The following is a 56,003-nucleotide window of genomic DNA, read 5'->3' as shown; positions in this document are numbered from 1 at the left end:
GAAATGGAAGCGCTGTTGTTGGGCGATGTGCAGATGCTGGCACCGTCCCTGGCCAAGTTCGAGCAATACACCCAGCAAGTGCAGATCTACGACCTGCCGTTCCTGTTCAACGACCTGGCCGCTGTCGACCGTTTCCAGGCGGCCCAGGGCAAGGCATTGCTGACGGCGATGCAGGACAAGAACATCCTCGGCCTGGCCTATTGGCACAACGGCCTCAAGCAGCTCTCGTCGAACAAGGCGCTGCATGAACCCAAGGACGCCCGAGGCCTGAAGTTCCGCGTACAGGCCTCCAGCGTGCTTGAAGAACAGTTCAAGGCCATCCGCGCCAACCCGCGCAAGATGAGCTTTGCCGAGGTCTATCAAGGCCTGCAGACCGGCACAGTGAATGGCACCGAGAACACCTGGTCGAACTATGAAAGCCAGAAGGTCAACGAGGTGCAGAAATACTTCACCGAGTCCAACCATGGTCTGATCGACTACATGGTGATCACCAACGCCACGTTCTGGAACGGCCTGCCACCGGATATCCGCAGCACTCTGGAGCAGATCATGGTCGAGGTCACCGTCGAGGTGAACAAGCAGGCTGAAGCGCTGAACCAATCGGCCAAGCAGAAGATCATCGATGCCAAGACCAGCGAAATCATCGAACTGACCCCGGACCAACGCCAGCTATGGCGCGAAGCCATGCGCCCGGTGTGGCAGAAGTTCGAAGGGGAAATTGGGGCTGATCTGATCAAGGCGGCGGACGCGTCCAACCAGTAGCGCAGATTCAATGGGGGCGCGGGCCTGCGATTGCGGTCTGTCTGTTGATACAACGGGCGATTGATCCACTGCTGTCGCAGGCAAGCCAGTTCCCACCGTTTGATCCGATTTCCAACCCGATACCTATTCCCGCTTCGCGAGGTTTTGCCATGCAAACGCTAAGGCGCGTCTGGGAGCACCTGGAGGAGGGCTTTATTGCCTTCCTGCTGGCCGCCATGACCCTGGTGACATTCGTCTACGTCATGCTCAACAACATCTACACGCTGTTCTTTGCCCTGGCCGACAAATGGGCGTGGAGCAGTGACTTCTTCGGCGCCCTGGGCGACCACACCATGACCTGGGCCCAGGACATGACCTGGAGCGTGGCGCTGACCAAGGCCATGTTCGGCTGGCTGATTTTCTTCGGTATTTCCTATGGCGTACGCACCGCCGGCCACCTTGGCGTGGATGCGCTGGTCAAGCTGACCAAGCGCCCGGTGCAACGCGTGCTCGGCATGCTCGCCTGCCTGTGCTGCCTGGCCTACGCCGGGTTGTTCATGATCGCCAGCTACAAGTGGGTGAGTGCGGTGATGGGCGCGCATATCGGTGCTGAAGACCTCGACCAGTATGGTATCGACGTCGGTGACATCGTGGTGATCGTGCCCATCGGATTCGCCATGGTGTTCATCCGCTACCTGGAAATTTTCTACCGCATCTTTACCCACCGTCAGGTCGGGTTGGGGCTGGCCGACGAGGCCGGTGAGGCCAGCAAGTTGGCCGGCAGCCATGAGGAGCGTCACTGATGGCCGTGCTCTGTCTGTTTCTGCTGTTATTCGTGTTCATGTTTCTCGGCGTGCCGATTGCGATTTCCCTGGGGCTGTCCGGCGCAGTGTCGATCCTGATGTTCAGCCAGGATTCGGTGAGTTCCCTGGCGATCAAGCTATTCGAAACCTCCGACGCCTATACCTTCCTGGCGATTCCGTTTTTTCTGCTGTCCGGTGCGTTCATGACCACTGGCGGCGTAGCGCAGCGTTTGATTGATTTTGCCAACGCCTGTGTCGGCCATATCCGAGGTGGTCTGGCCATTGCGGCGGTGCTGGCGTGCATGCTGTTTGCGGCATTGTCAGGTTCGTCCCCGGCGACGGTGGCGGCGGTGGGCTCGATCGCCGTCGCGGGCATGGTCCGTTCCGGTTACCCGAAGGCGTTCGGCGCGGGCATCATCTGCAACGCGGGCACCTTGGGCATCCTGATTCCACCGTCGATCGTGATGGTGGTGTATTCGGCGGCGACTGAAACCTCGGTCGGCAAGCTGTTCATGGCAGGGGTGATTCCCGGGTTATTGCTGGGCCTGATGCTGATGATCGCGATCTACATTGTCGCGCGCATCAAGAAGCTGCCGGCGCAGCCACGGGCGACCTTTCGTGAGTGGCTGACCTCTGCACGCCGGGCATTCTGGGGCCTGTTGCTGCTGGTGATTATCCTCGGCGGCATCTACAGCGGGATGTTCACCCCGACCGAAGCGGCGGCGGTGGCGGCGGTTTACTCGGCGTTTGTCGCGCTGTTCATCTACAAGGACATGCAGCTGCGCGACTGTCCCAAGGTGCTGCTGGAGTCCGGGCGCCTGGCGATCATGCTGATGTTCATCATCGCCAACGCCATGCTGTTTGCCCATGTGCTGACCACCGAGCAGATCCCCCAGGAAATCACGGCGTGGGTGCTCTCCGAAGGCCTGACGCCGATTGGCTTTTTGATCATGGTCAACGTGGTGTTGTTGATTGCCGGCAGCTTTATGGAACCGTCCGCCATCGTGCTGATCCTGGCGCCGATCTTCTTCCCGATTGCCATGAAACTGGGGATTGACCCGATTCACCTGGGGATCGTGATGGTGGTCAACATGGAAATCGGCCTGGTGCATCCACCGGTGGGGCTGAACCTGTTCGTGACGTCGGCGGTGACCGGATTGACGCTGGGGCAGACCATCCGCGCGGCGTTGCCGTGGCTGATGATTCTGTTGGTGTTCCTGATCATGGTCACGTACTTGCCGTTCATTTCGCTGGCGCTGCCGCACTGGCTCGGTATGTAGATTCCGGAACCCTGCAGCACCCTGTGGGAGCCGGGCTTGCCCGCGATAGCTGTGTGTCATTTGCCCAATTTACCGGCTGACACGCCCTCATCGCGGGCAAGCCCGTTTCCCACATTTGATGTGTGCCAGTGCTTAGTGGTCCATCGCACTCAAGATCGCATGAGCCACCTTCACCCGCTCGGCAATCGGGTAGTTCTTGTTCGCCAGGATCACCACGCCCATGGCCTTGCTCGGCACATAGGCCACGTACGTGCCAAACCCACTGGTGGAGCCGGTTTTGTTCAGCAGTGTGTCGGCGTGAGGCGCCTGCGGTGGGGTCAGCCAATTGACCGGATTCGGCTCCATGGCCATTTTTGTCGAATTGCCGTCTAACAGCGCGTCCAGCTTGATCGGGTAGGGATACAGTTCCCAACCCAGGCCCTGGGTCATGCCGTTTACGTTGTAATAACCCGTGTGAGTGGTGGCGATCGCTTGCTGCAAGGGTTTTTCCAGGCTCGCGGGGTTTATGTTCACACTCACGTAATGCAGCAGATCGGCGGCGCTGGTTTTGATGCCATAGGCTTCGCTGTCCATGGCGCCGGGGCCGACGCGCACGGGTTTTCCATCCTTGCCATAGCCCTGGGCGTACAGGTTCATCTGGCTATCAGGCACTTTCATGAAGGTGTGCTTGAGGCCCAGTTTTGGCAGCAGGGTTTTCTCCATCACCTGATCAAACGGCTGCTTCAGACTTTGCGCTGCCAGGTAGCCGAACAGGCCCAGGCTTGGGTTGGAGTACAGGCGCTGGGTGCCAGGGGCAAAGTCGGGTTTCCATTGCTGGAAGTAGCTGATCATGTGCTGGTTGTTGTCTGCCTCGCGGGGGAATTGCAGGGGCAGGCCGCCAGGCGTGTAGGTGCCCAGGTTGAGCACGCTGATGTGGTCGAACTTGCTGTTGCGCAACGCCGGAAGGTACTGGCTGGCCGGATCGCTGAGGGTCAGTTTGCCGCTTGCCACGGCATAGCCGGCGAGGGTGGCGGTGAAGGTTTTGCTCACCGAGCCGATTTCAAACAGGGTGTTTTCACTGACGGGCTGTCTCGCGTCTTTGCTGGCGACGCCGTAGTTAAAGTATTGCGCCTTGCCATCCTTCACGATACCGACGACAAGGCCGGGAATAGACTGTTGCTGCATCAGCGGCTTGATGCTGGCGTCCACCACGGCGCGCAGGTCGTCGGCGGCCAGGCAGTGGCCGGCGGCGAGAAACAACGCCGCGGCGCCTAAATTACGCACGCCTGACAGGGGGAGTTGAGGCATGATATCGCTTCCATGAGAGTGGTCGATTGATTGAGGAGCCTGCGCAGGCGTGGCCAATGTAGGCAGTTCGCAGGCTTTGGGCAAACGATCATATCTCGCACCTGCCATTAGAATAATTAGGGTCACACATGTTGCGCTCCCATCTTCCCCTCAATGCCTTGCGTGCCTTCGAAGCCTCGGCCCGGCATTTGAGTTTTACCCGCGCCGCGATTGAATTATGTGTGACCCAGGCGGCGGTCAGCCATCAAGTCAAAAGCCTGGAAGCGCAACTGAATGTTACTTTGTTCAAGCGCTTGCCCCGTGGCCTGATGCTCACCAGCGAAGGCGAAACCCTATTGCCGGTGGTGCGAGACTCGTTTGACCGCATCGCCCAGACCCTGAGCCAATTTGAAGGCGGACATTACCGCGAAGTGCTCACGGTCGGCGCGGTCGGCACCTTTGCCGTGGGTTGGTTGCTGCCACGGCTGCCCGCGTTCCAGACGCGTTACCCTTTTATCGACCTGCGCCTGTCCACCCACAACAACCGTGTTGACGTGGCTGCCGAAGGCCTGGATTACGCGATCCGCTTCGGCGCGGGGGCGTGGCACGGCACCGAAGCCTGCGAGCTGCTGGAAGCGCCCCTCACCGTACTCTGCGTGCCGCAATTGGCCGAGCAACTGCATGCACCCGAAGACGTGTTGAAACACACCTTGCTGCGCTCCTACCGCGCCGATGAATGGAGCCTGTGGTTCCAGGCCGCCGGTTTGCCCGCCGATACCCTGGTGCCGCGCAGCATCATCTTTGATTCTTCACTGGCGATGATGGAAGCCGCCTTGCAAGGCATCGGTGTGGCACTGGCGCCGGCGATGATGTTTTCGCGGCAACTGGAGAACGATGTGATTCGCCAGCCGTTCGACGTCGGCATCAGCACTGGCAGCTATTGGTTGACGCGTTTGCAGTCGCGGGCTGAAACGCCAGCGATGCTGGCGTTCAAGGGGTGGATGCGTGAAAGCGTAAACGCTTAGACCAGGTATTTATTGAACCAACCGAGTGTTCTTTCCCACGCCAGTTTCGCTGCCGCCTCGTCATAGCGTGGCGTCGAATCATTATGGAAACCGTGGTTGGCGCCCTTGTAGATATACGCCTCATAGGGCGTGCCGGCTGCCTTGAGCGCCTGTTCATAGGCTGGCCAACCTTCGTTGATCCGCGTATCCAGCTCACCGTAATGCAGCATGATCGGCGCCTTGATCCGTGGCACGTCCTTGGCTTCCGGCTGGCGTCCATAAAACGACACCGCCGCACCCAATTCCGGGTAGGCCACCGCCGCCGCGTTGGTCACGCCACCGCCATAACAGAAGCCGGTAATCCCGACCTTGCCAGTGCTGCTGTCGTGGTGCATCAGCCATTCGATGGCGGCGAAGAAGTCGTTCATCAGCTTGGTCGGGTCGACAGTCTGTTGCAGGGCCACGCCTTTTTCGTCGTTGCCGGGGTAGCCGCCGACCGAGGTCAAGCCATCCGGGGCCAGGGCGATGAAGCCGGCTTTAGCCAGGCGCCGGGCGACGTCTTCGATGTAAGGGTTGAGGCCGCGGTTTTCGTGGACCACCACCACCGCCGGCAGCTTGCCCATGGCTTTGGCCGGGCGCACGAGGTAGCCGCGCACGCTGCCATTACCTTTGGGCGAGGGGTAGGTGATGTAGTCGGCGACGATGTCCGGGTCGGTGAATTTCACTTGCTCGGCCAGCGCATAGTTGGGGCTCAGGGCCGCGAGCAGAGCCGAGGCGGTCAGGCCGCCAAAGGTGAACAGCGCGGCGCTGTCGAGAAATTCGCGGCGATTGATCTTGCCGTGGGCGTAGCCGTCATAAAGCTCCAGCAGTTCGGGGGCAAAGTCTTTCGCGGTGAGACGAGTCATCGGTGCATCCTCGATTAGCGGTGGCGGTCAATGTAGCCCAGGATCAGTCCTCGCGACCATGGGCGGCAGCGGCCAATTGACCGGTGTCGACACGCACGAAGATTGAATCGCCGAGGGCGGTCAGCACGTCGCCGGCGTACACCTCACAGATCACGCGGGTCTTGCGTCCGACCTCACCGTCGGCCCGCGCGCGCAGGGTCAGGGTGACCCCCATGGGCGTTGGCTTGATGAACTTGATCCCCAGGTTGCCGGTGACGCAGTCGATGCGCGGCAGGCTGCCGGGTTCGCGCCCTTCGGCGCGGTAGTGGTAGGCCATCGCAGTCCAGTTGGAGTGGCAGTCCACCAGCATGGCGATCAGGCCGCCGTAGACCAGGTCCGGCCAGCCGCTGTAGCGGGCCTCGGGCAGGTGTTCGGCGACCAGGTGTATTCCGTCCGCGTCCCAGCGGCTCTTGATGTGCAGGCCATGGGGGTTACTGCCGCCGCAGCCGTAGCAGATGCCTTCCGGCGCGGTGATATCCTGGAGTGAAGGGGCGTGCATGCAGCGTCCTTATTAGTGTGGGCCGACTACTCTGTTTAGCAGGACAAACGCCTGAATGGAATAAATCCCTGGTAGGGCGTGTCAGCTCAGTACCGGTGTCCCTTCCTCTGCGGAGCGTTGCATGAAACGTCTAATGTCCCCGGTCGCCGTACTGGCCCTGATCCTTGCTTATGTTTCCAGCGCCCAGGCGGTGGAGTACAAGGACGTCAACCGCACCGCCAGCCAGATCAGCTTCACCTACACGCAATTGGGGCAGCGGGTATACGGCACCTTCAGCGAATTTGAAGGCACCTTGACCTTCGACACGCAACAGCCGGAGGTCGGGCAAGCGGTGCTCAAGATCCAGCTCGCCAGCATCGACGCCGGCAGCCCGGATGCGAACGACGAACTGCAACGTGCTTCCTGGTTTGATACCGCGACCTATCCGGTGGGCGTGTATGAGTCCACTGGCGTCACGGCCCTGGGGGACAACCGCTACACGATCAGCGGCAACCTGACCATCAAGGGCACCACACACCCCGTGAAGGTGGACGTGGTGCTCAAGGAGCACGGTGGCATCGGTGTGTTCGACGGTGAGTTCGTCCTCAAACGCGGCGATTTCAAGATCGGCGAGGGCGAGCGGGCCGGTAACAGCGTGGTGTCCAACGACATCAACATCAAGTTCAAGATGGTCGCACCGCAGCGTTAATGGGCGAATTTCTTTGCGCCGGCCACGCAGCCGATCACCGCGACGGTCACCAACACCATGCCCAGGCTGACCTGCTCATGCAGCAGGCCCGCCGCGAGTGCCAGGCCGAAAAACGGTTGCAGCAATTGCAATTGGCCAACGGCGGCGATGCCACCCTGGGCCAGGCCGCGGTACCAGAACACAAAGCCGATCAGCATGCTGAACAGCGACACGTAACCCAGGCTCAGCCAAGCCGGCAAGCTGATGCCACTGAAATGGGTGGGGGCGAGGACCAGACTCAAGGGCACCACCACGGGGACCGACACTACCAGAGCCCAGCAAATCACCTGCCAGCCGCCCAGGCTGCGTGACAGCGTGGCGCCTTCGGCGTATCCCAGGCCGCAGGCCAGCACCGCCAGCAGCATCAGCAGGTCGCCGGCCGGTGCGGCGCTCAAGCCTTGGGCGAACGCATACCCCATCACACAGACACTGCCTAGGATCGAGAACATCCAGAACACCGGACGTGGGCGCTCGCCGCCGCGCAACACGCCAAACACCGCGGTGGCCAGGGGCAGCAGGCCAATGAATACGATGGAGTGGGCTGACGTCACGTATTGCAGCGCCAGGGCGGTGAGCAAGGGAAAGCCGATCACCACCCCAAGAGCAACGACCACCAGCGGCCCCCACTGATTGCGCGCCGGGCGTTTTTCCTTGAACAGCCACAGCAGGAGCACACCCAGGGCGGCGGCGATGGCCGCGCGGATCATGGTGAGAAATGCCGGGTCGAATTCCATCACGGCCAGGCGCGTGGCGGGTAGTGAACCGCTGAAAATCACCACGCCGATAAAGCCGTTGATCCAGCCTTGGGTGCGGGTGTCCAGGGTGTTGATAGGGGAGGTACGTTCCATGATGGAGTGCTCGAAGCCGGAGGGGTTGCGTTCAGGTCATCCTAGGGGCGAACATTAAGACAATCAAAAAATTGTCATGGATACATCCGAATGCCGCGCGCCCGCTACAAGTCCCTGGTCGATACTTTTGCCGCCGCCATCCGCCGCGGCGAAATGCCGCCTGGCATGCGCCTGCCGACGCACCGCCAGTTGGCCGCCGACCATGGCTTGGCCTTGGTTACCGCCAGTCGCGTGTACACCGAGCTTGAGGCCATGGGCTTGGTCAGCGGCGAAACCGGGCGTGGCACTTTCGTGCGCGAGATCTCGTTGCCGCCAGGGCAGGGCAGTGGACAGATGACGGTGACGGCGGGGATGCTCGATCTCAATTTCAACTACCCCGCGTTGCCGGGTCAGGCAGATTTGTTGCGTACGGCGCTGCGCCAACTCGCGCTGTCCGGCGACCTTGAAGCGTTGTTGCGCTATCAGCCCCATGCCGGGCGCCTGCATGAGCGCGCGGCGTTTGCGCGGCATTTGCTCAGTCGAGGGCTCACCGTTGACCCCGAACAAGTGCTGCTGACCAGCGGCGCCCAACATGGCCTGGCGGTGACGATGATGGCGTTGCTCAAGCCCGGCGATGTGATTGCGGTGGATGCATTGACTTATTCGGGGTTCAAGGTGCTGGCCGAGACCCTGCACCTGGAAATTGTCGCGATCCCGGTGACGCCGACCGGCCCGGACCTGGAGGCCTTGCAAAACCTGTGTCGCAAGCGGCCGGTGCGTGCCGTGTACAGCATGCCGACCTTGCACAACCCCCTCGGCTGGGTAATGGATCTGGCCCAGCGCGAGCGCTTGGTCTCCATCGCCCGTCAGCACAATCTGATGATCATTGAGGATGCGGCCTACGCGTTCTTGGCCGAAAACGCACCGCCACCCGTGGCGACCCTGGCGCCGGAACGCACGGTGTATGTGGGCGGGCTCTCAAAAAGTGTCGCGACCGGTTTGCGCGTGGGGTTTGTCGCGGCGCCGAGCGATTGGGTGAAAACGCTCGAGCGCGCCATCATGGCCACGACCTGGAACGTGCCCGGTGTGATGAGCGCCATTGCGGTGGCCTGGATCGAAGATGGCACCGTGGCACAACTGGAGGCGCAAAAGCGCGAGGACGCCCAGGCCCGCCAGGCCCTGGCTGCGCGGGTGTTGAAAGGGCTGGCCTACACCAGCCATCCCTCGTCGTATTTCTTATGGTTACCGTTGGCGGAAGACGCCCGGGCCGATCAGGTCGCCATGACGTTGCAGCGCGACAATATTTCCGTGTCCACCGCCGAGCCGTTTGCCGTCTCGGCCCATGTCCCGCATGCGCTACGCCTGGCCTTGGGCTCGGTAGCAATGCCAGCCCTGCATGAGGCATTGCTCAGCGTGCGCAAGGTGCTGGAGTGGTGAGCCGCGCTCAACGGCTCACCGATCGTCATCAGTACTTGTAGGCCTGGCGTCCGATCAACAGCCATTTGCCTTTTTGCTTCTGCCACACCTGGAAGTTATCGATATCAGTGGGCACTTCCACGCCACTGTTCACCGCCAGCGCATGGAAGTGGTTGCGTACCAGCGCGGTGTCGCCTTGCAGGGTGATGGTCTGGTTCTGCATTTCCAGGGTCTTGAACGCGCTGGTATGGGTTTCCAGGTCGGCAATGAATTGGTCTTTGTTCTGCACTTTGCCGCTGGAGTGGCCGTAGGTGAGCTTGTCGGACGTCAGCGCATGAAGCTGCTTGAGGTTCAGGTGCAGCATGGCTTGGGTCAGTTGGTCGACCGCTTGGGCCACCTCCTTTTCAGCAGGGGCAGGCGCTGCGGCGACATAACCCGTAAACAGGCACAGAAAGCCGATCAGTACTTTGACGTTTGGCATGGATGTTTCCTTATTGTTGTTGAAGTGGCGGACAACACGTAACTGTTTGTGTCGTCGTACAACATTGCAATATCCAAGCTGATTTTGGAAAGTAATTTTTTGATTATTTACGCAGGTCTTGCTGGGAATGGGTTTTGAGATCGTATTGTTATTGTACGATGTCTCATCACTGGTTAAGAATAGCGTCCCGTCTAACAATAAAATAACGGAGACACACGATGGATCTTCCTCCTCTGCCCACGCGGACCGACCACACTCGGCGCGTCTTCCTCAAGCGTTCCTTGGCTGTTTCCGCATCGGTGGCGGTGCTGGGTAACTTGCCTCGCCTGGCAGATGCTGCCGAGCCGTTGAGCCAGCGTTATCCGGACCCACTGATCAAAGTGCTCGATGACAGTTTCCTGGAGTTGCGCCTGTTCAACGCCAGTGTCGAACGGTTGGCAACCGGTTTGCGCTGGGCCGAGGGGCCCGTGTGGATCGGCGATGGCCGCTACCTGCTGGTCAGCGATATTCCCAATAACCGTATCGTGCGCTGGGACGAAGTGACCGACAGCCTGTCGGTGTACCGCGAAAATGCCAATTTCTCCAACGGCATGTGCCGCGATCGCCAGGGCCGCCTGCTGGTGTGCGAAGGTTCGACGACCACCCGCGAGGGCCGGCGAATCACCCGTACCGAACACAATGGCAGCCTTACAGTGCTGGCGGACAGCTTTGACGGCAAGCCTTTCAACTCACCCAACGATATCGTGTGCAAGCGGGATGGCTCGGTGTGGTTCACTGACCCGCCGTTCCAGACCAGCAACAACTACGAGGGGCACAAGATCGCACCCACCCAGCCCCATGGCGTTTATCGCATCGACGGCGAAAGCGGCACGGTCACGCGGGTGATCGACGACCTCAACGGACCCAATGGCCTGTGTTTTTCACCGGATGAAAAAGTCTTGTACGTCGTGGAAGGTCGGGCCAAACCCAACCGACTGATCTGGGCCATCGACGTTAGGGACGACGGCACGCTCGGTGCCCGTCGCAAGCACATCGAAGGTTTCGACTACGCAGCGCTGGACGGCATCAAGTGTGACGAGAACGGCAACCTGTGGTGCGGTTGGGGCGGCAATGGTGACCCCAAGGCTGACCTGGAAAAACTCGATGGTGTGCGCGTGTTCAATCCACAGGGCAAGGCCATCGGGCATATCTCGCTGCCCGAACGCTGCCCCAACCTGTGTTTTGGCGGCCGCGAAGGCAGCCGCCTGTTCATGGCCGGCAGCCATTCGATCTATTCGTTGTTCGTCAATACGCGGGACGCCGGCTTCGGCAGCTAACGTGTAAAAAAACACGATGGGCGTCGGTTGGCAGGCGTTCATCGTGGCATTTGGCGCTATGCTGCTGGCTCCTGAGGCATCAGAGCGTCACGCAAATGGACTTCAATTGGCACAGCGACGCCATCACCCGCAGCACCCCCGTGACCCCACACTACAAAAACACGCAAAACGTACGCCGCTTCATGCTTGAGCACTGCGGTCCGGGGTTCAAATTCGATCGTCCCTTTATGGCCTGGATTCGCAACGACCAGCCCAAGACCCTGGGCGACGTGGTGGATGAGTGGCTGCGCCGAAACGAGGATTCACGCCCATGACACCCGATGAGAAATACCAGGCCGCCCAGCAACGCCTTGGCTATCAGTTGGACGAATTCAAAATCGGCGGTAACTACACGCCGTTGGTTCGCGACGGCAACCACCTCTACATCAGTGGCCAGATCCCCCGCGTCGGCGATGCGATCGTGCTGCCGGGCAAGGTTGGAGCAAGCCTGACCGTGGCCCAGGCGCAAATCGCCGCCGGTATCAGTGCCTTGCGTTGCTTGGGGTTGCTCAAACAGGCGTTGGGTTCGCTGGACCAGGTCAGGGCGATCCCGCGCATCACCGTGTACGTGCGCAGTGCCGAGGATTTTGATCAGCAGAGTGAGGTGGCCAACGGCGCGTCGGATTTGTTGCACGAAATTCTGGGTGCCGCCGGGGCGCACACGCGTACGTCGGTGGGGGTGATGCAGTTGCCGAAGTCGGCGGCGGTGGAGGTCGATATGATTGCGGTGGCGCACGGTTGAGCGACCGATGATTACCCAGGGAATGGCGGTACTGATTAACTACGGCACGTATCTGGCGCCGGGCCTGCTGCTCTTTGGCCTGTGGTTCGCACTCACGCCCCAGTCGCTGACGGGCATGCGCATCCTGATTCTGTTGGTCGCTTTTGTGCTGATGCGCGATGTGATGACCCCTTTGGGCATGTGGTCGCTTGGCAGCGCGGTGCAACTGGCATTCACGGCAAACACCTTTGTATTGGCAGCGCTGGGTGGCTTGTCGGTGCTGTTGATCGCCTTGCTCGTGCGCGTGGCGCCAGACTTGTCGCCACTTATCCTCTGGTCCAAGGGGCATCGCGCGTCAGGCCTTACGGTCGGGATCGCCGTCGGGTGCCTGATCGGTGTGCCGCTCCGGTTTTACCAGGGTATCGAGGCGTCAGCGATCCCGGGTTATTGGGTATGGCTACCGGGGATGGTCGTCCTGGCCTACGGCGCCAATGCATTGGAAGAAGTGTTGTTTCGCGGTTATTTGCAGGGTTATCTGGAACAGCATGTCGCGCCCTTACGCGCCGCACTGGCCAGCGGCGTGGCGTTTGCGGCTTGCCATGCGTTCCTGGCACTGAGCGTCACCCAGTTGGGCTGGCCGGTGTTGTTGTTCACGCTGATCGAAGGGTTGGCCTGTGCGCTGGTGCGCATGCGCTACGGGGTGTTGGCGGCGACGCTGACCCATGGCACGGCAATCCTGCTGGTTGCGGTGCCTCAGATGGCTTGATGTGAAATGCAGGTGAAAATGTGGGAGCTGGCTTGCCTGCGAAAGCGGTGGGTCAGTCGGCATATCTGGCACTGAAAGACCGCATTCGCGAGCAAGCCCGCTCCCACATTTAAACTGCGTTCCAGGTTGGGATCTGGCGTGTACTGCCGGTGGCTTTATGGTCGAAGCACCGCCCAATCGATTTGAAATGCCCTCAAAAATGTGGGAGCTGGCTTGCCTGCGAAAGCGGTGGATCAGTCGGCATATCGGTCACTGCAAGACCGCCATCGCAGGCAAGCCAGCTCCCACAGTTGGACCGCGTTCTGGCGGGTACTGTCGATGGCTTTATAGATTGATGCACCGCTCAGTCAATTTGAAATACGGTGAAAAATGTGGGAGCTGGCTTGCCTGCGAAAGCGGCGGATCAGTCGGCATATCCGTCACTGAAAGACCGCCATCGCAGGCAAGCCAGCTCCCACAGTTGGACCGCGTTCTCTGGCGTGTACTGTCTATGGCTTTATAGGTTGATGCACCGCTCAGTCAATTTGAAATACGGTGAAAAATGTGGGAGCTGGCTTGCCTGCGAAAGCGGCGGATCAGTCGGCATATCCGTCACTGAAAGACCGCCATCGCAGGCAAGCCAGCTCCCACAGTTGGACCGCGTTCTCTGGCGTGTACTGTCTATGGCTTTATAGGTTGATGCACCGCTCAGTCCATTTGAAATGCGGTGAAAAATGTGGGAGCTGGCTTGCCTGCGAAAGCGGTGGGTCAGTCGGTATATGTGTCACTGAAAGATCGCCATCGCAGGCAAGCCAGCTCCCACAGTTGGACCGCGTTCTGGCGTGTACTGTCGATGGCTTTATAGGTTGATGCACCGCTCAGTCCATTTGAAATGCGGTGAAAAATGTGGGAGCGGGCTTGCCTGCGAAAGCGGTGGATCAGTCGGTATATCTGTCACTGCAAGACCGCCATCGCAGGCAAGCCAGCTCCCACAGTTGGGCCGCGTTCTGGCGTGTACTGTCGATGGCTTTATAGAGTGATGCACCGCTCAGTCAATTTGAAATGCGGTGAAAAAATGTGGGAGCTGGCTTGCCTGCGAAAGCGGTGGATCAGTCGGCATATCTGTCACCGAAAAACCGCCATCGCAGGCAAGCCAGCTCCCACAGTTGGACCGCGTTCTGGCGTGTACTGTCGATGGCTTTATAGATTGATGCACCGCTCAGTCAATTTGAAATGCGGTGAAAAAATGTGGGAGCTGGCTTGCCTGCGAAAGCGGTGGATCAGTCGGCATATCTGTCACCGAAAGACCGCCATCGCAGGCAAGCCAGCTCCCAAAGTTGGACCGCGTTCTGGCGTGTACTGTCGATGGCTTTATAGATTGATGCACCGCTCAGTCAATTTGAAATGCGGTGAAAAATGTGGGAGCGGGCTTGCCTGCGAAAGCGGTGGATCAGTCGGCATATCTGTCACTGCAAGACCGCCATCGCAGGCAAGCCAGCTCCCACAGTTGGACCGCGTTCTGGCGGGTACTGTCGATGGCTTTATAGATTGATGCACCGCTCAGTCAATTTGAAATACGGTGAAAAATGTGGGAGCTGGCTTGCCTGCGAAAGCGGTGGATCAGTCGGCATATCGGTCACTGCAAGACCGCCATCGCAGGCAAGCCAGCTCCCACAGTTGGACCGCGTTCTGGCGTGTACTGTCGATGGCTTTACAGGTTGATGCACCGCTCAGTCCATTTGAAATGCGGTGAAAAATGTGGGAGCTGGCTTGCCTGCGAAAGCGGTGGGTCAGTCGGTATATCCGTCACTGAAAGACCGCATTCGCGAGCAAGCCCGCTCCCACATTTTGATTGCGTTGAGTCAGTTACATCGGCGCCAACGGCGGTGTGCGCGGTGGAATCTGGCGTTTGCTGCCCGTCGCTTCATACGCCGAGGCAAACCGCAGCAGCGCCGAATCATCGTAGGCGCGCCCGGCGAATGTCAGCCCTATCGGCATGCCGATATCCGCCATTACACCCATCGGCACGGTAACGGTCGGCACGCCCAGGTGGCGGATGGCGAGGTTGCCGTTAGCCACCCAGACGCCGTTGCTCCAGGCGATGTCGGCAGAGGCTTCGTTCACGTCGGCGTCCGCCGGGCCGACGTCGGCGACGGTCGGGAACAGCACTGCGTCGAGACCGAGCTTATCCATCCAGTCTTCCAGGTCGATCCGCCGGGTCTGTTCCAACCCGCGCAGGCCATCGGGGACTGTGCTGATCTCGTTCCACGGGGTGATGCCGCGTTCGGCCATGCGCACGTATTCGTCCATGCCGGCGGCCAAGTCGTCCTCACGGTTGGGCAGGGTGCGGGGGTCGTGGGGGAAGATCTTCGGCCCGTCCACATCGGCCAAGCGGTTGAGCGCCGGGTCGTTGTTGGCGCGCAGGAAGTCATCGAAGGCCCAGGCCGACAGTTCCCACAGTTCATCGTGGAGGAATTCCTTGGACACCAGCCCCCGGGTGAACACGGTGGGTGCGCCAGGGCGGTCGCCTTCGCAGTTGGACACCAGCGGGAAATCCACATCGATCACTTCTGCGCCGGCGGCTGTCAGCGCCTGGCGTGCGTCTTGCCACAGGTCGATCACGCTGGCGCGGGTGTTGATTTTCTGCCCGGTCGGGCCACCGATCCCAGGTTTTTCGCTGGTGCCGGCGTCGGGGTCGGCGTTGATGTACATGCGCGGCACGCCAAAGCGTTTGCCGGCGAGGGACTCGGCAGTCGACGCCAATTCAGCGTAGGAAGCAGGGCGTACCGAGGTGACGCTCGGGATCGGCACCCACGGCTGCAGGCGCCACAGGTCGCCACGGGTGTCCGGGTCTTCGGCGACCACCACGTCGAGCACTTCCAGCAGGTCGGCCATGGTGCGGGCGTAAGGCACCACCACGTCCATGGTCGGGGTGAGCGGCCAGTTGCCGCGCACCGAAATCACCCCGCGGGACGGGGTGTAGGCGCACAGGCCATTGTTGGACGCCGGGCCGCGCCCGCTTGACCAGGTTTCTTCTGCCAGGCCAAAGGCCGCAAAGCTCGCCGCCGTCGCGGTGCCAGCGCCGTTGGACGAGCCGGAGGCAAACGGCGCGGTCAGGTAATCGGCGTTATACGGGCTTTCTGCGCGGCCATACACGCCACGTTGCATCCCGCCATTGGCCATCGGCGGCATATTGGTCTTGCCCAGGCAGATGGCACCGCCGGCGCGCAGGCGCTCGATGGTGAACGCATCACGCTGGGCGACCAGCTTGGCAAACGCCGGGCTGCCGGATGCCGCAGTCAGGCCCTTGACCAGGTAGCTGTCTTTGGCGGTGTAAGGAATGCCATCCAATGGCCCCAGGGTTTCGCCTTTGGCCCGGCGTGCATCGGACGCCTCGGCTTCCTTCAGCGCTTCGGGGTTGCGCACCACCACGGCGTTCAAGGCGGTGGCGGACTGCGGACCGTCATAGGCATCGATCCGTGCCAGGTAGGCTTTTACCAGTTCTACGGCCGTGGTCTGGCCGGATTCAAGCGCAGCGCGCAATTGGGCAATGGAGACTTCGGTAACTTGCATCACGTTTTTTCGCCGCCTTCAAATGGGGGTATGGCGGCAGTCTACGTACAGATATTTCACAAAACCAGCGCCGCATAATCCGCATAGGCGCCGCGCATCACCTGCCACGTGGCCTCGTCAGCGGGAATCAGGTGTTCGATACGCAGGGAGGTGAGGGTGATGTCTTGGGGCATGCCAAACGTAGTGAACGTGGACAGAAAATTCAGTTCGCCCTGGCTTGAGCGCACACGGGTCAGCACCAGCGGTGGCAGGTGCGCGGGCAGGTCGGTGTTGGCGGGTGTCGGCAACCCCGCCAGCAGCGCCGCCAGTTCGGGGTTGCCCAGCGCTTCTCGGGTGGCGCGTTGCCAGGCCAGGATGCGGATCTCGTCGGCATTGATCAGATGATCGCCCAGGCCGCCAGGTTGCAGCAGCGTCGTCAGCAAGTTCACGCCCTCGGCCGCATCCTGACGAATACCCACCAACTCAAATAACACGCCGGTACTGGCATTCGCCGCCAGCACTTGCCACTGGCTGCCCAACAGAATGGCCGGGGCTGGATTGTTGGCGTGCAGTACATGGCTGACCGCTTCACGAATCGCCGCCATGGCGGGCGAGGCGAGTGGGGTGGCGGCATAGCGTGGGGCGTATCCGGCGGCGAGGAATATGCGGTTGCACTGCTCCAGCGGTGCCTCCAGCGCGGTCAACAGGTTGTGTAACGTTCCGGGACTCGGCTTGGCGCGTCCGGTTTCGATGCAACTGAGGTGGCGCTGGGAAATGCCGGTGATCAGGGCCAGGTCGAGTTGGCTCAACGTGGCGTGCCGGCGCAATTGGCGCAGTTGTTCGCCGGCAGTAACAGGGTTGTCCATGGCGGAATCATGACCTCCGAGGTCATTGCGAGGGGTCGAACCCTATCACTAACGTGGGCCTTTATCACTTCAAGGACGCGACCATGAAAAGACCTTATGTTGCCCTGGCTGGTTTGCTCGGGTTTTCACTGTACACCCTGGCGACGATGCTCACGGCTGATCAGTCGCTGCTGGCCTTTGGACGGGAGCTGCTGTCACGGCCGGACACCGCGCAAGTGGTGATCGACCTGTACCTGATGGCGGTGCTGGCATGTGTATGGATGTACCGGGATACGCAGCGGCGCGGTCGGTCGGTGGCGTCGGTGCTGCCCTATTTTTTGCTCACGGCGGTGTTTGTGTCGGTGGGGCCGTTGCTTTATCTGGTGGTGAACGGAGGCCGGGATGAATGAGCGTTTGCACCTCGATGCGCGGTGTGTGCTGACGGGGGCGGTGAGCGTGCTTGCGTTCGTCACGAGCACGCTCGTTGACGAGCTCTAACCGTAGGAACTGGCGCCGGTCCGGTCCACCAGACGAATACTGTCGCGCCCGCCGCGCTTGGTTTCATACAGCGCGGTATCCCCTTGCTCAATCAACGCCGCCAGGCTCGGCGGCGGTTGATCGAACAGGTTGGCGCCGATGCTCAGGGTCACTGGCGCCGGGGTGTTGAAGGTCTGCGAGGCGAGTTGGTGAAACTGGTCGCGCAGGCTGCTGCCCAGTTCGACGATCTGTTCGGTGGACGCCGGGTTGAGCAGGATCACGAATTCATCCCCACCCAGGCGTGCCGCCAGCGCGCCCTGGGGCACCACGCCGCGGATCATTTCGCTCAAGGCGATCAGCAGGCGGTCGCCGGCGGTATGGCCGTGGAGGTCGTTGACCGATTTGAAGTTGTCGATGTCGATCAGCAACAGCGCTCCCGGTTGCGCCGGCGACACTTGGGCAAGCAGGCGCGGTGCGCGCAGGTCGAGGGCGCGGCGGTTGTAGAGGGCGGTCAGCGGGTCGCGGGCGGCGAGGCGGGCGATCTGTTGTTCGCGGCGGTAGCGTTCGGAGCCGGTCATCGACAGTGCAATCAGCATGATCGCCATGGCGCCTTCCACCAGGGAAATCTGAATGATCTCGCCTTTGAAGGCGGCCAGGTCGATCAAGGTGCCGGGGATCAGCACCGACAGCGCCTTGGCCACATAAAACCCACCATGAATCAGCAGCACATACCGCAACTGCACCGCGCCGATGCTCAAGGATTTGCCGTGGGGCCGTAGCAGGAAACTGGCGCGCAGCGTCGGCAATGCCACTAACAGTGACTGCACAGCCAGCATCGCTTTGGACCATAAAGGGTCGGCCGGCAACATCAGCATGCCCAGCCAGACCACCAGCATCAGCAGCCACAGTCGCGACAGGCGCGTTTGGGTGAACCGCGCCACGCCGAGCAAAAACAGGAAGTGCGCAGTCACCAGCAAGCCGTTGGCAAACCAGATGCCGATCATCAGGTAGCCATTGATGCGCAGCAGGGCGAGGGTTGAACCGATGCAGATGGTGGCGAAACCGGTGCTCCAGCACAGCAGCGAAGGTTCGCGCACGCTGCGCCATTCAACGGCCAGGTACAGGGCGGCAGCGGCTGCCAGGGCAACGGTGAGTGCCAAAATCGTAGGAGGGTCGAGCGTCATTTCTTGCCGGGTCTGCCTGGTGTGCGTTTAGAACCGGGATTGTAAGCGCACACGCAGGTTTTTCAGAGCGTTCATCGTGATGGCACACAGCCAGGCGATGATCGGCAGGTCAGGCGCCTTTGGTCGTGGGCAACAAGACCGTGAGGATGCCCACCAACGGCAGGAACGAGCACAGTTTGTACACGTACTCGATACCGTGGGTATCGGCGAGCAAACCGAGCAACGCCGCACCGATCCCGCTGAAGCCGAACATCAGGCCGAAGAAGACCCCGGCGATCATGCCCACGTTGCCGGGCACCAGTTCCTGGGCATACACCACGATGGCCGAGAAGGCCGACGCGATGATAAAGCCGATCACCACACTCAGCACCGCCGTCCAGAACAGGTCGACGTAGGGCAGGGCCAGGGTGAACGGCGCGGCGCCGAGGATGGAGAACCAGATGACTTTCTTGCGGCCGATCTTGTCGCCGATCGGGCCGCCCGCAAAGGTGCCGACGGCCACGGCGCCGAGGAACAGAAACAGGTACATCTGGGAGCTGGAAACCGACAGCTGGAATTTCTCGATCAGGTAGAACGTGAAGTAGCTGGTCAGGCTGGTCATGTACCAGTATTTGGAGAACACCAGCACGGCGAGCACCACCAGGGCAAAGGTCACGCGGCCTTTGGACAGGCCGTGGGTGGCTTTGCCGCCTTGCTTGAGCTTGAACAGGTTGAGGTGGTGGCGGTACCAGCGACTCAGGCCGTACAGCACAAGGATGGCGAACACCGCAAACAGCCCGAACCAGGCGATATGGCCCTGGCCGTAGGGAATGATGATCGCCGCCGCCAGCAACGGGCCCAAGGCGCTGCCGGTGTTGCCGCCGACCTGGAACGTCGACTGCGCCAGGCCGTAGCGCCCGCCGGAGGCCAGGCGCGCGACGCGGGAGGTTTCCGGGTGGAAGGTCGACGAGCCAACGCCGACCAAGCCGGCAGCGAGCAGAATCGCCGGGAAGCTGCCGACAAACGCCAGCATCAAAATGCCGATCAGGGTGCACACCATACCCGCCGGCAGCAGCCATGGTTTTGGGTGGCGGTCGGTGTGGTAGCCGATCCATGGCTGCAGCAGCGAGGCGGTCAGTTGGAAGGTCAGGGTGATCAGGCCCACTTGGGTAAACGACAGGCCGTAGTTGGCCTTGAGCATCGGGTAGATCGACGGCAGCACGGCCTGGATCAGGTCATTGATCAAATGCGCCAGGGCGCAGGCGCCGAGGATACGCATGACCAAGGGGCTGGCTTGGGGTGTCGTGGTTGCAGCGGCGGGTGACGCAGTGAGGGTCGACATGCAGGCATTCCATACAAGGCAGCTAATCAGAGGCGGCCACTTCTTAAGGCGGCCATCCATTACAAAATGATTCGGCGTTCATGCTAGATTCGTCAGGAATGCCTGTCTCGCGTAATTCGGGCGACAACTATCGCAAAAAGGGCGAAATGATTAAACCACTGAACGAATTCCTCCAGGAAATCAATGAAGGCGCCTGGGCGGTCATCAGTTCCGCCACGGATTACCCGGAAAACTGGGTGATCCCCGAGCATAGCCACGAGAAGCACCAACTGCTCTATGCCATCGAAGGCGTGATGGTGGTGTACTCGGCGCTCAACCAATGGACGGTGCCGCCCAATCGCGGGATCTGGATGCCCGCCGGGCAGGTGCATTCCCTGCGTTGCGTGGGCACCCTGAAAATGCGCAGCGTGTTTGTGCGCCCGGATCGCTTCCCGAACATGCCCGGCGAGCCGAAGACCGTGAGCATCTCGCCGTTGCTGAGCGAGCTGATCAAGGCGTCGGTGAGCCTGAAACCGCCGTACGCCGAGGACTCGCGGGACGCGCGGATCATGCACCTGATCCTTGACGAACTCGCCATCCTGCCCGCATTGCCATTGTCTTTGCCCCAGCCCGCCGACCCGCGCCTGCAGCGCATCTGCCTCGCGTTGCAAGATGAACCGGGTGACGCTTCAACTGTGGCGCATTGGAGTGAGCGCCTAAGCCTGGACCAGAAAACCATCCAGCGCCTGTTCCGCAAGGAAACCGGCATGACCTTCGGCCAGTGGCGCCAGCAGGCGCGCTTGCTGCTGGCGTTGGAGCGCATTGCGGTGGGGGAGAAGGTGATCGATATCGCCCTGGAGCTGGGCTATGAAAGCCCGAGCGCCTTTACCAGCATGTTCAAGAAGCAGTTCGGCAAGACGCCGAGTCATTTCTTCAGGTAGCACCCTGCGTGACGTTGGCGTGCGGGCCCAGCAGGCCGTTGAACCCGTCGAAGTCCAGCGGTCGGCTGAGGAAATAGCCTTGGCCCTCTTCACAGGCCACGCTCTTGAGCATTGCCAAGTGCTCGGCGGTTTCGATGCCTTCGGCTGTCACCGTCAGGGCCAGGGCTCGGCCCAGACCGACAATCGCGTGGATGATTGCCTTGTCATCGTCGCTTTCTTCCAGGCGGGTCAGGAAGCTGCGGTCGATCTTCAAACCATCGAATGGGAACGCCCGCAGGTAGCTCAGGGATGAGTAGCCGGTGCCGAAATCATCCATGGCGATGCGTAGGCCCAAGCGCTTGAGCGTGTGCATGACCTCCAGTGCGCCGCTGGCATCTTCAAGCATGACGCTTTCGGTGATTTCAAGTTCCACCCGCGCCGGGTCGATACCGGAGACCGCCAGTGCCTGGCGTGTGCGCTCCACCAGGTTGCCCCGCTTGAACTCGGTGGGTGACAGGTTCACCGACACAAACAGATGTTCCGGCCATTGGGCAGCGCACGCGCAGGCGGTTTCGAGTACCCAGTCGCTCAACGCCAGGATCAGCCCCGATTCTTCGGCAATCGGGATGAAGGTGTCAGGTGCAATCAGCCCACGCACAGGATGTTGCCAGCGCACCAAGGCTTCGGCGCCTACCATTTGCCCGTCGGCGATGCGATAGCGCGGCTGGAAATACAAGCGCAGCTCGCCGTGCTTGATGCCGTAGCGCAGATCGCTCTCCAGGCGTCGACGTTCGATGATCCGCGCGTTCATGTCGCCGGAGTAGAACCGCCAGGTATTACGGCCTGCCGCTTTGGCTTCGTACAGGGCAATGTCAGCGTAGCGCAGCAGTTCCGCGGCCTCGCGGGCATCGTTGGGGGCGATGGCGATCCCGATGCTGGCGCTGACGAACACCTCTTGCTCGTCGATTCTGATCGTGCGCTCTATGGATTCGATCAGGCGCTTGCACAGGATTTCGACTTCGTCTTGCGTACCTGCATCCGTCAGGATCAATACAAACTCATCACCGCCAATACGGGCGACCAGATCGCCATGGCGTACGCAGTCGGCCAGTCGAGAAGACACTTCGTTGAGCACCCGATCACCGGCAGCGTGTCCAAGCAGGTCATTGACCGGCTTGAATCGATCGAGGTCCAGGCTGAGCATGACCAGGGGCTGCTCCGAGGTGGGCATGGCCTTGAACTTGCCTTCCAGGAACGCTTGCAGCCGCGTGCGATTGGGCAGCCCGGTGAGGGCGTCATGCTGGGACAAGAACTCGATGCGTCGACGGGCTTCGACTTCTTCCGTCACATCGGTGGCGGTGCCGCGAAACCCGCCACACGGCATCTGCCGTGCGGACAGCCGGGTGCTGCGTTCCAGCCCCAGTGCATCGACGTAACGACACTGCACGCTGATATCCGGGCGACGCCCAGGTGCGCTGAGCCACTGGGACAGCAGGCCGGTTTCGGTTTCCAGCAAATCGTTTATCGTGGCGCCGATCCAGGCATCGCGCACCAGCCCGGTCACACCTTCGAAGCGTTCCGACAGGTAGGTAAAGCGCCAGTCGCCGTCGATTTCCCAGACCCAATCGGAACTGGCTTCCACCACATCGCGAAAACGTGCTTCGCTGGTGGCCAGGGCATTCTGGCTGTTCTGCAGCGAGGAATGGCTGGCGTCCAGGGCGAGCGCGGCCGCCGTCGTGCGGCGCGAAATGACCCAAGACATCAAGCACACCAGCAACGCAGCCAGGCCCAACAAGGGCAGGCCTACACCCATCAGGCGCAAACCGGGGCGAGCCGGCTCCCAGTGCAGGCTGCCGGCCGCACCGTTGTCGCCGAGGGGCAAGAGCAAGGTCTTGCCGATTTCATCGGGGGTAGCGATGTGCAGTTTGTCCACGCCGAATTCATCGCCGATCGCTGTCAGTTTTGCGCTGTCGAGGATGTCGACAAAGATCAGCACCGACGCCGGTCGGCCGTCGGGCAACACCGTGGGGTCGGTGCCGGGGGTGATGGCGGCGGCGGCCACCAAAGCAGGGCTGCCGCGCACGTTGATAAAGGTCGTGGCGGATGTCTCGCTGTCTGCACCGGCGCGAGCCTGCTCGATAATTCCAGTGATGGGCCCGCCGAGCCACTGGGTGAGTTCGACTGTCTGCAATTGGCCGTCAACGACGGCATACACCGTGCGGTTGGCGTCGTCGACCACGAACAGGCCTTGAAAGCCGAAGTCGTCGAACAGCGACGCGCCGATGTTGCCCCGGACAAAGGCCCAATCGTCGTCCACTTTCACGTGCAAGTGCCGGTAGGCATCACTCCAGAAGGCGTAGTCCTTGACGGTCACCCGCAGGGATTTTTCCAGAGACTGCACGGCTCTACGGGTGTAGAACGCGCTTTCAACCTGCTCGGAGCGGTCCAGTTCTTGGGCAAGGAAAATCAGCGAGTAAGCGGCGACTGCAAAGACCACGGCCAGCAAGGCCATGAACCTGAAGAGTGAGGTGCGCGCCAGCGACAGGCTGGTGCGATCGGACAGTGAGCGGACGATAGGAGCGAGAGAGTTCGGCATTGTTTCCCGCAGGGCGTCGCTGCAAGTCAGGGGGTATCACGTGCTATCGGCTGCGCCGGGAAAATATTGAGACCGCTGGCGCGTGCTGCCAGCCACGGCGACCGATGGCATGCTGGCGTCGTTCGCGCGCCTGGCGGCGCTGCTCGATGAGCCTGAAGCCAGCCCCGTGCTAGCACCATTGATCCAGCGTGGCGTTCAAGGTGGGCTATGAACGCCCTTCGCAGTTCAGCCGTGAGTACGGCCGGTCAATGATCGGACGTCAAATTAGCAAAGAATATGCAGCCGATCAGTCGCGCAAACAGGCTCAGGGTTTCTGGCAGGTTGGGGTCTTCAAACAGCATCGCCCTGGAATCGAGCGCACACAGCGCGCCAAAAAGGCGGCCATCGGGCAGAAAGATCGGGGCGCCGGCGTAACTCTCGATGGCGAATTGCTTGACCACCGGGCGGGCGGCGTAGCGGCCGTTCTGGCTGATCTGCGGGATGAACAAGGTTTGCGGGTTGATGCAGAACTCGCTGCACAGGGTGGTTTCCAGGGCGAGCACGTCGTCGACATGGATGCCCAAGTCGATGGTGTCATGGACTGAACACACCACCCATTCCAGGTCGGTGAATTTGGCGATGCCGGCGAAGCGCATCCCGGTCAGGCGGGTGACCAATTGCAGGATGCTGGTGGTGGCTTCTATTTCGGCGATAGCGGCGCGTTCGTTTGCGCTGAGTAAGGACTGCGAAGCGGTGACGCTTGGAACCATGGGTGACACTCCAATGGCAGGGTGGCCAGGGCCACCCTGTATGTTCAGGTTTTAATTGATGCGCGGATGCTGCTCTACAAGGTTCTTGCGCTTGGCTTCCAACTCGGCAATCTCGGCATCGATGTCTTCGATCTTCTGCTCGATGTTGTCGTGATGTTCCTGCAGCAATTCCTTGGCTTCTTCCATGTCCGAAGCCGCCGGTGCGGCGCCACGCAGCGGCTTGTTGGCGGTTTCCTTCATGGTCAGGCCGGTGATCAGGCCGACCACGGCAAACACCATCAGGTAGTAGGCGGGCATGTACAGGTCGTTGGTGCTTTCCACCAGCCAGGCCACGGCGGTCGGGGTGAGGCCGGCGATCAGTACCGACACGTTGAACGCACTGGCCAGCGCACTATAGCGCAGGTGGGTGGGGAACATTGCCGGCAACGTCGAAGCCATCACGCCGATGAAGAAGTTGAGGATCACGGCGAGAATCAGCAAACCGGCGAAGATCAGGCCGATCTTGCCGCTGGTGATCAGCATGAACGCAGGGATGGACAGGAACAACAGGCCGATACTGCCGGCAATGATGAAGGGCTTGCGGCCGATCTTGTCGCTGATAAAACCAATGAAAGGCTGCACGAACAGCATGCCGACCATGATCGCGATGATGATCAGCACGCCGCTGTTTTCTTTGTAGTGCAGGTTGTGCGACAGGTAGCTCGGCATGTAGGTGAGCAACATGTAGTAGGTCACGTTGGTCGCCGCAACAATCCCGATGCAGGTCAACAGGCTACGCCAGTGCTTGGTCGCGACTTCCTTGAACGAGACTTTGGGGCCGTGTGTCAGGCCTTCGCGGTCGCCTTGCTCCATTTTGTCCATGTGTTGCTGGAAGGCTGGGGTTTCCTCCAGTGCATGACGCAGGTACAGGCCGATGATGCCCAGGGGCAGGGCAAGGAAGAACGGCAGGCGCCAGCCCCACGACTCGAAGTCGGCTTCGCCCAGGATGCTGGAAATCAGCACCACCACGCCCGCGCCCAGCACGAAACCGGCGATGGAGCCGAAGTCGAGCCAACTGCCGAGAAAGCCGCGCTTGCGGTCCGGGGCATACTCGGCGACGAAGATTGACGCGCCGGTGTATTCACCCCCTACCGAGAAACCCTGGGCCATTTTGCACAGCAACAGCAAAATCGGCGCCCAGATACCAATAGAGGCGTAGGAGGGGATCAGGCCGATGGCGAAGGTGCTCAGGGACATGATCACGATGGTCGCGGCAAGGACCTTCTGCCGCCCGTACTTATCGCCCAGTGCGCCGAAGAACAGGCCACCCAGTGGGCGGATCAGGAACGGCACGGAGAAGGTGCCGAGTGCGGCGATCATTTGTACGCTGGGTGAGGCGTCCGGGAAGAACACCTTGCCCAGCACATAGGCGACAAAACCGTAGACGCCAAAGTCGAACCATTCCATGGCGTTACCCAAGGCTGCGGCGGTGATTGCCTTGCGCACCTTGGTGTCGTCGACGATGGTGATGTCTTTCAATCCGATGGGCTTGACGCTTTTCTTACGTAATTTCATGCGGAGCACTCTAAAGCAGAACAGGGGAGGTGCCATCGTTGCGATGGCACCGCTCTGTCAGTTCAGATACAAGCGGACATGAAATAATTCAGCTCTATTTGCGTTTTTTTGCAGAAAGCTTGAACTTTACAGATTCACAGGGGAGTAATCCGTATGTCGGCCGTCGCGTCACGCCTGATCTACCGCCCACCCCAAGCGTGCGACGTGCAGCGATTGTTCGCGATCTACGGCGATCCGCAGACCAATGTGTTCAACCCCTCTGGCCCCATCGCCAGTCTTGAGGGGGCGCAACGCTTGCTGGATAAATGGCTTGAACAATGGGCCACCCAGGGCTACGGCTGGTGGGCGATTGCACGCACTGAAACGCCGCATCACATCATAGGCTTTGGTGGAATCGCGCCGCTCGACTACCTGGCCGAACGGCGTATCAACCTGGGGTACCGTTTTGCGGCGCAAGCCTGGGGGCAGGGCTACGCCACCGAGTTGGGCCGTGATGCCTTGGCGCTGGCATTCCAGACGCTCGGCCTGGGCGAGGTGTTCGGCCTGGTGCGACCGGACCATGGGGCATCAATCCGCGTACTGGAAAAGATCGGCATGCAGCCTTTCGGCGTGCTCGATGATGTGCCGGGGAAGGCACCAAGCCTGGTTTTTCGGATTTGTCATCCTACAACTGATTTTTCCTGATATTTCAAATACCCACGCAATACGGGGTTAAGCGGCAATCTTTCAGATTGACAGCGTTCAGGCGTCCCGATATAAAAGCCACAGTTGTACGACGACATATGACGTTACATATGTCCTATCTAACAAAAATAAAAAGTGATGCCATGAACTTGAACGAGCCCATCAACGCGCACCGCGTTGGCCAAGCTGTAGGCAACTATCGCTGGACCATCTGCGCGATGCTGTTTTTCGCGACCACCGTCAACTACCTCGATCGCCAGGTGCTCAGCTTGCTGGCGCCTCAGTTGTCGACGCAATTTGGCTGGAGCAACACTGACTACGCGAACATTGCGGCTGTGTTCCAGTTCGTCTACGCGATCTCCATGCTGTTTGCCGGGCGCTTTGTCGACAAGATCGGCACCAAGGCGGCTTATGTGGTGGCAATCGCCATCTGGTCCACGGGCGCCATCATGCATGCGTTCTCGGTGCCCATGGGCGAGGGCATTGCGGCCATCAGTGGTGCGATTGGCCTGGCGGTGATCCCGGTGTCGATTGCCGGTTTCATGTTGTCCCGTGCGGTACTGGCGATTGGCGAAGCGGGCAACTTCCCGATTGCGATCAAGGCGACTGCTGAGTATTTCCCCAAAAAGGAACGCTCGCTGGCCACGGGTATCTTCAACTCCGGTGCCAACGTCGGCGCAATCCTGGCGCCGATCTGCGTGCCGTTGATTGCCGGTCTGTGGGGGTGGGAAGCGGCGTTTATCGTGATCGGCGGCCTGGGCTTCGTGTGGGTTGTGGTGTGGATCGCGCTTTACCAGAAGCCGGAGGAGCAGAAACGCCTGTCGCCCGAAGAACTGGCGTATATCCGCAGTGATCAGACCGTGCAGCCCTTCACCCCAACGCCGGCCGGCGCCCCGGAAAAGAAAGTCTCCTGGTTCAAGTTGCTCACCTACCGTCAGACCTGGGCGTTTGCCTTCGGCAAGTTCATGACGGACGGCGTGTGGTGGTTTTTCCTGTTCTGGCTGCCCACCTACCTGTCGGCGCAATACGGCATGAAAGGCGCCGATATCGTCATGCCGCTGGCGGTGCTGTACAGCATGACGATGGTCGGCAGCATCGGCGGCGGCTGGTTCCCCAGCTACTTCATGGCGCGCGGTGATGCACCCTACGATGGCCGCATGAAAGCCATGCTGGTGATCGCGCTGTTCCCGCTGGTGGTGTTGCTGGCACAGCCGTTGGGCTACATCAGCTTCTGGGTGCCGGTATTGCTGATCGGCGTGGGCGCCTCGGCGCACCAGGCGTGGTCATGCAACATCTTCACCACCGTGTCGGACATGTTCCCGCAGAAAACCGTGGCCTCGGTGGTCGGTATCGGCGGCATGGCCGGCGGCCTGGGCGGCGTGGTAATGACCAAGATCGGCGGTTGGGTGTTCGACTACTACAAGTCGGTCGGTGACATCCACACCGGCTACATGATCATGTTCGCCATCTGCGCGCTGGCCTACTTGGTGGCCTGGAGTGTGATGAAGACACTGGTGCCGCGTCACAAGGAAATCACTGACCTGTAAGGTCCGATGTCCCGCGCCGCAACGGCGCGGGCCTCTTTCACAACGCACGGGCCCAGGTCTGGCTGACCAGGGATTTGCCGAAGCTGTCCATCGTTTCTTCCTCGACCAATTCGAACCCGGCTTTCTGATAGAGCTTGCGCGCATCGCTGAGGACGTCCACCGTCCACAGCTGCATGCGCTGGTAGCCGACCTGCCGGGCAAAGCGTACGCACTCATCCACCAGCCGTTGGCCGATACCCATGCCCCGCGCGCTGGCATCCACGTAAAGCATGCGCAGCTTGGCCGTGGTGTCGTCGTGGCGGATCACGAACACCGAACCCACCACTTCAGCGTCTTTTTCCGCGATCCAGCAACGCTCGCAGGTGGGATCAAACGCCCTCAGGTATTTGGCGACAGTTTCCGCCACCAGCGCTTCGAACTCCCAGTTCCAACCGTATTCACGGGCATACAACGCGGTTTGTTGCTGCACCACCACGCCCATGTCGCCGGGTTGAGGATCGCGCAGCAGGTAGTTGGGCGCCGTGCCTTGCAGCAGGGCCTGGATGCGTTTCATGGCGTCGGTGAGTTGCCGCTGTTGTGGTTCAGGCAAGTTCTCGAGCAGGGTGATGACTTCGTTCTGGGTCTGCTGTTCCAGGGGCTTCAGCACCGCACGGCCGTGGTCGGTGAGATGCAGTTGCACCGCCCGTGCATCGGTAGCGGAGCGGACTTTCTGGATCAGGCCCTTCTTTTCGAAGCCACTGGTCAATCGGCTCAAGTAGCCCGCGTCGAGGCTGAGCATCTGACACAGGTCCGCGCTGGTGAGATCGCCGCGGGTAGACAATTCGTACATCACGCGGATTTCGGTGAGCGAATAGTCGCTTTGCAGCAGGTGTTCCTGCAGTACGCCGATCTGGTGGGTGTAGAAGCGATTGAAACTGCGCACGATGCCGGCGCGTTCGACAAGCAAGGAAGTGGACATGCTGAAATGCTCGAATAGTTGCCTGAAGCAATTATATTGTTGCTTCAGGCAACCATGTCAAACGGTTTGCTTAGCGGTTACGTGTCACCCGCCAAATGGTATTGGCCAAGTCATCGGCGATGATCAGCGCACCTTTTGGATCCACCGTCACGCCGACCGGGCGCCCACGGGTCTTGCCGTCGTCGCCGCGAAAGCCGGTGGCGAAGTCGATCGGCTCGCCGGACGGTTTGCCGTTGCTGAACGGCACAAAGATCACTTTGTAGCCCACCGGGTTGTCGCGGTTCCAACTGCCGTGTTCACCGACGAATACGCCGTCTGCGAACTGCTCGCCCATTTCCGGGATAGAGAAGTCCACGCCAAGGGCTGCCACGTGGGAGCCCAGGCTGTAATCCGGCTTGATCGCGGCGGCAACCTTGGCCGGGTTCTGTGGCTGGGCGCGCGGGTCGACATTCTGGCCCCAGTAGCTGTACGGCCAGCCGTAGAACGCGCCTTCACGCACGGAGGTCAGGTAGTCCGGCACCAGGTCGGGGCCCAGTTCGTCGCGTTCGTTCACAACGGTCCACAGTTGGCCGGTGCCAGGCTGCAGGGTCAGCGCTGTCGGGTTGCGCAGGCCCGTTGCATAAGGCTTGTGCGCGCCGGTCGCGGCGTCGATCTGCCAGACCATCGCGCGATCGATCTCCACTTCCATGCCACGTTCGGTGATGTTGCTGTTGGAGCCGATACCCACGTAGAGCTGGCTGCCGTCAGCACTCACCGCCAGGGACTTGGTCCAGTGGTGGTTGATCTGCGCCGGCAGGTCGGTGACCTTGGTGGGTGGGCCAGCGGCCTTGGTCTGGCCGTCGGCGTAGTCGAAACTCACCAGTGCATCCTGGTTGGCCACGTAGAGCTTGCCGTTGGCAAATGCCAGGCCGTATGGCGCGTTGAGGTTTTCGGCGAACACGGTCTTGAGTTCATACGTGCCGTCACCATCGGCGTCACGCAGCAACGTCAGGCGGTTGCCGCTCTTGACCTTGGTGTTGCCTTCGGCCTTGATCAGGCTGGCGATCACATCCTTGGGCTTGAGCTTGGCCGCGCTGCCGCCACGGCCTTCGGCAACGAGGATGTCGCCGTTGGGCAGCACCAGGGTCTGGCGCGGGATGGCCAGGTCAGTGGCGATGGCGGTGACGCTGTAGCCTTGCGGCACCTTGGGTTTCTGCTCGCCCCAGGGGGCGGGCTCGGCAATCTTCATGCTGGGTAGCAGGCTGCTTTGCTGTTCCGGCAACTTGGGGTCGGGGCCGCGAGCCTGGGTCTTGTCGCCTTCACCACCACATGCGGTCAGCAGCAGCGCAGCGCTTAATAGGGTCAGGGTGCTGGACGTTTTCATTTAACACCTCCCGAGCGCAGGCCGGTCCAGGTGGCCGCCAACGCCAGCAGCAAGACAATGGCCGACAGGATCAGGCCGCCGGGCATCGAAGCGTAGGCGTCCTTGGCGTGTTGAAAGGCATTGACCAGGCCGAGTATCCAGGTGGCCAGCAGCAACAGGACATATCGTGTGGGTTGCCCGGCCTTGCGTTCGGCACGGAGCAGGTTGACCAGCGCAAACAAAAACGCAAAGCCTGCGAATACCAGTGCACCGGCAATCAGCCAGGCCGAAAAGTTGGCCCATTGAATCTGGTAGGTCTGGGTGTAAGCAATGTCGCTGAGCAAGGCACCGAGAAACAACGGCACGGTGCCGGCGAGCAAGGTCGCATGCAGCGGCCCGGGTGCGTATCGGTAGGCGGGAAGGGTAGTCATAGGGGGGCGGCTCCTTGTTGTACAACGCCCCTGGACGGGGCAGCGCATAAGAAGTGAACGCAGCGTGTGTGAGAAAGTTCAGCGTGAAACGTTTCGAAATAGTGGGAACCCTCTAGGGCGGCGCCGGCCTAACGCCGTATCATTCCATTCTTTGCTTTCGCCAGGCGACTCCATGACCCACCCCCGCATCGGCTTTGCGTGCCAGTACCGACATCCCGAGCGCCTGCTGTCCGCCAGTGCCCTGAAGTTGATCGAGGGCCCCTTCAATCCGCGCACCACCACGTTGCGCTGGATGGACAGCGTCACGCCGCAAGTGGCCCGCGACAAGCTGGTGGAAGTGGTCACTCACAACCTGGCCGCCCAATTGCGCTTGCTGGCCTATGTCGCCGAACTGCCGCCGACCTTGCGCATGCTGCGCCTGAGCAGCGATTTGCTGCCGTTTTACAGCCACCCAAAAGTCGCCGCCGTGTACACAGACCCGGCCATCGAGCGTCAATTGGAGGAAGGCTTCGCGGCCATTGGCGAGCTGGCGCGTGCGTCGGATATCCGCCTGTCGTTCCACCCCGGCCAGTACTGCGTGCTCGGTTCGGAGAACCCCGGTGTGGTGGAAAACAGCCTGGCCGAGTTTGAATACCACGCCGACATGATCCGCATGATGGGCTACGGCCGGCGCTTCCAGGACCTCAAATGCAACGTGCATATCGCCGGTCGCCTGGGTGTGGAAGGCACCCGCGCGGTGTGGGCGCGGCTGTCGGAAGTGGCGCGCAACTGCATCACCTTCGAGAACGACGAAAAAACCTATGGCCTCGACCATTGCCTGCAAGTTGCCGACCTGGCGCCGGTGGTGCTGGATATCCATCATTGCTGGATCAATGAAAACGAGTACATCGACCCGCACTCGGAACGGGTCGCCCGCGTGATTGAAAGCTGGCGCGGCGTGCGCCCTACCATGCATTACTCTCAGCCCCAGGAAGTCTTGCAGGCGCTCGGTTTCGACGCCGAGCACAAACTGGAAATGGATGCGCTGTTGAAGGTGGTCGCCAAGCGCGACCTATACGCCCACAGCGCGCAAATGTGGAACCGCTGGACCAACGACTACGCGCTGCAGTTTTTCGATCGCTTCGACATCATGCTGGAGTCCAAGGACAAGAATGTGGCAGCGTGGGCGTTTTATGAGCATTTCAAGCGACGTTCAGTTCAGTGAGGGAGCCTACAACCATGCCAACCCTGCAGCTATTGTGCGGCAAGATCGCCTCGGGCCAATCAACGTTCGCGTGGGAGGAGGGGGGGATTGAGGTGCTTCGTTCGTGAGTGCAACGCATTTTAACGGCGTCGACGCCGAAGGTTTTGTCCTCACAATCCCAGAAACGCCCGTGCAGAGCGAGTTTCAGTCATTGCTTGAAGATGCCTGCACCACGCTCTCGCACGAAGAGCTGGGAGTGCAGGGCATCTACCTCTATGGCAGTGTGGCGCGCGGTGATGCCGTCCCTGGTGTTTCCGATCTTGATCTCACGCTGGTGCTGCGCGAGTCGCCGACTTCACAGGTACTCGAACGGTTGGAAGTAATCCGGCGGGATCTGGAGCGGCGGCATTCGCAAGTCACCAAGGTCGATTTCGATATTGGCAGCCGTGGGGAAGTAGTGGCGGCCGAAAACCTGAACAGCTGGGGATTCTGGCTCAAGCACCATTGCCGATGTGTATGGGGTGAGGACCTTGCGCTGCACGTTGAGCGGTTTCGGCCTTCCGTGGAAATTGCCTTGGCCATGAACGGTGACTTCGAAAAGGTTTTGACCGACTACCTCACACGCATCGCAGGCGCCGACAGCGAATTGGAGCGGCTTCGCTGGCAGCGTGAGGCGTCACGCAAGCTGATCAGGGCGACCCATGTATTCCGTTCGCCCGATGCGGCTACGTGGCCGCAGACACTCGAAGAGCACGTTGCGCTGTTCGTCCAGGGGCATCCGACGATGATGATTCAGGTGGCGTTCTTCCTGTTTGAAGCCCGCAACCCGAGTGCCGATGGTGAAAAATTCTCAGCCCGACTTCAGGCCTTTCTGAGCTGGATGGTTTCACAGCGAGCGTAGTGCTACGGGTGCTCGCTGGTATAACCAAACCACACGGGTCCTACGACTTGAACCGTCCCACCAGCCCATTCAACTCATCCGAGAGGTTGGACAACCGCCCCGAATCGTCCTGCGCCGAGTTGGCCAGGCTTTCCACCAGGCGGGCCTCGTCGTAGATCTGCTGGATGTGCCGATTGATCTCTTCCGCCACGCTGTGTTGTTCCTCGGCGGCGGCGGAGATCTGCAGGTTCTGGTCGCGGATTTCGTTGACCGACGTCTGGATGCCTTCAAAGCTGTCCCGCGCGCTTTCGATGGACGACACACTGGCCCGCGACAGGTCCAGGCAACTGCCCATCTTTTGCGTGACTTCCTGGGTCTTGTTTTCCAGGGTGCCGAGCAGTTGTTCGATTTCGCCGGTGGAGTCGGAGGTGCGTTTGGCCAGGGCGCGTACTTCGTCGGCCACCACCGCAAAACCACGGCCCTGATCACCGGCACGGGCGGCCTCGATAGCCGCGTTGAGCGCCAGCAGGTTGGTCTGTTCGGCAATCGCACGGATGGTGCCGAGGATCTGGTTGATGCTGCGGCTGCCGGCTTCCAGTTCGACCATGGCCTGGGATGATTCCGTCAGGCGGCGCCCCAGGCGGTTGACGTTATCGGTGGTGACTTCGATCTGCTGCTTGCCCTCGGCCACGCGACGGTGCCCGTTCTCGGCGGATTCCGCCGCGCCGCTGCAGGACCGTGCGACTTCGTTGGCAGTGGCGACCATCTCGTTGAACGCAGTGGATACAAGCTCGACCGCCTCACGCTGGCGTCCGGCCGCCTCATTCATATTGTGCGCCACCTCACTGTTGACCTTGGAGGCGTTCTGCAAATTGGCCGAGGCCGCGCCGATGTGTTGGATCAGTTGACGGATCGCCGCGAGAAACTTGTTGAACCAGCCCGCGAGTTCGGCGGTTTCATCCTTGCCCTGGACCTGCAGTTCGTGGCGCAAGTCGCCTTCACCCTGGGCAATGGACTGCAAGCCGGTGCTGACCTGCCCGATAGGCTTGACGATAACCTTGGAGAAGGCCGCCGCGATCAGTCCGAAGATCAGCACCAGCACACCGACAATAAGGGCGGTGAGGTAGGTCATGCGTGTGGCTTCGGCCATGACTTCACGGTGTTCGATCAGCCCGATATAACGCCAGCCCAGACCGGGGGACGTCCACACGTTGGCCATGTAGTGCACGCCGTCGATCACCACGTCAGTGGAGCCCTGTGGTGTCTCGGCCAACTGTGCATAGGCCGCGCCCAGGTCCTTGAGCGGCTTGAAATTGTGCGCGGCGTTGCGCGGGTCCACCAGCACCACGCCGTCTTCGACCAGCATCACGTAGCCGCTTTCGCCCAACTTGATGCTCTTGACCAGTTCGGTGAGGTTTTTCAGCGAGACGCTGACCACGAATACGCCCTTGGCCTTGCCGTTTTCCAGCAGGGCGCGCGCGGTGCCCACCAGGGCGACGTCGTCTTTGTCGTAGTAATACGCGGGGGTGCGCACGGTCTTGCCGGGGCTGGCCATGGCTGCTTTGTACCAGGGCCGGGTGCGCGGGTCGTACTTGGCCAGTTGCGGGTCATCCGGCCATTTGGCGTAGGTGCCGTCTTCCAGGCCGATGGACAGGATCGCTGCTGCTGGGTGTGTGGCGCCATAGCGCGCGAAGCGCTCGATCACCGTTTGCGCTTCGGCGGGCATGGGCTGGCTGGCCGCGTCCGCGGGCTGATAGTTCTTCAGTGTGTTGACGGAGGTGTATACAGAATCGGTGGCCATCTGATCGACGTTCTGCAGCGTGCCGTCGAAGAATTGGCGGATGTTGCCATCGATCTGGCGGATTTCCCGGGTGCTGCCGTCGATGAACTGATCCACCGCTTCGGTTCGTGCGTTCATGACTGAAATCACGGCCACCAGGCTTACCGGAATGAAAGCAACCGAGACAAAGGCGAGTACCAGCTTATTTTTTATTTTCATCGAGACGACCATCAGCGTGAAGGGCGGCCAAATCGTCGCGCGCCTGTATCAGGTTTGCGGCGATTTGCTATCACTGCTGTTTCGGCCCGTAGCCGGTAAATCTTTAGGGTTTTTTGTACACAATACAAAGTGCTTATTGTTCTGTATCCAATCAGTACACATCACGCAAATAACGCTTCTGCTCACTCAGCTGACGCCAGTAATCCACGGCACCCTCAACGCCAAGCCCGCCGTGGGTTTGCGCGACGTGGCGCAGGGCCTGGTCGACATCTTTCGCCATATGGCTGGCATCGCCGCAGATGTACAGCTTGGCGCCATCCTGCAACCAGCGCCACAGCTCGGCACCCTGTTCGCGGATGCGGTCCTGCACGTAGACCTTTTGCGCCTGGTCGCGGGAAAACGCCAGGCTCAAATGGCTGAGCAGGCCGTCGCGTTGCATGCCTTGCAGTTCATCCTGGTAGTAGAAATCACTGGCCGCGTGCTGTTCGCCGAAAAACAACCAGTTGCGACCCTGATGACCCAGCGCGCGACGCTCCTGCAAGAACGCACGGAATGGGGCGATTCCTGTACCGGGGCCAATCATGATCATCGGCACGTCGCCGTCAGTGGGTGTGCGGAAGTGTTTGGAGGGCTGCACGAACAGCGGCACTTCGCCGTCGCCGACACGGTCGGCCAGGAAGGTCGAGGACACACCCTTACGCTTGCCATACCGCACGGCAGCCACGGTGAGGTGCACTTCATGGGGGTGGGCCTTGGCGCTTGATGCGATTGAATACAGGCGCGGTTGCAGGCGTTTGAGCGTGCCCAGCAGCTCATCCGCCGAACACTCGATGGGGTATTCCTGTAGCACATCCGCCAGTTGCCGGCCCCACAGCCAGTCATTCAGTTCGGCCTTATGTTCGGGGTTGAGCAAGTGCTTGAGGCCAGGGTTGGCGCTGCGCTCGGCGATGAAGGCGAGGGTGTCGCTGCTGGGCCGGGCGATTTCGAAGTGCTGAGTGAGGGCCTGTTGCAGGGGCACGTCGCCGAACGTGTCGAGGTTCACGCAGGTACTGGCCTTCAAGCGGGTGAGGTCGAGCAGTTCGTTGACCAGTTCGGGGCAGTTGCGTGGCCGTACGCCCAGCGCATCACCGGCTTCATAAGTCAGCCCGGAGTCGGCTAGGTCCAGGGCGAACTGGCGGGTTTCCTTGTGGGCGCTCAGCGGGTTGAGCTGGCGGTTAAGCAGCAGGCGTGAACCATACAGCTTGGTTTTACCCGCGGGTGTGGCGAGTGCGACGGGTTTTGCCGGGGCGAGGGTTTGCTGGAAGCGCACTAGCCAGGCATCGGCCAGCGCTTCAAATTCGGTATCGCAGTCGACGCGTTCCAGCAGGCGGGTGGCGCCCAGTTCCAGCAGGCGTTGGTCGAGTTGTTTGCCGTGGTTGCAGAACTGGTCGTAATTCGGATCGCCCAGGGCCAGCACCGCGAAGCGCAGCGACTCCAGGCGCGTCTCGGCGGTGCTGAGGCTGTGCCAGAAACCTTCACCATTGTCCGGTGGGTCGCCGTCGCCAAAGGTGCTGCTGATCAGCGCCAGGGTGTGGGTGCTCGCCAGTTTGCTCGCCGGGAAGTCCGACATCGCGCTCAGTTCCACGCTGATACCCGCGTCGCGCAGGCGCTTGGCAAAACGTTCGGCCAAGGCCTCGGCGTTGCCGGTTTGCGAGGCCCACAACAAGGTGACGGCCGGGGAGGGGGTTGCGAGGGATTCTGTAGGGCTGAACAGTGCGCCGAGCAAGCCGTTCAGCCACAGCCGCGAGGCATCCGCCAATGGCGCATTCGTGGGCATGGCCGGGATGCCGACGGCCTGGCGTGCGGCGTTGGCTTGCAGGCCGCTGAGGAAGCCAGCGAGGTAGGTGCGCTCACTGTCGCTCAGTGGCGGCGCAGACAGGTGGCGGATGCCGGCGATTTCGGCGAAGGCGTCGAGGCGCGACATGGCGGTGTCCTCAGCTACGGGGGAAGGGCGGTCGAGGGACTGCAGGCCGATCAGCTCAACGCGGGCCAGGGCGACGGCGCAGCATTTGAACTCCGGTTGCAAGGAGATCGGGTCGACGGCGTCGTTGGTCACCGCGTTGATCGCCAGGTTGTCGCCGAACACATCGTTCCAATGGAAGGGCGCAAAGCAGTTGCCTGGCTGCACGCGGTCGGTGATCACGGCGGGCAGCACCGCGTGGCCGCGGCGGGAACGTATTTCAACCCGGTCCTTGTCTTTGATGCCCAGGCGGGCGGCGTCTTCGGCGTGCAATTCGACGAAGGGGCCGGGGTTGAGTTTGTTCAGGGTGGCGACCTTGCCGGTCTTGGTCAGGGTGTGCCATTGGTGCTGCACACGGCCGGTATTGAGTACAAAGGGGAACGCCTCATCGGGCAGTTCCGCCGGCGGCATATGGGGTCGGGCGAGGAACTGGGCTTTGCCGTTGTCGGTGGCGAAGGTGACGGGGCCTTTGTCCACGTAGCGGATCGGGTTGCGGTCCGCTGCAGTGTCCGATGCGCAGGGCCATTGCAGCGGCTTCTCACGCAGGCGCGGGTAGCTCGCGCCGCGAATGTCGTAGCCGGTCTTGGGGTTCCAGGCGCGTTTGATTTCCTCAAACACCTCGGACGCCGAGGCGTAAGTGAAGGCCTCGGCAAAACCCATCTCACTGGCGACCCTGGCGATGATCTGCCAGTCGGGCAAGGTTTCGCCGGGGGCGTCGACGGCCTTTTGCATCAATGTCAGGTTGCGCTCGGAGTTGATCATCACCCCTTCGGCCTCGGCCCATAGCGCGCCGGGCAACAGGATATCGGCGTAACGGTTGGTCTCGGTGTCGAGAAAGGCGTCCTGGGTGATCACCAGCTCGGCGGTTTGCAGGCCCTTGATGACGGTTTGCCGATTGGGCACGCTGGCGACCGGGTTGGTGCAGATGATCCAGCAGGCCTTGATCTGCCCGGCGGCCATCTGTTCGAACATCGCCACGGTGCCAGCCCCGGCCTGGCGCGGCAGGCTGTCAGGGGGGATCTGCCACAAGTCCTCGATAAAGGCGCGGTCGGCCTCGACCAGCACCGAACGTTGCCCCGGTAACCCAGGGCCCATGTAGCCCATTTCGCGCCCGCCCATGGCGTTGGGTTGACCGGTGAGGGAAAACGGCCCGCTGCCTGGTCGGCAAATGGCGCCGGTGGCCAGGTGCAGGTTGCACAGGGCGTTGGTGTTCCAGGTGCCGTGGGTACTCTGGTTGAGGCCCATGGTCCAGCAGCTCATCCACTCCGCGGCCTGGCCGATCCAGTCGGCGGCTTGGCGGATATCCGCTTCGGCCAGGCCGGTGATCACGGCGACGTGCTCTGGCGAATAGTCCTCCAGGAACGCGGGCATCGCCTCCCAGCCGTCGGTGAAGGCGGCGATAAAGGCAGGGTCGGTGTGGCCGTTTTTCACCAGCAGATGCAGCAAGCCATTGAGCAGCGCAAGGTCGGTGCCGGGTTTGATCGGCAGGAACAGGTTGGCCTTGTCCGCCGTGGCATTGCGCCGTGGGTCGACTACGATCAGCTTCGCCCCGGCCTTGACCCGGTCCATCATGCGCAGGAACAGGATGGGGTGACAGTCAGCCATGTTTGCGCCGATCACGAAGAACAGGTCGGCCCGATCGAAATCTTCATAGGACCCTGGCGGGCCGTCGGCGCCGAGGGAGAGTTTGTAGCCACTGCCGGCGCTGGCCATGCACAGCCGAGAGTTGGACTCGATGTGGTGGGTGCGTACGAAGCCCTTGGCCAATTTGTTGATCAGGTACTGGGCTTCCAGCGACATCTGCCCTGACACATAGAATGCCAATGCCTGCGGCCCGTGCGTGTCGAGGATGTGGCGCAGGCGGCGCGCGGTTTCGCTGATGGCTTTGTCTATGCCGATGCGCACCGGGTCATGCTCCCGGGCCTGGCGGACATATGCGTTTTCCATGCGGCCGGAGTCGGCGATGGCTTGCCCGCAGGTGGTGCCCTTGGTGCACAGCCGGCCGAAGTTGGTGGGGTGGGCCGTGTCGCCGATCACCTTGACCACGTTATTGTTTTCTACCTGCATGACGATGCCGCAGCCCACGCCACAATAGGGACACACACTGCGTATGCTCTGATTGGCCATCTAAAACCTGCGTAAACAAAAAAGGCGCCTTGCAACCCTCCGTTGAGAACGGGGATTACACGGCGCCTTTGTCGTGAGAGGGCAGTCAGCGTTGACTGCTCGGTTGGGGTGTTCCTAGCAAGTCACGCGCCAGGTTGTCCAAGGCGCGGTTTGTTGAGGAACGCGGCCTGTCGTGATGAGCGGGCCTGCCCCGCACCGGGCTGCGCAGCAACACTCCTGAGACCGAGGCGCGGGGCAAGTCCGCGCACCCCAGAAAACGGTTCGGCAGAGGATGGGGTGTGCACATTTATGAAGCGGGGCGCACCAGTTGGAGGCGCCGCGGGCGGTGTTTTAGCGTGGGTTGTCGACGCCAGCGGCGTTGCAGCGGGGTATCCGACGGCTTGGCACAGACCCTGCAAGCTCCCCCACAACCCACTTCGGTCAACGACGATCGACACCAGGGGCAATAGCGGAGAATCCGGCGCAGTCGCCTGATCCGAACCCGCATAAGAACAGGCAAAGACGCCTGGAACCGCAAGGTTTCAGGCGTTTTTTTTTGCTTTTTTAAACCGTGATGAGCTTTGTCGGGTGCTTTATATGAACAATCTCAAAACCTTGATCGTCGTCGGCAATGGCATGGTCGGCCACCACTGTGTGGCGCAATTGATCGAGCGCGGCGCACTGGATCACTACCGTTTGCATGTGTTCAGCGAGGAGCCGATGCGCGCCTATGACCGGGTGCATCTGTCCGAATATTTCAGCGGGCGCGACGCCGAGTCGTTGGCCTTGTCCGACGCCTCGTTGTACCAGACGCCGGGTGTAACCCTGCATCTCGGCGTGCCGGTGTTGGAGATTGACCGCGCCCGCTGCGAGGTGATTACCGCTGACGGCTGCGTCGCCTATGACAAGCTGGTGCTGGCCACCGGCTCCTATCCGTTCGTGCCACCTATCGACGGCGCCGACGGTGATTCACGACTGGTGTATCGCACCCTTGAAGACTTGGACGCGATCCGCAAGGCCGCTGCCAATGCGCGGCGCGGCGTGGTGGTGGGCGGAGGACTGCTGGGCCTGGAAGCTGCCAACGCGCTGAAAAGCCTGGGCCTTGAAGCCCATGTGGTGGAGTTCGCGCCGCGCTTGATGCCGGTGCAACTCGACGACTTTGGCGGCCTGGCGCTTAAGGCGCAGATCGAGCGGTTGGGCGTGGGGGTGCATTTGTCGCGCGCCACCCAATCCATCAGTGCGGGCGAGCACTACCGTTACCGCATGAATTTTGCCAATGACGAGTTCCTCGAAACCGACCTGATCGTGTTCTCCGCGGGCATCCGCGCCCAGGACGCGTTGGCGCGGCAGGCGGGCCTGGACATCGGCCCGCGCGCCGGCGTGGTAATCAATGATGAGTGCCTGAGTTGCGACCCGAACATCTACGCAATTGGTGAGTGCGCCTCTTGGAACGGCAGCCTGTTCGGCCTGGTCGCACCGGGCTACCAGATGGCCCGAGGCGTCGCTGCGCTGCTCTGCAAGCAGACCGCCGAGCCGTTTGTGGGTGCCGACATGTCGACCAAACTCAAGTTACTCGGCGTGGACGTGGGTTCTATCGGCGACGCCCATGCCCACACCCCCGGCGCCCGCAGCTATCAGTTCATCGACGAAGCCAGCGCCAGCTATCGACGCCTGGTGGTGGATGCCTCGGGCAAGCAGGTGATCGGCGCCGTATTGGTGGGCGACAACAGCTACTACGACACCCTGCTGCAATACATGCAGAACGGCATCGCACTGCCATCCGAACCGGCCAGCCTGATCCTGCCATCCGCCGCCGGCGCGCCGACCCTGGGCCCTGGCGCGTTGCCGGAATCGGCCACCGTGTGCTCTTGCCATAACGTCACCAAAGGCGCGATCTGCTCGGCCATCGACAGCGGCTGCAGCGACCTCGGCCTGCTCAAATCCCAGACAAAAGCCTGCACCGGTTGCGGTGGCTGCGCCGGGTTGCTCAAGCAAGTGTTCGAGCATGAGCTGATTGCGCGTGGGGTCAGCGTCGACAAGAGCCTGTGCGAACATTTCGCCTATACCCGGCAGGAGTTGTACGCCCTGGTGCGCGTGGAAGGCATCATTACCTTCGACGAACTGCTGGCCAAACACGGCCGTGGCCATACCGGTTGCGACGTGTGCAAACCGGCGGTGGGTTCGATCCTGGCCTCGTGCTGGAACCAGCCGATCATGGATGCGTCCCTGGTGCCGTTGCAGGATACCAACGACACGTTCATGGCCAACATGCAGAAGAACGGCACCTACTCGGTGGTGCCGCGTATTCCGGGCGGCGAGATCACCGCGGATAAACTCATTGTGATCGGCGAAGTGGCGAAGAAATACGAGCTCTATACCAAGATCACCGGCGGCCAGCGTATCGACCTGTTTGGGGCGCAACTGCACGAACTGCCGGATATCTGGAGCGAACTGATCGCCGCCGGGTTTGAAACCGGGCATGCCTACGGCAAATCCACGCGCACGGTGAAGTCCTGCGTGGGCAGCACCTGGTGCCGCTACGGCGTGCAGGACAGTGTGAAAATGGCGCTGCAGATCGAAGACCGCTACAAGGGCCTGCGCTCGCCGCACAAACTCAAGTTCGCGGTGTCCGGGTGTACCCGCGAGTGCGCGGAGGCTCAGAGCAAGGACGTCGGCGTAATCGCGACCGAGAAGGGCTGGAACCTCTACATCGCCGGCAACGGTGGCATGCGCCCGCGTCATGCGGAACTGTTCGCCACCGACCTGGACGACGCCACGCTGATCCAATACATCGACCGTTTCCTGATGTTTTACATCCGCACCGCCGACAAGCTGCAACGCACCTCGGTATGGCGCGAAAGCCTGGAAGGCGGCCTGGATTTCCTCAAGGATGTGATCCTGCACGACAGCCTGGGCCTGGGTGCCGAGCTGGAAGCGCAGATGCAACAAGTCGTCGACCGTTACGAATGCGAGTGGGCCAACGCCCTCGCAGACCCGGAAAAACTCAAGCGCTTCCGCACCTTCGTCAACGACAAACGCCCCGACCCGGACATCCACTTCGTCCAGGAACGCGGTCAGCGTCGGCCGATCATGGCGGCCGAACTCAACCTGATTCCCGTCACCGAGGAGATTGCCTGATGAGTCAGCTCAATACCCAACGCAACCTGGCCACCTGGAAACGTGTGTGCAGCGAGTCCGACCTGGTGAGCAATTCCGGCGTGGTGGTGTGGTTGGACGGCGCGCAAGTGGCGCTGTTCTACCTGCCGGGCGCGCAGGACCAGACCTTGTACGCGATTGACAACCATGACCCGGAATCCGGTGCCAATGTTATCGGACGTGGCTTGATCGGCAGTATCAAGGGCGACCTGGTGGTGGCGGCGCCGATCTATAAGCAGCATTACCGCTTGGAAGATGGGCAATGCCTGGAGGCGCCGGACCAGCGCCTGCGGGTGTGGCCGGTGCGGTTGAACGGTGGGGGGGTGGAACTGGCATTGGATTGACGCAGTGTGGCGAGCGGGCTTGCCCCGCTTGCCACAGGAAACGTAGATGGCCCTAGGCGATGCCCTCCGTCGCACGCACTGAATCGGCCTTGATGTCCTCTGCAAACTTGCGCATCAACCGCACCAGGTTGTCGAAATCACCTTCCTCCCAAGTGGAGAAGATCGACACACCGATCCTCTCCCGCGCGTCATCGACACGGTCAGTCATGGCCTTGCCTTTATCGGTAATCACCGACTCTCGCACGCGGCGATCAATTGCGCTTGCCTGGCGCAACACCAGGCCCAAGCTTTCCAGCTTGGTCACCTGCCGGCTCACCGTGGTGTAGTCGCGGCCCACGCGGTCGGCCAGTTCGACCACACCAATCGGACCCAGCCGCTCTACCAGCACCAGCAATGGAAACAGGGCGCGGTCCAGGGAAATCCCAGCTTCGCGGACCATCGCCTCGTCGCGTTGCGGGCGGTTCATCACCCCCACGATCTCAACTAATGAGCCATGCAGGTCACGCAGTTGGGCAGATATATGTGCGTTTTGCATATTTTTTATTGACACAGTGTTGGCCTCTCTTAATATGTGCGTATTGCACATATAGGTGATCCAGTATGAAAACGCAATTTGCTGTCGATGTACTGATTTGCGGTGCCGGTGGCGCTGGCCTGACCTTGGCGATCGACCTGGCGAGAAGGGGCATCACCTTTCGCTTGATCGAAAAGAACCAGCAGCCTTTCCCCGGCTCCCGTGGCAAGGGCATCCAGCCCAGGTCTCAGGAAGTCTTCGAAGACCTGGGGATTCTCGATCGTTTGATGGCCGTGGGTGGAGTCTATCCGACTGACCGGCGCTACCGCGACGATGGCAGCTACCGCGACGTCGAATTCACCCAAACCAACGCCCCGACACCCGCTGAGCCCTACCAGCAACCGTTGATGGTGCCGCAGTTTTTGACCGAACAGGTGATGCGCGAACGTTTGCTTGAACTGGGCCACCAGCCTGAGTTTGGTTGTGAGCTGGTGGGGTTCGAACAGGATGCCGAGGGCGTCACCGCGCGACTGCTCGGCAAGGCCGGCGAAGAAAGCGTTCGTGCACGTTGGCTGGTGGGTGCCGATGGCGGTCGCAGCTTTGTCCGGCACGCCCTGGATATCGGCTTCCCCGGCAAGACCCTTGGTGTACGTGCCCTGGTGGCAGATGTGGTACTCAGCGGCCTCACACGTGATGCCTGGCACCGCTTCGGAGAGGGGGATGGGCAGCGCCAGATTGCGATATGTCCACTGGCCGGCACCGACCTGTTTCAGATCCAGGCGCCGATCCCGGCGGATGTCGACATCGACTTCAGCGCCGAAGGGCTCACGCACCTGCTCGCCCAGCGCACCGGCCGCGGCGATCTCCAGGTACACAGCGTGACCTGGTCGTCGGCCTACACCATGAACGCACGCTTGGCTGATCAATACCGCCAGGGCCGGGTGCTGCTGGTGGGGGACGCCGCCCATATCCATCCGCCCACCGGTGGCCAGGGCCTCAATACCAGTGTGCAGGACGCCTACAACCTCGGCTGGAAGCTGGCTGCGGTGGTGCATGGAGCGCCTGATGGTTTGCTCGACACCTACGAACAGGAGCGCCGGCCGGTCGCCGCCTCGGTGCTCGGTTTGTCCACCCAACTGCTCGGCGAGATGAAGAGCGGCGAGCTGCGGCGGGGCAGGGAAGTGCACCAACTGGACATCGGCTACCCCACGTCCTCGCTGGCGTTGCAGCACCCCGTGCGCAACGGCGTTGCCGCCGGCGACCGAGCGCCGGACGCGCCGGTCCGGGGTGTCGCTGGGCAGGCATTGCGGTTGTTCAACCTTTTTCAGGGACCCCACTGGACACTGCTGGGCTACGGCGTGGCGGGTGGCTTAGTCAAGGCGCGGCCTGGTGTGCAGATTCATACGGTTGGGGCCGGCGGCGAGCTGATCGACGACCAGGGGCACTTTCAACGCATCTATGGGCTGGCGATTGGCGAGTGGGTGCTGGTGCGTCCTGATGGGTATGTTGGGGCGGTGGTTTCTTCAGCGCATGTCGATACGCTGGAAGACTATCTTCAGCGGGTCCAATGCTGACGCATTCGGTGCACCGAATGCATGACGGCTCCACTCAGCAATGAGCCAGTATTTCGTCGGTCTCTACAACCCCGGCATAGTCCATCGCCAGGTTGCTCAGCGACAACGCATGCACGTCTTCAGCAGGCCAAAGGCGCCCGGATAAATCGACTTGATCGAAGGTGTAGCAGGCGTCTGAAACCACCGTCACCGCAAAGCCCAGGTTGCCGCCTGAGCGTGCCGTGGACTCGACCGAGTTGTTGGTGATCACGCCGGCGATCACCAATTGCCGGATCCCACGCACGTGCAGCCAACGCTCCAACCCTGTCGCGGTGAACGCATCCGGAACGTTCTTCTCCACCACATGCTCCAGGGCAAGCGGTTGCAGCGCGGGCTGGAACTCGCACCCCGGCTGGCCCGGCCAAAACACCGAGTCGGGCGAGCGGGACATGTGCCGGATGTGCACGACCGGGCGGTTGGATTGCCGCCACGCCTTTAGCAGGCGCTGCATCTGCACTTCAGCATCCGCGTTGTTGCGTCGCCCCAGCTTCGGTTCGTTCATGCCTTGCTGCATGTCGATGATCAGCAGTGCGGCGTTGGTGGCTAACGGTTGCATGGCACCTCCCTTTGCGTGAGGCTCGAAACATATCAGCCTGCGTGTGCTTCCAGACAGCGAATTTTTCGAAGCCTGAAAGGTGGCGGATTACTGAATGAAAAAATAAATCCGTTACCTGTATTCGCTACCGTTGTTGTCCAGAGTACGAAGCAGGAATACTTCAATGATCCGCAAGGCATTACCCTCTGATGCAAAGACCATTGCCCAGGTGCATATCAGCAGTTGGCAAGCCGCGTATCGTGACCTGATGCCTGCTCAATACCTGAGTTCGCTGGAAGCCACCCTGGCTCAGCGTGAATCCTTCTGGATGCGCGCGTTAGAATCGGATGAGTCCAACGTGTGGGTCGCGCAGGTGGATAAGCAAGTCGTCGGCTGGATCTCTGTGGGCGCCAGCCGTGACGAAGATGCCGCTGGGGCAAACACCGGCGAGGTCATGGCCATCTACGTGTTAGCCCGGTATTGGCAAACGGGCGCCGGGCTGGCCTTGTGGAAGGCCGGCCTGCAGACATTGAGGGAGTGTGGGTTTCAGGGGGTGACGCTTTGGGTCTTGAGCCTTAATGAAAGAGCGATCCGGTTTTATCGCAGGGCAGGCTGTGTCGCGGATGCCGGCAGTGAGCGCAACCTGATAAGGGGCGGCGTGACACTGGAGGAAGTCAGGTATCGGCTGGCTTTTCCTGCACAACAAGGAGACGTCCATGACGGACCATGAATTTGAAGCATTTTTGGCGCAAGTGATGGATGAGCTGTCACTGAAACAGACGGAGTTGAGCCGGGTTTACGGGCTGGGCGAAATGGCCCGTTGGTGGTTCGAACAATCCACGGCGGTACTCCAGTTCTTCGACAGCCACGACAGGCTGGCCGTCGTGGCAGACGTCGTAAGCATCGGCAGCTACTCGGGTAAATTCAGCACCTGGAAATGGGCCTGGAGCAACCCTCGCGTCGACCCTGCATTGCGCGAGGCCGCGCTGCCACTCAAGCAGCTTCAAGCCATCACGGGGTTTGACCTGTTTGGCGACGACCAGGCCTTTGCCATTCAGGATGAAAGCATGGCCTGGGAACTGACCGCCGCAGCGGTTCATCACCTCCAGGCGCAAGGGTGCTATCGGGGGCCGTCCGGTCCCGATGGGCCGACGACCTTCCTGGCGATCACGTCGATAAGGACGGTTCAATGACCCAAGATACTGCGTGGGGTGGCTGAACGTTAAAACAGACCTACCTTATCCCTGCGAAATCGTGATAAATCAAACTCCCGTTTTCAACGCAAAACATCTCAAGGACGCCCATGAAATACGATGATGCAAGCTGGCACCATGGCGGATACTTTCCAGCAGGCCAACCACCGGAACATGGCGGCACACACATAGCGCTGTTCTTAAGATGGTGTTTTATTAAAGGCTGGGCTGGCGACTTTCACGCCGAGGAAGAGCCTGAAGCCGTCGCCCGCGTGATCAGCGGCGAACTCTCCGCCACCGAGTTTCTCTTCAGGTATTGCGATGGCAAATTTACCGAGGAGGACTTGAACGACGCTGGAAATGAGATTGCGCAACAGTATTACGGGAGCAATGGCCTTTACCTTCAAGACTACGCCGACCACTTTGGCAACTTGATGTATGTTGCCCCGGAATCCGCGCACGATTTTAAGGCGTTTTCCGCGATTCTGGATGCGCGGGTTAAGAGTGGCGTGCTGATTAAAGCAGAGGCGTAACCGTGCTCCTAGGCGAAAACAATCGCTGATCGGCTCTGCGCCGCACATCCTTCATTACCTGTATGGCACACAGAAGTGTTCGCTTCGGGTCTAAAGCGGTCAGTCGTGACCGGCTGCTTTCGACCCAAAGCAGTCATCTGAACCGCATTGATCGACAGAAATGTCCACCGCCAATCCTAAAATCGTGAAGGTGGCTCATTTCCGGTCTTGATATTCGAAAAGACCTCATCTGGATCTGCCTGACACCAATATCTGAACAGAAGGCGAGGTTCGGTATTTCCGAAATATTGATCAACGGTGCTTTCGGGCGGCACGGTCAATTTAGGTGCTGGCCATTGCTGCGCTGAAACACCTATTGGTTTGTCAGACGACCAAATAATCCAAGTAGCCTTGCCTCCATTGATACCCGGTAAGTAGCCGGCTTCTTGTATCACTTCGATTAAGGCGCGCAGCGTTGCTGATGGATCGAGTGTGATCGACGTCGCATGGCTTCCCAGATCATCTCCTGCATGAACGCTATCTCGATCAATGGCAACTTCCAACGTGACTACTCCTTTTTTACCGCTGTGCTGTCACTAGATTGTCCAGCGTAGAGACATCAACGGCTGCCTGTCCACAGTCTGCTTTTGGCCAAAAGCAGACGCTCAAAAATGGCAGGTATTGCACAATTGTGGTCAGACCATAAGGCCGCTAGGAAAATGGCCCCCGCTGTTGCTACAGGAATCGGACCATTACCTGCGTCCTGCTGCTAATTGGGGGCCATTTCTCGCAGCAACGCGGCTTGCGATGAAACGGCAACAGACCCTAGAGCTGAAAGCGCGAGATGTTCTCTCGCAATGTCACGCTGGTGCGTGCCAGTCCTTCGCTTTCCTGCTGAGCGCTGCGGAAGGCTGCAGCGGATTGCTCGGCGCTTTCGCTGACGGTCACGATGCCCCGGCTGATCTGCTCGGCAACGGTACTCTGCTGCTCGGCGGCAGCGGCGATTTGGTGGTTCATGCCGTTGATCCGCTCGATCATGGTTACGATCGTGCTTACCGCGTCACCGGCCTCGGAAACGCCGGACACCGACTGCGCACTGGAGCTCTTGCAGCGTTGCATATGCTGCGAGGTCTCGTCGGCAATTTTCTGCAGACTGGCGATCAGCCCCTCGATCTCTGAGGTGGCCTTCTGGGTACGCTGTGCCAGGCTGCGCACCTCGTCGGCTACCACCGCGAAGCCGCGTCCGGCCTCGCCAGCACGGGCAGCTTCGATGGCTGCATTGAGGGCCAGCAGGTTGGTCTGGTCGGCCACCGACTTGATCACTTCAAGCACGCCGCCGATATTGCCGGTTTCATTCTTCAGCCGGCCCATGGCCATGTTGGACTGTTCGATTGTCTCGGCCAGCTCGCTGATCATGTTCACGGCATCTTTGGCCTTCTGCTGGCTGTACAGGGCCGCGCTATCGGCCTCGCTGGCGGCACTGGCGGCGGATTCGGCGTTGCGCGCGACATCCTGCACGGTGGCGGCCATTTGGTGAACGGCGGTGACGATCTGCTCGACCTCGCACTGTGCCATGGCCACGCTTTCGGCGTTTCTCAGGCTCGATTGGCTAAGCTCCTGGCTGGATTCGGCCACGGTCTGTGAAGACAGGTTTATGCCCTTGGTCATGTCCCGCAGGTTCTCCTGCATACTCAGCAGGGCGGCCATGATGCTGGCTTGTGGTGGCTCAATCGTGCGTTCGCTAGCGCGCAAATCGCCGTTGGCAACCCGTTGGGCGAGCTGGTTGAGTTCACTCGGTTCGGCACCCAGCGCGCGCAGCAGGTTGCGGCTGATGACGTAGCCCAGTACCGCTGCTAGTAAGACGGCCAGCGCAGTAATGGCGAGCAGAAGGTTGCGTTGTGACAGATAGTGTTCGTCATTTTCGCTGACCTGCAGGTCTGCTCTCTGGTTGGTGTAGCGCAGGTATTCGCCAATTGCCTGTGTCAGCTCGGCCAGTAATGGTGTGCACTGCTCGCTGACCATGCGCAGGGCCTCATCGTTTTCACCCTTGAACAGGTGTTCGGCAATGGTGTGCGCTACCGGTTCGTAGCGGCTCTCGACCTGCTCGATGGTTGAGAACAGTTCACGTGCTTTGGGCGACACATCACCATGGTTATCAGTTGCCTGGCGTAGCGCGGCGAGGCTGCTGGCCACCAATTGTTCGTTGGCGGCAATCGCGCCTCGCTGCTGTCCTCTCGCGGTGACATTGCTGTTTAAGGCGATGTTACGCAGGGCAATCGCACGCTGGGCGGCGGCGTCGTTCAGTGTGTTGGCCAGGCGGGTACGTGCATCAACGCCATTAACGTAGAGAAAAAAGTCCTTATTACTGTTAGCCAGGGCGTACAGCGAGATAGCGGCGATCAGCAACATAAACGCGAGCAGGCTGGCATAGCCGGCATAGAGACTGGTCCGTGTAGAGAGCCGGGGAGTGTGCGTTGGCATGATGTACCTGCGTAGTGGGAGGAGCAATTTAGGGACACCTGCAAGGGTATGTATTCGCCCTTGGTCCGCATCCTGCGCAGGCATTCTTTTGTTCGACGGCAACGAGTCGCGGCGTTATTTCCTAGTCGGTGGAATCTTGTACAAGAATTTGTTCTTGTACAACTCTTGTACAACTATATTGGAATGATGTCGTCATGACATCACTCAATCCCGATGAACGGTCAGTAACCTCCGGTTCCTGGCAAGCGCCAGGAATAGAGGTCCGGCTATCGGGCTGACTACTGTTTGGCGGCGATACAGCCCAATGCCCTCTTTGGGCCGATAGAATCCTGCGAGCGCTGTAAAAATGCGTAGTGCTATTTCTGTACAGGTATTTTGTAGGGGGGTGAGCCAGGGCACGCTAATTGTGAGCATGCTTTTCGCTAGGGGCTGTTGCCGTTTCATCGCAAGCCGCGTTGCTGCGAGAAATGGCTCCCGGTTATGGGGGGCAGGTTTGCCCGGAGTGCGGCGAGGGGGTTATGCAAATGGCGAGCGATGGCGTTGACTGCCCCACTTGCGGGACATTCATGCCGGCTGGCCGAGCATGAGAGGGACTAGCGGATTGATCGACATGAACGTCTGATTGGCCGATTTTGCCAACTTATCAGCCGCCGTTTATCTCCGACGTTAATGTCTGCTTTTGGCCGAAAACGGCCCATAGCGACATGCTCAAACCACAGTGGGCCGCAGCGCGTGCGCCAGATCAATCAATGCGCGTAATCGCGGCGGTACGAAGCGATGGCCCGAGTAGTAAAGCCTCAAACCGCCGAACGACGGGCACCACGGTACCAGCACTGGCACCAGGGCGCCGCTGGCCAGTTCTTCCTGTACGAACCACTCGGAAATGAAACCGATGCCAAGGCCCAACACCACGGCCTGTTTGATAGCCAGCATCTCGTTGAAAATGAAGCGCACCGGCAGATTCATCTGCAACTTTTCACCGTTTCGCTCCAGTTCCCATTGGTAGAGGCCGCCGTGGGCCATGCGCATGCCAATGCTCTGGTGGCTGAGCAGGTCTTGCGGATGCTCGGGCACACCCTGGCGTTCGAGATACTCGGGCGTTGCCACCACAAGCATTCGAATGTCATCTGACAGTTTTACGGCAATCATGTCTTGTGGCACCGACTCTGCCAGGCGAATCCCCGCGTCGAAACCTCCGGCGACGATGTCGACCATGCCTGATTCGCTGACGATGTCGATGCGCACGTCGGGATAGCGCTGAGCGTACTGCTTGAACAGCGGCTCCAGCAGCAGATAGGCCCCACCATGCGGTGCATTGATACGCAGTGTGCCGCTGGGCTCGTCGGGGCCGACGCTGGCCTCTTCGCCGGCACTTTTGATCTGTGCCAACGCCGGGGCGATGCGTTCCACATAGCGTTGCCCGATGTCGGTGAGGGCAACGCTGCGCGTGGAGCGATTGAACAAGCGCACCTTCAGGCGCGCTTCCAGGCCGGCCACCGCACTGCTCACGGCGGTGGTGGACATGCCCAACTCTTGTGCTGCGCCACGAAAGCTGCTGCGGCGAGCAACGGCCAGAACCACTTCCAGTTCGGTCATTCCTGTTCTGTGCATGGATTGTCCTGAAATTGCGGATGCTTCATAAGTCAAAGGATAGCTTATCGGAACAATGATCCCTTCTTAAACTTCCTTCACAGAGGCTCGGTTCAGGCGAGTCATTTTGAGTGAGGAGTTGCCATGCAACGCATTGAACACATCTACATCAACGGTGAGTTCGTCATTCCAAACGGTCAGGAATGGTTCGACCTTCATAACCCGAGCACCGAGGAAGTCATCGGTCAGGTTCGGCTGGGCGATGCGCTGGACGCACAGCGTGCCATCGCCGCCGCCAAGGCTGCGTTCCCGGCGTGGGCGCTTACCAGCCGGGAGGAGCGCATTGAGGCACTGCGACGCATGCACCGGGCCGTGGCGGCAAAGGAGGAAGAACTGCTGGAAGCCATCCTTGTGGAATATGGCGCACCTATGGCCCGCGGGCGCTCGATGGCGACTTATGCGGCTGACGTGATCGCGCAAGCAATCAATGTACTGGAAGCGTTCGAATTCGAGGAGCAGGTCGGCATGGCCAGGGTCATTCTGACGCCCCTGGGCGTTACCGGTCTGATCACACCCTGGAATAGCAATGCGGGCTTTATCTGCAACAAGCTGGCCACCGCGCTGGCGGCAGGCTGCACCGCCGTCATCAAGCCCAGCGAGATGAGCGCGTTGCAGACGCAGGTCGTGGTCAGGGCGTTGCACGAAGCGGGGCTGCCACCGGGTGTATTCAATATCGTCAACGGACGAGGCAATGTGGTCGGCGAGGAAATCGCCCGTCACCCCGACGTTGCCAAAATCTCGTTCACGGGGTCGTCCGCTATCGGCCAACATCTGGTCAAAACCGGTGCTGACACCATGAAGCGCGTGACGCTGGAACTCGGCGGCAAGTCGCCCACCGTGGTGCTTGACGATGCGGATTTCCAGGCAGTCATGCCGCTGGTGTTGCAGGCCGGATTTCTCAACAGTGGCCAGGCTTGCATCGCGGGCACTCGCATCCTCGTGCCGCGCAGCCGGCTGGCAGAGTTCGAGCGGATTGCCAAGGAGGGTGTCTCACAGATTCAATCGGGCGATCCGCGCAACGCCGACACCGACATCGGCCCCATGGTGAGCCAGAAACAGTGGGAACGGGTGCAGCGCTACATCCGTATCGGCCAGGAAGAAGGCGCGAGGTTACTGTCGGGTGGCGAAGGGCGCCCGGAAGGCTTGCACGCCGGATGGTTCGTGAAGCCCACGATTTTCACTGAGGCCAACAACCGGATGCGCATCGCGCGTGAGGAAATCTTCGGCCCCGTGCTGACAATCATCCCCTACGAGGATGACGCTGATGCGATCAGTATTGCCAACGATACGGACTATGGGCTGAGCGCCCTGGTGCTGGGAAAAAGTCCCGAGCGTTGTATGAACCTCGCCCTTCAGATCGATTCGGGACGCGTGCTCATCAACACCCTGGCCCACGAACCGCGCGCCCCCTTCGGTGGATTCAAGCAATCAGGCCTTGGGCGCGAAATGGGCAGGTGGGGGATGAGCGCGTATCTGGAGCCGAAGACATTGGTCACCTATGACCCGTTGAAATGACCAGGTCGGGTTCCAGTCCGGGCGTGCTGGGTGGATAGAGTCGGAAGCAGGGCGGCAATCGTTCCTGGTTTCCAGCAGAGCTGGAGGCTGAGGTGGATCGAGTGATCGCTTCTGGCCGATAGCTCCCCCTCAAAACGCTCACCAATAAACACTGCTAAACCACGCTCTCCCGATAAACACCCCTGACATGCCCAACCCCTGCCGCCTGTAACCGCGCCACCAAATCTTCCCGCGCCGCGCGCCCACCTGTGCGCACGTCTTTCTCGACGGTGCCCACGGACTGCCAGTGTCGGTCCAGGCATTCGGCGGTGGCCAGGCGAGCGGCGTGGTTGGCGGCGTCGGGTTCGGGCGACTCCGCTGCATTGGGCGTAGGCGCAGGTACTTCCGTTTTTGTCGATGAGCCGAACAGTTTCTTGAAGAAGTTCATGTGCAGTCCGTTGCTGGGGTATCGGCGCTTCAGGAATAGTTGAGCGCGCTCACATAGGCACGAAACATATCAGCCATGCCATCGGCGTAAACAGCGATTTCTTCAGGTGTGCGTGGACTGCCGGAGAAATCCTTGCCGACCGAACTGAGCGTGGTCAGGATCAGATCGCAGGCCAGTGTGCGGGTTGGCTCGGTCACCTCGGGCAATAACTCCAACATGAACGCCTCGAATATCTGCTGCCCCGCTGCGCGCACTTCCAGGGCTTCCGGAGCATCGCGATAGAGCGGCGCCGCGTCATTCAGCGCGACGCGCATCGGGGCCTCTTCGCATTCTGATCTGATGAAGGCATGCACCAGTGTGCGCAGGCGATGCAGCGGTGCCTCGGCATGTTGCGCCAGGATGCCGCGCAGCATCTGGGTGGTTTGCTGCCACTCGTCACTCTGCAACCTGAACAGAATTGCCGCCTTGTTCGGAAAATACTGGTAAACCGAACCCACACTCACGCCAGCCTTCTCCGCGACCCGTGCGGTGGTGAAACGGGTGGCACCTTCCTTGGCCAAAACCTGAATAGCCGCTTCGAGAATTGCCGCCACCAACTCGGTGGAGCGTGCCTGTTGTGGCTGTTTGCGCGTGGAAATACGCGGGGTCTGGCGGGTGGTCATACAGGGTTCCGGAGGCAGGGCTAATGCGAATAGCGGACGCGATAAATCACTCGCATACTTTTAATGCGACGAATTAGTCGCATCTTAGTCCCAACTCTACGGAAATCAATTATGTCGAGCCTGTCCACTGCGCCTTTGGCGCCCCTGATCGAACGGTTGTATACCCAAGCCGGCGCCGCTACCAGCCCAGTGCTGAACACGCTGTCGAAGGATGAGCGCGAGCGGCTGATGCACAGCAAGACCGAATATGTGGCGCTGTATTCGATGCTCAAGGACCTGTGGCTACCGGTGTCGCGCGACACCGGCAAACTGCTCTACATGCTGGCGCGCAGCAGTAAGGCGCGGTCGATTGTCGAGTTTGGTACCTCGTTTGGCCTGTCCACATTGCACCTGGCTGCTGCGTTGCGTGACAACGGTGGTGGTGTGCTGATCGGCAGCGAATTCGAAGCTTCGAAGATCGCCCTGGCGCGCGAGCATTTCATCGAAGGCGGCGTGAGTGACCTGATTCATATCCGCGAAGGCGACGCGCTGGTCACCCTGGCCAGCGACCTGCCGGACAGCGTAGACCTGCTGTTGCTGGACGGCGCCAAGACGCTGTATGGCGACGTGCTCGGCCTGGTGGAAAGCCATCTGCGCCCCGGCGCACTGGTGGTGGCGGATAACACCGATTACTGCCCTGAATACCTGGCCCATGTGCGCGCACCGGAGAACGGCTACCTGTCCGTGGCGTTTGCCGATGACATCGAACTTTCAATACGCCTGGGCTAATCGCGGACGCAACTCGTGCACGTATTTGCCACTGGAGCCGCCGGCTGGGTGGGTTCCGAATCAGCGCTTGCTGAACGCCAGCCGCGCAGCGAACAACACAAAGATCATGCCGGTGGTGCGGTCCATCCACTGAATGACTTTTTCACGGCGCAGGAAACCGGACAGTGGTTGCGTAGCACCGATCAATACCAGTGACCAGGCCAGCCCGAGCAGCACATGGATGCTGACCAGACCGAACGTCCAGAGGATCAACGGTTGGCCCTGGGGGATGAACTGCGGCAGGAACGACACGTAGAAAATCCCCACCTTGGGGTTGAGCACGTTGCCCAGCATGCCCTTGATCAACCAGTTGCCCGCGGGCTTGGCATCCGCCCCGGCGTTGGTCAATGAGCGACGGGGACGCAGCAACATGTTCAAGCCCAACCAGGCCAGGTACGCGGCGCCGCAGTACTTGAGCAGGTTGAAGGCGACTTCCGACACCGCAACCAACGCCCCCAGGCCAAACGCAACCGCCGCGCCCCACAGCAGACAACCGGCGTTGATCCCCAGCATGGCTTGCAGCGCCTGGCGCTTGCCTTCGACCGTGGCGGTCCTGAGCACCAGAGCGGTGTCGAGACCGGGTGTGAGCGTCAGCAGTGTGGCGGCGAAGGTGAAGGCGAGGAGGTTATCCGTGATGGACATGGTCGGGCTTCGTGCTGGGTGGAGGTGGTGCCCAAGCATATCGCCATTATCGTGTGGTTCGCGATTTTCTTGTGGCAAACGCGCTCACCCCAGGAAGCGCGCTTGCCACGACACGTTCAGTGCAGGCTCAGCGGTTGAAGCGCTCGACCAATGCGTATTGGGTGGACGCGGTGTTCGTCAGCTCCTTGCTCAGGTCAGTGGATTGATGGGCTTGTAGCGAGGTCTGGTCGGCCAGTTCGGCGATGGTGGTGATGTTGCGGCTGATTTCCTCGGCGACGGCGCTCTGTTCCTCGGTGGCAGCGGCGATCTGGGTGGTCATGTCGGTGATATGCGACACGGCTTCGCTGATGCCCACCAGCGCCTGGTCCGCCTCAAGCACCCAGGCCACACCTTCCTGGGCCTGGCGTTGACCGTTTTCCATGCTTTGCACGGCGTTGTTGGAGGACGCCTGCAGCTGGGTGATCAACCCGTGGATCTGGGTGGTGGACTGCGACGTGCGCTGCGCCAGTTGGCGCACTTCGTCAGCCACCACGGCAAAACCACGGCCTTGCTCGCCGGCCCGTGCGGCTTCGATGGCGGCGTTGAGGGCCAGCAGGTTGGTCTGGTCGGCAATGCCTTTGATCACGTCCACCACGCTGCCGATTTCGTTACTGTCCTTGGCCAGTTGCGCCACGGTGACGCCGGTTTCGCTGACCACCGCAGACAAACGCTCGATCGCCTCACGGGTATCCCTTGCCACTTCACGACCGCGGCCCGTCAAGACGTTGGCCTGCTGGGTGGCGTCGGCGGTGCGTTGCACGTGGCTGGCGACTTCCTGGGTGGTGGCCGCCATCTGGT

Annotated in this window: 50 protein-coding genes and 2 pseudogenes (2 of these 52 running past the window's edge); 25 read left to right on the top strand and 27 right to left on the bottom strand. The window is 60.8% G+C overall.

Going from position 1 to position 56,003, the window contains the following annotated elements; translation table 11 throughout:
- The 3 genes from AB4N92_RS27570 to dctM all read left to right on the top strand — a co-directional run.
- A protein-coding gene (locus AB4N92_RS27570) for a TRAP transporter substrate-binding protein (protein WP_042572258.1) crosses the window boundary here: on the top strand, positions 1–762 show its 3' portion. Its footprint begins 222 nt before the window's first position; 762 of the gene's 984 nt are visible here — the last part of the coding sequence; its start codon lies off the left edge, out of view; the stop codon is at positions 760–762.
- A gap of 149 nt (positions 763–911) precedes the next feature.
- A complete protein-coding gene (locus tag AB4N92_RS27565; RefSeq protein WP_021491541.1) occupies positions 912–1,544 on the top strand; it encodes a TRAP transporter small permease in 633 nt (210 codons plus the stop codon).
- Positions 1,544–2,824 (top strand): C4-dicarboxylate TRAP transporter large permease protein DctM, encoded by a 1,281-nt coding sequence (gene dctM / locus AB4N92_RS27560; RefSeq protein WP_010210099.1) that lies wholly within the window; start codon positions 1,544–1,546, stop codon positions 2,822–2,824. Before AB4N92_RS27565 ends, dctM begins: the two co-directional genes overlap by 1 nt.
- Positions 2,825–2,956: 132 nt before the next feature.
- Here dctM and ampC read toward each other — a convergent pair whose 3' ends face one another.
- Positions 2,957–4,111 (bottom strand): class C beta-lactamase, encoded by a 1,155-nt coding sequence (ampC, locus tag AB4N92_RS27555; protein WP_236267094.1) that lies wholly within the window; start codon positions 4,109–4,111, stop codon positions 2,957–2,959.
- 128 nt (positions 4,112–4,239) lie between these two features.
- Here ampC and AB4N92_RS27550 point away from each other — a divergent pair, with 128 nt between their 5' ends.
- Positions 4,240–5,115, top strand: a complete 876-nt coding sequence (locus AB4N92_RS27550; RefSeq protein WP_010210101.1) for a LysR family transcriptional regulator — start codon at positions 4,240–4,242, stop codon at positions 5,113–5,115.
- Here the strand turns inward: AB4N92_RS27550 and yghX are convergent.
- On the bottom strand, positions 5,112–5,999 hold the full coding sequence (gene yghX, locus AB4N92_RS27545) for a YghX family hydrolase (protein ID WP_460128805.1): 888 nt from the start codon (positions 5,997–5,999) through the stop codon (positions 5,112–5,114). The two genes, AB4N92_RS27550 and yghX, sit on opposite strands and share 4 nt — an antisense overlap.
- A gap of 43 nt (positions 6,000–6,042) precedes the next feature.
- Positions 6,043–6,537 carry a PaaI family thioesterase gene (locus tag AB4N92_RS27540; protein WP_010210103.1) on the bottom strand — a complete coding sequence of 165 codons (495 nt, stop codon included), beginning with the start codon at positions 6,535–6,537 and terminating at the stop codon, positions 6,043–6,045.
- Between the two features lie 133 nt (positions 6,538–6,670).
- Between AB4N92_RS27540 and AB4N92_RS27535 the strand changes: the two genes are divergently transcribed.
- On the top strand, positions 6,671–7,225 hold the full coding sequence (locus AB4N92_RS27535) for a YceI family protein (protein ID WP_236267098.1): 555 nt from the start codon (positions 6,671–6,673) through the stop codon (positions 7,223–7,225).
- Here AB4N92_RS27535 and AB4N92_RS27530 read toward each other — a convergent pair.
- Complete coding sequence (locus AB4N92_RS27530; protein ID WP_010210107.1) at positions 7,222–8,112, bottom strand: DMT family transporter; 891 nt, start codon at positions 8,110–8,112, stop codon at positions 7,222–7,224. The two genes, AB4N92_RS27535 and AB4N92_RS27530, sit on opposite strands and share 4 nt — an antisense overlap.
- A 90-nt stretch (positions 8,113–8,202) precedes the next feature.
- Between AB4N92_RS27530 and AB4N92_RS27525 the strand changes: the two genes are divergently transcribed.
- On the top strand, positions 8,203–9,528 hold the full coding sequence (locus AB4N92_RS27525; RefSeq protein WP_042572263.1) for an aminotransferase-like domain-containing protein: 1,326 nt from the start codon (positions 8,203–8,205) through the stop codon (positions 9,526–9,528).
- A gap of 28 nt (positions 9,529–9,556) precedes the next feature.
- Here the strand turns inward: AB4N92_RS27525 and AB4N92_RS27520 are convergent, their stop codons facing one another.
- Positions 9,557–9,988 carry a nuclear transport factor 2 family protein gene (locus AB4N92_RS27520; protein ID WP_236267095.1) on the bottom strand — a complete coding sequence of 144 codons (432 nt, stop codon included), beginning with the start codon at positions 9,986–9,988 and terminating at the stop codon, positions 9,557–9,559.
- Between the two features lie 218 nt (positions 9,989–10,206).
- Here AB4N92_RS27520 and AB4N92_RS27515 point away from each other — a divergent pair, with 218 nt between their 5' ends.
- The 4 genes from AB4N92_RS27515 to AB4N92_RS27500 all read left to right on the top strand — a co-directional run bounded on the left by AB4N92_RS27515 (position 10,207) and on the right by AB4N92_RS27500 (position 12,830).
- Positions 10,207–11,304, top strand: a complete 1,098-nt coding sequence (locus AB4N92_RS27515) for an SMP-30/gluconolactonase/LRE family protein (protein WP_236267096.1) — start codon at positions 10,207–10,209, stop codon at positions 11,302–11,304.
- Between the two features lie 95 nt (positions 11,305–11,399).
- A complete protein-coding gene (locus AB4N92_RS27510; protein ID WP_021491535.1) occupies positions 11,400–11,618 on the top strand; it encodes a DUF6434 domain-containing protein in 219 nt (72 codons plus the stop codon).
- A complete protein-coding gene (locus tag AB4N92_RS27505) occupies positions 11,615–12,085 on the top strand; it encodes a RidA family protein (RefSeq protein WP_010210112.1) in 471 nt (156 codons plus the stop codon). Before AB4N92_RS27510 ends, AB4N92_RS27505 begins: the two co-directional genes overlap by 4 nt.
- 7 nt (positions 12,086–12,092) lie before the next feature.
- A complete protein-coding gene (locus AB4N92_RS27500; RefSeq protein WP_236267097.1) occupies positions 12,093–12,830 on the top strand; it encodes a CPBP family intramembrane glutamic endopeptidase in 738 nt (245 codons plus the stop codon).
- A gap of 1,845 nt (positions 12,831–14,675) precedes the next feature.
- Here the strand turns inward: AB4N92_RS27500 and AB4N92_RS27495 are convergent.
- Entirely contained in the window at positions 14,676–16,385 is a 1,710-nt protein-coding gene (locus AB4N92_RS27495) for an amidase (RefSeq protein WP_236267054.1), read from the bottom strand.
- Between the two features lie 53 nt (positions 16,386–16,438).
- Positions 16,439–17,227 (bottom strand): helix-turn-helix domain-containing protein, encoded by a 789-nt coding sequence (locus tag AB4N92_RS27490; protein WP_021492995.1) that lies wholly within the window; start codon positions 17,225–17,227, stop codon positions 16,439–16,441.
- 83 nt (positions 17,228–17,310) lie between these two features.
- Between AB4N92_RS27490 and AB4N92_RS27485 the strand changes: the two genes are divergently transcribed.
- Positions 17,311–17,616 (top strand): DUF2834 domain-containing protein, encoded by a 306-nt coding sequence (locus AB4N92_RS27485; protein WP_010210119.1) that lies wholly within the window; start codon positions 17,311–17,313, stop codon positions 17,614–17,616.
- Between the two features lie 84 nt (positions 17,617–17,700).
- Here the strand turns inward: AB4N92_RS27485 and AB4N92_RS27480 are convergent, their stop codons facing one another.
- Together AB4N92_RS27480 and AB4N92_RS27475 are read right to left on the bottom strand one after the other, a co-directional pair.
- Positions 17,701–18,867, bottom strand: a complete 1,167-nt coding sequence (locus AB4N92_RS27480) for a GGDEF domain-containing protein (RefSeq protein ID WP_021492998.1) — start codon at positions 18,865–18,867, stop codon at positions 17,701–17,703.
- Positions 18,868–18,976: 109 nt separating this feature from the next.
- A complete protein-coding gene (locus AB4N92_RS27475; protein WP_010210123.1) occupies positions 18,977–20,188 on the bottom strand; it encodes an MFS transporter in 1,212 nt (403 codons plus the stop codon).
- Between the two features lie 98 nt (positions 20,189–20,286).
- On the opposite strand from AB4N92_RS27475, the gene AB4N92_RS27470 reads away from it, so the two are divergent.
- A complete protein-coding gene (locus AB4N92_RS27470; RefSeq protein WP_021492999.1) occupies positions 20,287–21,108 on the top strand; it encodes an AraC family transcriptional regulator in 822 nt (273 codons plus the stop codon).
- Here the strand turns inward: AB4N92_RS27470 and AB4N92_RS27465 are convergent.
- Positions 21,101–23,683, bottom strand: coding sequence for a bifunctional diguanylate cyclase/phosphodiesterase (locus tag AB4N92_RS27465; protein ID WP_069672991.1), 2,583 nt, complete (start codon positions 23,681–23,683; stop codon positions 21,101–21,103). The genes AB4N92_RS27470 and AB4N92_RS27465 overlap by 8 nt on opposite strands.
- Positions 23,684–23,777: 94 nt before the next feature.
- On the opposite strand from AB4N92_RS27465, the pseudogene AB4N92_RS27460 reads away from it, so the two are divergent.
- Positions 23,778–23,879, top strand: a pseudogene (locus AB4N92_RS27460) (AraC family transcriptional regulator N-terminal domain-containing protein); the annotation flags it as partial.
- 49 nt (positions 23,880–23,928) lie between these two features.
- Here AB4N92_RS27460 and AB4N92_RS27455 read toward each other — a convergent pair.
- Positions 23,929–24,432 (bottom strand): GAF domain-containing protein, encoded by a 504-nt coding sequence (locus tag AB4N92_RS27455; protein WP_010210129.1) that lies wholly within the window; start codon positions 24,430–24,432, stop codon positions 23,929–23,931.
- A 51-nt stretch (positions 24,433–24,483) separates the two neighbouring features.
- Positions 24,484–25,986, bottom strand: a complete 1,503-nt coding sequence (proP, locus tag AB4N92_RS27450; protein WP_010210130.1) for a glycine betaine/L-proline transporter ProP — start codon at positions 25,984–25,986, stop codon at positions 24,484–24,486.
- A 153-nt stretch (positions 25,987–26,139) separates the two neighbouring features.
- Here proP and AB4N92_RS27445 point away from each other — a divergent pair, with 153 nt between their 5' ends.
- Entirely contained in the window at positions 26,140–26,670 is a 531-nt protein-coding gene (locus tag AB4N92_RS27445; RefSeq protein WP_069672992.1) for a GNAT family N-acetyltransferase, read from the top strand.
- Between the two features lie 143 nt (positions 26,671–26,813).
- Positions 26,814–28,217 (top strand): MFS transporter, encoded by a 1,404-nt coding sequence (locus tag AB4N92_RS27440; protein WP_236267056.1) that lies wholly within the window; start codon positions 26,814–26,816, stop codon positions 28,215–28,217.
- Between the two features lie 37 nt (positions 28,218–28,254).
- Here AB4N92_RS27440 and AB4N92_RS27435 read toward each other — a convergent pair whose 3' ends face one another.
- The 3 genes from AB4N92_RS27435 to AB4N92_RS27425 form a co-directional block, all read right to left on the bottom strand.
- On the bottom strand, positions 28,255–29,175 hold the full coding sequence (locus AB4N92_RS27435) for a bifunctional helix-turn-helix transcriptional regulator/GNAT family N-acetyltransferase (RefSeq protein ID WP_236267057.1): 921 nt from the start codon (positions 29,173–29,175) through the stop codon (positions 28,255–28,257).
- A 70-nt stretch (positions 29,176–29,245) separates the two neighbouring features.
- Positions 29,246–30,538, bottom strand: coding sequence for a PQQ-dependent sugar dehydrogenase (locus AB4N92_RS27430; protein ID WP_021493002.1), 1,293 nt, complete (start codon positions 30,536–30,538; stop codon positions 29,246–29,248).
- The gene (locus AB4N92_RS27425) at positions 30,535–30,948 is read right to left on the bottom strand and encodes a DUF2231 domain-containing protein (protein WP_236267058.1); all 414 of its coding nucleotides are present in this window, start codon (positions 30,946–30,948) and stop codon (positions 30,535–30,537) included. Before AB4N92_RS27425 ends, AB4N92_RS27430 begins: the two co-directional genes overlap by 4 nt.
- A 172-nt stretch (positions 30,949–31,120) precedes the next feature.
- Between AB4N92_RS27425 and AB4N92_RS27420 the strand changes: the two genes are divergently transcribed.
- Positions 31,121–32,152, top strand: a complete 1,032-nt coding sequence (locus tag AB4N92_RS27420; RefSeq protein WP_042572270.1) for a UV damage endonuclease UvsE — start codon at positions 31,121–31,123, stop codon at positions 32,150–32,152.
- Positions 32,153–32,255: 103 nt separating this feature from the next.
- Entirely contained in the window at positions 32,256–33,032 is a 777-nt protein-coding gene (locus AB4N92_RS27415) for a nucleotidyltransferase domain-containing protein (RefSeq protein ID WP_236267059.1), read from the top strand.
- Between the two features lie 40 nt (positions 33,033–33,072).
- On the opposite strand, the gene AB4N92_RS27410 is transcribed toward AB4N92_RS27415, so the two are convergent.
- The 3 genes and pseudogenes from AB4N92_RS27410 to AB4N92_RS27400 form a co-directional block, all read right to left on the bottom strand.
- Entirely contained in the window at positions 33,073–33,777 is a 705-nt protein-coding gene (locus AB4N92_RS27410) for a methyl-accepting chemotaxis protein (protein WP_422393862.1), read from the bottom strand.
- A 198-nt stretch (positions 33,778–33,975) separates the two neighbouring features.
- A pseudogene (locus tag AB4N92_RS27405) lies at positions 33,976–34,812 on the bottom strand (cache domain-containing protein); the annotation flags it as partial.
- Positions 34,813–35,161: 349 nt separating this feature from the next.
- Positions 35,162–39,136 (bottom strand): bifunctional nitrate reductase/sulfite reductase flavoprotein subunit alpha, encoded by a 3,975-nt coding sequence (locus tag AB4N92_RS27400; protein WP_236267060.1) that lies wholly within the window; start codon positions 39,134–39,136, stop codon positions 35,162–35,164.
- A 576-nt stretch (positions 39,137–39,712) separates the two neighbouring features.
- Here AB4N92_RS27400 and nirB point away from each other — a divergent pair.
- Entirely contained in the window at positions 39,713–42,253 is a 2,541-nt protein-coding gene (nirB, locus tag AB4N92_RS27395) for a nitrite reductase large subunit NirB (RefSeq protein ID WP_460128793.1), read from the top strand.
- A complete protein-coding gene (gene nirD / locus AB4N92_RS27390; protein WP_010210145.1) occupies positions 42,253–42,615 on the top strand; it encodes a nitrite reductase small subunit NirD in 363 nt (120 codons plus the stop codon). The genes nirB and nirD overlap by 1 nt, the downstream gene beginning before the upstream one ends.
- 52 nt (positions 42,616–42,667) lie before the next feature.
- On the opposite strand, the gene AB4N92_RS27385 is transcribed toward nirD, so the two are convergent.
- Positions 42,668–43,081 carry a MarR family winged helix-turn-helix transcriptional regulator gene (locus tag AB4N92_RS27385; RefSeq protein WP_021493010.1) on the bottom strand — a complete coding sequence of 138 codons (414 nt, stop codon included), beginning with the start codon at positions 43,079–43,081 and terminating at the stop codon, positions 42,668–42,670.
- 134 nt (positions 43,082–43,215) lie between these two features.
- Between AB4N92_RS27385 and AB4N92_RS27380 the strand changes: the two genes are divergently transcribed.
- The gene (locus tag AB4N92_RS27380) at positions 43,216–44,703 is read left to right on the top strand and encodes an FAD-dependent oxidoreductase (RefSeq protein WP_236267062.1); all 1,488 of its coding nucleotides are present in this window, start codon (positions 43,216–43,218) and stop codon (positions 44,701–44,703) included.
- Between the two features lie 34 nt (positions 44,704–44,737).
- Here the strand turns inward: AB4N92_RS27380 and AB4N92_RS27375 are convergent, their stop codons facing one another.
- On the bottom strand, positions 44,738–45,298 hold the full coding sequence (locus AB4N92_RS27375) for a cysteine hydrolase family protein (RefSeq protein WP_010210149.1): 561 nt from the start codon (positions 45,296–45,298) through the stop codon (positions 44,738–44,740).
- 163 nt (positions 45,299–45,461) lie between these two features.
- On the opposite strand from AB4N92_RS27375, the gene AB4N92_RS27370 reads away from it, so the two are divergent.
- From AB4N92_RS27370 to AB4N92_RS27360, 3 genes are all read left to right on the top strand, one after another.
- Positions 45,462–46,007 carry a GNAT family N-acetyltransferase gene (locus tag AB4N92_RS27370; protein WP_021493012.1) on the top strand — a complete coding sequence of 182 codons (546 nt, stop codon included), beginning with the start codon at positions 45,462–45,464 and terminating at the stop codon, positions 46,005–46,007.
- Complete coding sequence (locus AB4N92_RS27365) at positions 45,994–46,470, top strand: DUF6882 domain-containing protein (RefSeq protein WP_236267063.1); 477 nt, start codon at positions 45,994–45,996, stop codon at positions 46,468–46,470. Before AB4N92_RS27370 ends, AB4N92_RS27365 begins: the two co-directional genes overlap by 14 nt.
- Positions 46,471–46,580: 110 nt before the next feature.
- A complete protein-coding gene (locus AB4N92_RS27360; RefSeq protein WP_236267064.1) occupies positions 46,581–47,003 on the top strand; it encodes a DUF7832 domain-containing protein in 423 nt (140 codons plus the stop codon).
- A 176-nt stretch (positions 47,004–47,179) separates the two neighbouring features.
- On the opposite strand, the gene AB4N92_RS27355 is transcribed toward AB4N92_RS27360, so the two are convergent.
- The 3 genes from AB4N92_RS27355 to AB4N92_RS27345 form a co-directional block, all read right to left on the bottom strand.
- Positions 47,180–47,545, bottom strand: a complete 366-nt coding sequence (locus AB4N92_RS27355) for a hypothetical protein (protein WP_460128787.1) — start codon at positions 47,543–47,545, stop codon at positions 47,180–47,182.
- A gap of 262 nt (positions 47,546–47,807) precedes the next feature.
- A complete protein-coding gene (locus tag AB4N92_RS27350) occupies positions 47,808–49,463 on the bottom strand; it encodes a methyl-accepting chemotaxis protein (RefSeq protein ID WP_031291295.1) in 1,656 nt (551 codons plus the stop codon).
- 708 nt (positions 49,464–50,171) lie between these two features.
- Positions 50,172–51,074 carry a LysR family transcriptional regulator gene (locus tag AB4N92_RS27345; RefSeq protein ID WP_031291298.1) on the bottom strand — a complete coding sequence of 301 codons (903 nt, stop codon included), beginning with the start codon at positions 51,072–51,074 and terminating at the stop codon, positions 50,172–50,174.
- A 123-nt stretch (positions 51,075–51,197) separates the two neighbouring features.
- Between AB4N92_RS27345 and AB4N92_RS27340 the strand changes: the two genes are divergently transcribed.
- Positions 51,198–52,628: an aldehyde dehydrogenase family protein gene (locus tag AB4N92_RS27340; RefSeq protein WP_010210162.1), complete on the top strand. Its 1,431-nt coding sequence runs from the start codon at positions 51,198–51,200 to the stop codon at positions 52,626–52,628.
- A 154-nt stretch (positions 52,629–52,782) separates the two neighbouring features.
- Here AB4N92_RS27340 and AB4N92_RS27335 read toward each other — a convergent pair whose 3' ends face one another.
- Together AB4N92_RS27335 and AB4N92_RS27330 are read right to left on the bottom strand one after the other, a co-directional pair.
- A complete protein-coding gene (locus tag AB4N92_RS27335) occupies positions 52,783–53,055 on the bottom strand; it encodes a hypothetical protein (protein ID WP_010210163.1) in 273 nt (90 codons plus the stop codon).
- A 29-nt stretch (positions 53,056–53,084) separates the two neighbouring features.
- Positions 53,085–53,717: a TetR family transcriptional regulator gene (locus tag AB4N92_RS27330; protein ID WP_021493017.1), complete on the bottom strand. Its 633-nt coding sequence runs from the start codon at positions 53,715–53,717 to the stop codon at positions 53,085–53,087.
- A 111-nt stretch (positions 53,718–53,828) separates the two neighbouring features.
- Between AB4N92_RS27330 and AB4N92_RS27325 the strand changes: the two genes are divergently transcribed.
- Positions 53,829–54,485, top strand: a complete 657-nt coding sequence (locus AB4N92_RS27325) for an O-methyltransferase (protein ID WP_044287260.1) — start codon at positions 53,829–53,831, stop codon at positions 54,483–54,485.
- 60 nt (positions 54,486–54,545) lie between these two features.
- On the opposite strand, the gene AB4N92_RS27320 is transcribed toward AB4N92_RS27325, so the two are convergent.
- Positions 54,546–55,166, bottom strand: a complete 621-nt coding sequence (locus AB4N92_RS27320) for a LysE family translocator (protein WP_042572280.1) — start codon at positions 55,164–55,166, stop codon at positions 54,546–54,548.
- 127 nt (positions 55,167–55,293) lie between these two features.
- On the bottom strand, positions 55,294–56,003 hold the 3' portion of the coding sequence (locus AB4N92_RS27315; RefSeq protein ID WP_412177532.1) for a methyl-accepting chemotaxis protein. It continues 355 nt past the right edge of the window; only the last 710 of its 1,065 coding nucleotides appear in the window; its start codon lies beyond the right edge, outside the window; its stop codon occupies positions 55,294–55,296.

The organism is Pseudomonas sp. S3_A09 (assembly GCF_054668065.1).
Note: the sequence above shows the minus strand (reverse complement) of the source record. Positions and strands in the feature narration are given on the sequence as shown.

What these genes read in the sequence shown, in the direction of transcription:
- AB4N92_RS27425 (WP_236267058.1), bottom strand. Translation starts at nt 30,948, where the DNA reads ATGACTACCCTTCCCGCCTACCGATACGCACCCGGGCCGCTGCATGCG.
- AB4N92_RS27470 (WP_021492999.1), top strand. Translation starts at nt 20,287, where the DNA reads ATGCCTGTCTCGCGTAATTCGGGCGACAACTATCGCAAAAAGGGCGAA.
- AB4N92_RS27330 (WP_021493017.1), bottom strand. Translation starts at nt 53,717, where the DNA reads ATGACCACCCGCCAGACCCCGCGTATTTCCACGCGCAAACAGCCACAA.
- AB4N92_RS27385 (WP_021493010.1), bottom strand. Translation starts at nt 43,081, where the DNA reads ATGAACCGCCCGCAACGCGACGAGGCGATGGTCCGCGAAGCTGGGATT.
- AB4N92_RS27375 (WP_010210149.1), bottom strand. Translation starts at nt 45,298, where the DNA reads ATGCAACCGTTAGCCACCAACGCCGCACTGCTGATCATCGACATGCAG.
- nirB (WP_460128793.1), top strand. Translation starts at nt 39,713, where the DNA reads ATGAACAATCTCAAAACCTTGATCGTCGTCGGCAATGGCATGGTCGGC.
- AB4N92_RS27360 (WP_236267064.1), top strand. Translation starts at nt 46,581, where the DNA reads ATGAAATACGATGATGCAAGCTGGCACCATGGCGGATACTTTCCAGCA.
- AB4N92_RS27335 (WP_010210163.1), bottom strand. Translation starts at nt 53,055, where the DNA reads ATGAACTTCTTCAAGAAACTGTTCGGCTCATCGACAAAAACGGAAGTA.
- AB4N92_RS27410 (WP_422393862.1), bottom strand. Translation starts at nt 33,777, where the DNA reads ATGGTCGCCACTGCCAACGAAGTCGCACGGTCCTGCAGCGGCGCGGCG.
- AB4N92_RS27430 (WP_021493002.1), bottom strand. Translation starts at nt 30,538, where the DNA reads ATGAAAACGTCCAGCACCCTGACCCTATTAAGCGCTGCGCTGCTGCTG.
- proP (WP_010210130.1), bottom strand. Translation starts at nt 25,986, where the DNA reads ATGAAATTACGTAAGAAAAGCGTCAAGCCCATCGGATTGAAAGACATC.
- AB4N92_RS27520 (WP_236267095.1), bottom strand. Translation starts at nt 9,988, where the DNA reads ATGCCAAACGTCAAAGTACTGATCGGCTTTCTGTGCCTGTTTACGGGT.
- AB4N92_RS27320 (WP_042572280.1), bottom strand. Translation starts at nt 55,166, where the DNA reads ATGTCCATCACGGATAACCTCCTCGCCTTCACCTTCGCCGCCACACTG.
- AB4N92_RS27540 (WP_010210103.1), bottom strand. Translation starts at nt 6,537, where the DNA reads ATGCACGCCCCTTCACTCCAGGATATCACCGCGCCGGAAGGCATCTGC.
- AB4N92_RS27480 (WP_021492998.1), bottom strand. Translation starts at nt 18,867, where the DNA reads ATGACGCTCGACCCTCCTACGATTTTGGCACTCACCGTTGCCCTGGCA.
- AB4N92_RS27440 (WP_236267056.1), top strand. Translation starts at nt 26,814, where the DNA reads ATGAACTTGAACGAGCCCATCAACGCGCACCGCGTTGGCCAAGCTGTA.
- AB4N92_RS27465 (WP_069672991.1), bottom strand. Translation starts at nt 23,683, where the DNA reads ATGCCGAACTCTCTCGCTCCTATCGTCCGCTCACTGTCCGATCGCACC.
- AB4N92_RS27505 (WP_010210112.1), top strand. Translation starts at nt 11,615, where the DNA reads ATGACACCCGATGAGAAATACCAGGCCGCCCAGCAACGCCTTGGCTAT.
- yghX (WP_460128805.1), bottom strand. Translation starts at nt 5,999, where the DNA reads ATGACTCGTCTCACCGCGAAAGACTTTGCCCCCGAACTGCTGGAGCTT.
- AB4N92_RS27525 (WP_042572263.1), top strand. Translation starts at nt 8,203, where the DNA reads ATGCCGCGCGCCCGCTACAAGTCCCTGGTCGATACTTTTGCCGCCGCC.
- AB4N92_RS27510 (WP_021491535.1), top strand. Translation starts at nt 11,400, where the DNA reads ATGGACTTCAATTGGCACAGCGACGCCATCACCCGCAGCACCCCCGTG.
- AB4N92_RS27530 (WP_010210107.1), bottom strand. Translation starts at nt 8,112, where the DNA reads ATGGAACGTACCTCCCCTATCAACACCCTGGACACCCGCACCCAAGGC.
- AB4N92_RS27350 (WP_031291295.1), bottom strand. Translation starts at nt 49,463, where the DNA reads ATGCCAACGCACACTCCCCGGCTCTCTACACGGACCAGTCTCTATGCC.
- AB4N92_RS27420 (WP_042572270.1), top strand. Translation starts at nt 31,121, where the DNA reads ATGACCCACCCCCGCATCGGCTTTGCGTGCCAGTACCGACATCCCGAG.
- AB4N92_RS27515 (WP_236267096.1), top strand. Translation starts at nt 10,207, where the DNA reads ATGGATCTTCCTCCTCTGCCCACGCGGACCGACCACACTCGGCGCGTC.
- AB4N92_RS27435 (WP_236267057.1), bottom strand. Translation starts at nt 29,175, where the DNA reads ATGTCCACTTCCTTGCTTGTCGAACGCGCCGGCATCGTGCGCAGTTTC.
- AB4N92_RS27485 (WP_010210119.1), top strand. Translation starts at nt 17,311, where the DNA reads ATGAAAAGACCTTATGTTGCCCTGGCTGGTTTGCTCGGGTTTTCACTG.
- AB4N92_RS27475 (WP_010210123.1), bottom strand. Translation starts at nt 20,188, where the DNA reads ATGTCGACCCTCACTGCGTCACCCGCCGCTGCAACCACGACACCCCAA.
- AB4N92_RS27490 (WP_021492995.1), bottom strand. Translation starts at nt 17,227, where the DNA reads ATGGACAACCCTGTTACTGCCGGCGAACAACTGCGCCAATTGCGCCGG.
- AB4N92_RS27380 (WP_236267062.1), top strand. Translation starts at nt 43,216, where the DNA reads ATGAAAACGCAATTTGCTGTCGATGTACTGATTTGCGGTGCCGGTGGC.
- AB4N92_RS27365 (WP_236267063.1), top strand. Translation starts at nt 45,994, where the DNA reads ATGACGGACCATGAATTTGAAGCATTTTTGGCGCAAGTGATGGATGAG.
- AB4N92_RS27445 (WP_069672992.1), top strand. Translation starts at nt 26,140, where the DNA reads ATGTCGGCCGTCGCGTCACGCCTGATCTACCGCCCACCCCAAGCGTGC.
- AB4N92_RS27565 (WP_021491541.1), top strand. Translation starts at nt 912, where the DNA reads ATGCAAACGCTAAGGCGCGTCTGGGAGCACCTGGAGGAGGGCTTTATT.
- nirD (WP_010210145.1), top strand. Translation starts at nt 42,253, where the DNA reads ATGAGTCAGCTCAATACCCAACGCAACCTGGCCACCTGGAAACGTGTG.
- AB4N92_RS27535 (WP_236267098.1), top strand. Translation starts at nt 6,671, where the DNA reads ATGTCCCCGGTCGCCGTACTGGCCCTGATCCTTGCTTATGTTTCCAGC.
- AB4N92_RS27370 (WP_021493012.1), top strand. Translation starts at nt 45,462, where the DNA reads ATGATCCGCAAGGCATTACCCTCTGATGCAAAGACCATTGCCCAGGTG.
- ampC (WP_236267094.1), bottom strand. Translation starts at nt 4,111, where the DNA reads ATGCCTCAACTCCCCCTGTCAGGCGTGCGTAATTTAGGCGCCGCGGCG.
- AB4N92_RS27455 (WP_010210129.1), bottom strand. Translation starts at nt 24,432, where the DNA reads ATGGTTCCAAGCGTCACCGCTTCGCAGTCCTTACTCAGCGCAAACGAA.
- AB4N92_RS27500 (WP_236267097.1), top strand. Translation starts at nt 12,093, where the DNA reads ATGATTACCCAGGGAATGGCGGTACTGATTAACTACGGCACGTATCTG.
- AB4N92_RS27345 (WP_031291298.1), bottom strand. Translation starts at nt 51,074, where the DNA reads ATGCACAGAACAGGAATGACCGAACTGGAAGTGGTTCTGGCCGTTGCT.
- dctM (WP_010210099.1), top strand. Translation starts at nt 1,544, where the DNA reads ATGGCCGTGCTCTGTCTGTTTCTGCTGTTATTCGTGTTCATGTTTCTC.
- AB4N92_RS27340 (WP_010210162.1), top strand. Translation starts at nt 51,198, where the DNA reads ATGCAACGCATTGAACACATCTACATCAACGGTGAGTTCGTCATTCCA.
- AB4N92_RS27325 (WP_044287260.1), top strand. Translation starts at nt 53,829, where the DNA reads ATGTCGAGCCTGTCCACTGCGCCTTTGGCGCCCCTGATCGAACGGTTG.
- AB4N92_RS27550 (WP_010210101.1), top strand. Translation starts at nt 4,240, where the DNA reads ATGTTGCGCTCCCATCTTCCCCTCAATGCCTTGCGTGCCTTCGAAGCC.
- AB4N92_RS27400 (WP_236267060.1), bottom strand. Translation starts at nt 39,136, where the DNA reads ATGGCCAATCAGAGCATACGCAGTGTGTGTCCCTATTGTGGCGTGGGC.